This is a genomic window from Vibrio sp. Y42_MX_L11, from assembly GCF_024181785.1.
GTDB classification, from domain to species: Bacteria; Pseudomonadota; Gammaproteobacteria; order Enterobacterales; family Vibrionaceae; genus Vibrio; species Vibrio diabolicus.
Window position 1 is genome coordinate 57,672 of record NZ_JAMZAP010000017.1, and the last position, 45,101, is coordinate 102,772.

Annotated in this window: 36 protein-coding genes and 6 pseudogenes (1 of these 42 only partly in view); 21 read left to right on the forward strand and 21 right to left on the reverse strand. The window is 41.7% G+C overall.

The features are described 5' to 3' along the window. The 5 genes from pglX to NL643_RS16695 form a co-directional block, all read right to left on the reverse strand. Window positions 1-3,479 carry the 5' portion of a BREX-1 system adenine-specific DNA-methyltransferase PglX gene (gene pglX / locus NL643_RS16675; RefSeq protein ID WP_253644855.1) on the reverse strand. Its footprint begins 205 nt before the window's first position, so only the first 3,479 of its 3,684 coding nucleotides appear in the window; it begins with the start codon at window positions 3,477-3,479; the stop codon falls past the left edge of the window. A gap of 105 nt (window positions 3,480-3,584) precedes the next feature. Further along, window positions 3,585-7,331, reverse strand: coding sequence for a BREX system P-loop protein BrxC (brxC, locus tag NL643_RS16680; protein ID WP_253644856.1), 3,747 nt, complete (start codon window positions 7,329-7,331; stop codon window positions 3,585-3,587). Window positions 7,332-7,464: 133 nt separating this feature from the next. Then, window positions 7,465-8,028, reverse strand: a complete 564-nt coding sequence (locus NL643_RS16685; protein ID WP_023585138.1) for a DUF1788 domain-containing protein — start codon at window positions 8,026-8,028, stop codon at window positions 7,465-7,467. Beyond that, window positions 8,028-8,627 carry a DUF1819 family protein gene (locus tag NL643_RS16690; protein ID WP_023585139.1) on the reverse strand — a complete coding sequence of 200 codons (600 nt, stop codon included), beginning with the start codon at window positions 8,625-8,627 and terminating at the stop codon, window positions 8,028-8,030. The genes NL643_RS16685 and NL643_RS16690 overlap by 1 nt, the downstream gene beginning before the upstream one ends. A gap of 9 nt (window positions 8,628-8,636) precedes the next feature. Next, window positions 8,637-9,542 (reverse strand): YafY family protein, encoded by a 906-nt coding sequence (locus tag NL643_RS16695; RefSeq protein WP_023585140.1) that lies wholly within the window; start codon window positions 9,540-9,542, stop codon window positions 8,637-8,639. Between the two features lie 476 nt (window positions 9,543-10,018). Between NL643_RS16695 and NL643_RS16700 the strand changes: the two genes are divergently transcribed. The 5 genes from NL643_RS16700 (at window position 10,019) to NL643_RS16725 (ending at window position 13,377) form a co-directional block, all read left to right on the forward strand. Then, the gene (locus NL643_RS16700) at window positions 10,019-10,294 is read left to right on the forward strand and encodes a hypothetical protein (protein WP_023585141.1); all 276 of its coding nucleotides are present in this window, start codon (window positions 10,019-10,021) and stop codon (window positions 10,292-10,294) included. 289 nt (window positions 10,295-10,583) lie between these two features. Next, on the forward strand, window positions 10,584-10,913 hold the full coding sequence (locus NL643_RS16705) for a hypothetical protein (protein ID WP_025769026.1): 330 nt from the start codon (window positions 10,584-10,586) through the stop codon (window positions 10,911-10,913). A 153-nt stretch (window positions 10,914-11,066) separates the two neighbouring features. Next, window positions 11,067-11,450 (forward strand): hypothetical protein, encoded by a 384-nt coding sequence (locus NL643_RS16710; RefSeq protein WP_023585142.1) that lies wholly within the window; start codon window positions 11,067-11,069, stop codon window positions 11,448-11,450. A gap of 143 nt (window positions 11,451-11,593) precedes the next feature. Further along, the gene (locus NL643_RS16715) at window positions 11,594-12,343 is read left to right on the forward strand and encodes a DUF5677 domain-containing protein (RefSeq protein WP_023585143.1); all 750 of its coding nucleotides are present in this window, start codon (window positions 11,594-11,596) and stop codon (window positions 12,341-12,343) included. 152 nt (window positions 12,344-12,495) lie between these two features. Next, window positions 12,496-13,377, forward strand: coding sequence for a DUF4238 domain-containing protein (locus NL643_RS16725; RefSeq protein WP_253644857.1), 882 nt, complete (start codon window positions 12,496-12,498; stop codon window positions 13,375-13,377). 120 nt (window positions 13,378-13,497) lie between these two features. Here the strand turns inward: NL643_RS16725 and NL643_RS16730 are convergent, their stop codons facing one another. After that, window positions 13,498-14,754: a Y-family DNA polymerase gene (locus NL643_RS16730; RefSeq protein ID WP_253644858.1), complete on the reverse strand. Its 1,257-nt coding sequence runs from the start codon at window positions 14,752-14,754 to the stop codon at window positions 13,498-13,500. Beyond that, window positions 14,742-15,167, reverse strand: coding sequence for a translesion error-prone DNA polymerase V autoproteolytic subunit (gene umuD, locus NL643_RS16735; RefSeq protein WP_253644859.1), 426 nt, complete (start codon window positions 15,165-15,167; stop codon window positions 14,742-14,744). The genes NL643_RS16730 and umuD overlap by 13 nt, the downstream gene beginning before the upstream one ends. 530 nt (window positions 15,168-15,697) lie before the next feature. On the opposite strand from umuD, the gene NL643_RS16740 reads away from it, so the two are divergent. The 4 genes and pseudogenes from NL643_RS16740 to NL643_RS16755 all read left to right on the forward strand — a co-directional run bounded on the left by NL643_RS16740 (window position 15,698) and on the right by NL643_RS16755 (window position 17,191). Then, the gene (locus NL643_RS16740; RefSeq protein WP_199355069.1) at window positions 15,698-16,405 is read left to right on the forward strand and encodes a hypothetical protein; all 708 of its coding nucleotides are present in this window, start codon (window positions 15,698-15,700) and stop codon (window positions 16,403-16,405) included. After that, a pseudogene (locus NL643_RS16745) lies at window positions 16,406-16,523 on the forward strand (DUF3265 domain-containing protein). Window positions 16,524-16,550: 27 nt separating this feature from the next. Then, window positions 16,551-16,955 carry a hypothetical protein gene (locus NL643_RS16750; RefSeq protein ID WP_222133218.1) on the forward strand — a complete coding sequence of 135 codons (405 nt, stop codon included), beginning with the start codon at window positions 16,551-16,553 and terminating at the stop codon, window positions 16,953-16,955. Window positions 16,956-16,957: 2 nt separating this feature from the next. Then, window positions 16,958-17,191, forward strand: coding sequence for a hypothetical protein (locus NL643_RS16755; protein WP_132982543.1), 234 nt, complete (start codon window positions 16,958-16,960; stop codon window positions 17,189-17,191). Between the two features lie 621 nt (window positions 17,192-17,812). On the opposite strand, the gene NL643_RS16765 is transcribed toward NL643_RS16755, so the two are convergent. From NL643_RS16765 to NL643_RS16780, 4 genes are all read right to left on the reverse strand, one after another. Next, complete coding sequence (locus NL643_RS16765) at window positions 17,813-18,070, reverse strand: helix-turn-helix domain-containing protein (RefSeq protein ID WP_023585149.1); 258 nt, start codon at window positions 18,068-18,070, stop codon at window positions 17,813-17,815. A gap of 117 nt (window positions 18,071-18,187) precedes the next feature. Then, window positions 18,188-18,967: a hypothetical protein gene (locus NL643_RS16770; protein ID WP_253644860.1), complete on the reverse strand. Its 780-nt coding sequence runs from the start codon at window positions 18,965-18,967 to the stop codon at window positions 18,188-18,190. Between the two features lie 189 nt (window positions 18,968-19,156). Next, on the reverse strand, window positions 19,157-20,662 hold the full coding sequence (locus NL643_RS16775; protein WP_253644861.1) for a relaxase/mobilization nuclease domain-containing protein: 1,506 nt from the start codon (window positions 20,660-20,662) through the stop codon (window positions 19,157-19,159). An 86-nt stretch (window positions 20,663-20,748) separates the two neighbouring features. Continuing rightward, a complete protein-coding gene (locus tag NL643_RS16780) occupies window positions 20,749-21,501 on the reverse strand; it encodes a chromosome partitioning protein ParA (RefSeq protein WP_253644862.1) in 753 nt (250 codons plus the stop codon). Between the two features lie 627 nt (window positions 21,502-22,128). Here NL643_RS16780 and NL643_RS16785 point away from each other — a divergent pair. Next, window positions 22,129-22,632, forward strand: coding sequence for an H-NS family nucleoid-associated regulatory protein (locus tag NL643_RS16785; protein ID WP_253644863.1), 504 nt, complete (start codon window positions 22,129-22,131; stop codon window positions 22,630-22,632). Window positions 22,633-22,676: 44 nt separating this feature from the next. On the opposite strand, the pseudogene NL643_RS16790 reads toward NL643_RS16785, so the two are convergent. Next, a pseudogene (locus NL643_RS16790) lies at window positions 22,677-22,934 on the reverse strand (carboxypeptidase M32); the annotation flags it as partial. Between the two features lie 444 nt (window positions 22,935-23,378). Between NL643_RS16790 and NL643_RS16795 the strand changes: the two are divergent. After that, window positions 23,379-24,305: an IS5 family transposase gene (locus tag NL643_RS16795; RefSeq protein WP_253644864.1), complete on the forward strand. Its 927-nt coding sequence runs from the start codon at window positions 23,379-23,381 to the stop codon at window positions 24,303-24,305. A 300-nt stretch (window positions 24,306-24,605) separates the two neighbouring features. Here the strand turns inward: NL643_RS16795 and NL643_RS16800 are convergent, their stop codons facing one another. Continuing rightward, entirely contained in the window at window positions 24,606-25,640 is a 1,035-nt protein-coding gene (locus NL643_RS16800; RefSeq protein WP_023585156.1) for an IS110 family transposase, read from the reverse strand. A gap of 225 nt (window positions 25,641-25,865) precedes the next feature. Between NL643_RS16800 and NL643_RS16805 the strand changes: the two genes are divergently transcribed. Further along, window positions 25,866-27,107: an EAL and HDOD domain-containing protein gene (locus NL643_RS16805; RefSeq protein WP_253644865.1), complete on the forward strand. Its 1,242-nt coding sequence runs from the start codon at window positions 25,866-25,868 to the stop codon at window positions 27,105-27,107. 130 nt (window positions 27,108-27,237) lie between these two features. On the opposite strand, the pseudogene NL643_RS16810 reads toward NL643_RS16805, so the two are convergent. Continuing rightward, window positions 27,238-27,420, reverse strand: a pseudogene (locus NL643_RS16810) (IS630 family transposase); the annotation flags it as partial. Between the two features lie 57 nt (window positions 27,421-27,477). Here NL643_RS16810 and NL643_RS16815 point away from each other — a divergent pair. After that, window positions 27,478-28,509, forward strand: a complete 1,032-nt coding sequence (locus NL643_RS16815; protein WP_001927356.1) for an IS630 family transposase — start codon at window positions 27,478-27,480, stop codon at window positions 28,507-28,509. On the opposite strand, the pseudogene NL643_RS16820 reads toward NL643_RS16815, so the two are convergent. The 6 genes and pseudogenes from NL643_RS16820 to NL643_RS16845 all read right to left on the reverse strand — a co-directional run. Next, window positions 28,508-29,365, reverse strand: a pseudogene (locus NL643_RS16820) (IS630 family transposase); the annotation flags it as partial. The gene NL643_RS16815 and the pseudogene NL643_RS16820 sit on opposite strands and share 2 nt — an antisense overlap. A gap of 130 nt (window positions 29,366-29,495) precedes the next feature. Further along, window positions 29,496-29,807, reverse strand: a pseudogene (locus NL643_RS16825) (carboxypeptidase M32); the annotation flags it as partial. A gap of 146 nt (window positions 29,808-29,953) precedes the next feature. Next, window positions 29,954-31,657 (reverse strand): FAD-dependent oxidoreductase, encoded by a 1,704-nt coding sequence (locus NL643_RS16830; RefSeq protein WP_253644866.1) that lies wholly within the window; start codon window positions 31,655-31,657, stop codon window positions 29,954-29,956. A 78-nt stretch (window positions 31,658-31,735) separates the two neighbouring features. Continuing rightward, window positions 31,736-31,909 (reverse strand): pyridine nucleotide-disulfide oxidoreductase, encoded by a 174-nt coding sequence (locus NL643_RS16835; RefSeq protein ID WP_253644870.1) that lies wholly within the window; start codon window positions 31,907-31,909, stop codon window positions 31,736-31,738. Between the two features lie 78 nt (window positions 31,910-31,987). After that, a complete protein-coding gene (locus NL643_RS16840; RefSeq protein ID WP_023585161.1) occupies window positions 31,988-32,161 on the reverse strand; it encodes a hypothetical protein in 174 nt (57 codons plus the stop codon). Between the two features lie 70 nt (window positions 32,162-32,231). Beyond that, window positions 32,232-32,417: a DUF2892 domain-containing protein gene (locus NL643_RS16845; protein ID WP_005460908.1), complete on the reverse strand. Its 186-nt coding sequence runs from the start codon at window positions 32,415-32,417 to the stop codon at window positions 32,232-32,234. Window positions 32,418-32,595: 178 nt separating this feature from the next. Here NL643_RS16845 and NL643_RS16850 point away from each other — a divergent pair, with 178 nt between their 5' ends. From NL643_RS16850 to NL643_RS16870, 5 genes are read left to right on the forward strand one after another with little or no spacing between them, the layout of a single operon-like run. Then, window positions 32,596-32,904 carry a metalloregulator ArsR/SmtB family transcription factor gene (locus NL643_RS16850; protein ID WP_005460911.1) on the forward strand — a complete coding sequence of 103 codons (309 nt, stop codon included), beginning with the start codon at window positions 32,596-32,598 and terminating at the stop codon, window positions 32,902-32,904. A gap of 28 nt (window positions 32,905-32,932) precedes the next feature. Further along, window positions 32,933-33,352: a YeeE/YedE family protein gene (locus NL643_RS16855; protein WP_005394547.1), complete on the forward strand. Its 420-nt coding sequence runs from the start codon at window positions 32,933-32,935 to the stop codon at window positions 33,350-33,352. A 10-nt stretch (window positions 33,353-33,362) separates the two neighbouring features. Then, window positions 33,363-33,821, forward strand: coding sequence for a YeeE/YedE family protein (locus NL643_RS16860; RefSeq protein ID WP_005460965.1), 459 nt, complete (start codon window positions 33,363-33,365; stop codon window positions 33,819-33,821). A gap of 28 nt (window positions 33,822-33,849) precedes the next feature. Beyond that, window positions 33,850-37,158 carry an efflux RND transporter permease subunit gene (locus NL643_RS16865; RefSeq protein ID WP_253644867.1) on the forward strand — a complete coding sequence of 1,103 codons (3,309 nt, stop codon included), beginning with the start codon at window positions 33,850-33,852 and terminating at the stop codon, window positions 37,156-37,158. After that, on the forward strand, window positions 37,155-38,210 hold the full coding sequence (locus NL643_RS16870) for an efflux RND transporter periplasmic adaptor subunit (RefSeq protein WP_005394544.1): 1,056 nt from the start codon (window positions 37,155-37,157) through the stop codon (window positions 38,208-38,210). Before NL643_RS16865 ends, NL643_RS16870 begins: the two co-directional genes overlap by 4 nt. A gap of 91 nt (window positions 38,211-38,301) precedes the next feature. Here NL643_RS16870 and NL643_RS16875 read toward each other — a convergent pair whose 3' ends face one another. Then, window positions 38,302-39,168: an endonuclease/exonuclease/phosphatase family protein gene (locus NL643_RS16875; protein WP_085343788.1), complete on the reverse strand. Its 867-nt coding sequence runs from the start codon at window positions 39,166-39,168 to the stop codon at window positions 38,302-38,304. A 309-nt stretch (window positions 39,169-39,477) separates the two neighbouring features. Between NL643_RS16875 and nrdD (NL643_RS16880) the strand changes: the two are divergent. The 3 genes and pseudogenes from nrdD (NL643_RS16880) to nrdG form a co-directional block, all read left to right on the forward strand. After that, window positions 39,478-40,335, forward strand: a pseudogene (gene nrdD / locus NL643_RS16880) (anaerobic ribonucleoside-triphosphate reductase); the annotation flags it as partial. Between the two features lie 255 nt (window positions 40,336-40,590). Then, the gene (gene nrdD, locus NL643_RS16885) at window positions 40,591-42,726 is read left to right on the forward strand and encodes an anaerobic ribonucleoside-triphosphate reductase (RefSeq protein WP_029796033.1); all 2,136 of its coding nucleotides are present in this window, start codon (window positions 40,591-40,593) and stop codon (window positions 42,724-42,726) included. A gap of 6 nt (window positions 42,727-42,732) precedes the next feature. Further along, window positions 42,733-43,200, forward strand: coding sequence for an anaerobic ribonucleoside-triphosphate reductase-activating protein (gene nrdG / locus NL643_RS16890; protein WP_029796034.1), 468 nt, complete (start codon window positions 42,733-42,735; stop codon window positions 43,198-43,200). Window positions 43,201-45,101: the final 1,901 nt, after the last annotated feature.

Below are 45,101 nucleotides of genomic sequence, written 5' to 3' on the forward strand. Positions count from 1 at the left end.
TCTGCACCAGAGGCTGTTGCTTTAGAGTCTTCAAGAATGTTCTTGCGGCTCTCAAGTTTACCCATAAGTGGTGTGACATATTCCGTGCGCATACGTGACAGCGTGCCTTCGTTGTAGCGATGCAGGTAAACCAAACACTCGAATGCTTTTGCTTTGCCTGAGCTAAACAGCCAATAAATAGGACGCTTCTTGTAAGTTTTCAAATGATCTTTGTAGAATTGAGTCGAGAAGTAACGACGAATAGTATCGATCGAACTTTCACCTTTTTTAGCTTTGATTGCATCAAGGCATAAGCTTTCTGCTACAAAGTCTAAGTTTTCTTGTAGGTGCTCGTCACCCCATACCGTTTTCACAAACTCGCGGAAAAGGGTAGTTGCATCATCTTCAAATACCCAGTCTTCATCTGCTAAAGGCACGATACCATCATCATCTGCAGGAAAGGTTTTCCAAGCGCCTTCTTCGACTAGCTCTTTGAAGCCATTGTTGCCAGAGTACGCATAGACTAAACCATCACGGTCGAGAGAATAGCGTCCCATCATGCAGCCAACACTATAGGATATTAGGTCGGATACATTGCGACATCTAAACTTGTTATTTTGCTCTAATTTGCATGCACTTGAATACAGATAGTCAGGATTACAGAGTAAAGTAATATCTGAATGTTCTATATCTTCATCTTCGTTGTTTGGGGTTGAAACACTACTTTTGTAGTATTTGTTAATATTAAATTCAATGTTTTTGACCTTGTTTAATATTGACTTATTCACATATACTTGCAAGTCATACGCTGTTGAAATAGTGCCACCTTCTCTGGTTAGAATAGGAAGCTTAACGAATTCATAAGAGGATTCTTTGGTAAGCCAGTCACTTTTGTATAATGAGTAAATAGTTTCAGAAGCATCAATAATTTCAGCTGAAGGTTCAATATAAGGCAGTGAAAGTACTTCTCGTGTTTGAAGACTTACGGTTGGGTTTAACAGTTTAAGAAACCTGTTAGCGGTCGGTGTTTTTAAATATGCTAGTGTCGCAGGTATACTGATATTGCTATTATCATTTAAATAGATACATGGGCCTACAGTTTCACTGATTTGGTGTTCAGGTAGGATTCGAAATGTGTTGCGGGACACCGTTAGCTTTGACCAGCTAATCCCTTGTTTTTCCCAAACGTAATTAGGTGGTATACGTGCTACCTTATCCTTTTTATAGTGAGTTCTGCTGTTGCTGTCCCACTTGACGACTAGTTCATCATTGCCATAGAAATCCTTCGCGTCACCCCCTTTAGCCATGAAAATATAATTTCCAATTCCAATTTCCCTAGAGTCTATCTCCCAGAAATAGCGTACATACTTGTCGTTATTCCCAGTTTTCAAGAGTCCATCTGAGAAAAAGTATTGACCAAGGAGTGGGTTAGTTCTAAATGATTGCAATAGGCTCTTGTCCTCCCAGTAGGAAAACGTTTGGCCTGGAATGTTGTTGAAGCTCTCTAAATCGTGTAGGTAAGGCTTTGATTTAAAGAACATAGTTTGCAATTGGTCAGAGTTGGAAATGCTGCCATGTACCTTAAATAGTTTTTTATATGTGCCTAGAAATTTTGGTTCGTTTGTTTTTCTCAATACAAAGGAACAGCTACCAAAGTCTGATCCCCAAACTCCCCGACCGTTATGTATTAGGCTATCAACATAGAAATTATCAATAATGCTCTTTCGGAACTTTTCAAAAGAAGATAAAAACATCCAGTTGGGAATTGTTATCATTGCCAAATGGCTGTTTGGTTTTAATAGTTTCATTGAACGTTCAACGAAAACTGTATATAACTCAGACTTTGATGAAGGGAAATGCCTATTAACGTGGTTTTTTAGACTTTCATTAAAATATCCGCTTCCCATATATGGAGGGTTACCTATAGCTGCACAGTAGTTTAATGCTAGGTTATAAGCTTGATTTAATAGCGGTAGCAACTCCATTGCTGCATGCTTTATCGTTGGGTTACTATTGCTTGTGCGGCTTTGAACAAGCTTTCTAAGAGCAGCTATCGATTGTAGTTTACAGCTCTCAATCTCGATGAGAGCACCTAAATTTTTACCATCTAAAAACTTTGCCACTAGGTATTGCAATAACTCTAAAAAGGCTTTATTTTCTGGGGACGCCACAATTGTTTCAGCCTGTGTATCAGCAAATAGATCGCCCATAGAACCTGTTTGTTTGTTACCATCTAAATCCAAATCAGCCCATAACTGGTTGATGTTCAGGTTTTCAGTAGATTGAATGGAATGTATATTCAATTTGATATCGCGCGAAAAAATACGTTTGTCATCCTCACGCGCTTTCATCATCACAGCAAACGCTGCCATCTGTGCCGCGCGATCATCAATATCTAGGCCATAGATGTTCTTGGTTAGAATTAGCTCTGGGATCTCTCGAAGGCGGTAGCCACGCTCGAGGTAAATTTCACGCAGTACTTCATACACTTCAACCAAGATATGGCCTGAACCACAGGCAGGGTCAAGCACTTTGATTTCTTCAGGATCAATGCTTGTCGGTGTAATAGCCTTGAGTTGTTCGATGACATCATCACTTTGCTCGGCAGGAGTGATGTAATACTCCATCTTGTCTTTCAGCTCTGAGTCAGGGTAGGTCGCTAACCATTGACGGCCTAGCGAGTTTTGTACTAAATACTTAACAATCCAGTTTGGTGTAAATAGCTGGGTGGCTGCTGGAATATCTTCGCGTTTAACCACTTTGCCGATTACAGCATCTTTGTGTTCAGAGATGTAGAACTGGTACAGCCAACCAATAACCTCGATCTGCCCTTTACCCGTTTCACTATCTTTCCAGTTATCTTCAGGAATGTCGTTGACCAAATCCTTTAGGATTGAATCAGTTTTAGTTAGGTTGTCTGGTAGTAGTAGCTCAGTAGCATCATCCAGCTTTTCAAACATGAATGGCATAGCTTCGCTTAGCTGGTGGCACTGCGCTAGAAGGAGAGTGCGGTATAGCTCTTCTTCTTTGTTGCCATCAAGCACCATGTCAATGATCTGGTCTTTGTCCAAACCAAGCTCATCTGCTACATCAGCGGCTGAGTTTAAGATTTCAAAGCCTTCACCAAACAGTGCGCCTTCGGCTTTGCTTAACACACGAAAACCGTGGTCTAGGTATTCGTTAACTTCCATATAGCGGATAGCCGTTAGACGGTTAAACCATGTAAAGGCGGTTTCGTTGATAAACTGGTTAAAGCCGTCTTTGTGTACGAACTTACCATCATGTGTGCCTAACGCTTTAATACGTTGTACTAGTTGGTTACGTTGCTGACCTTGCTTGCGAGTGTAAACTTCTTTCTCGATAATCGCGCTGTCACCATCAAGCGTGATATCGTTAATCCGATCTTCGAAAATACCGAGTTTTGCTGCTCTGCTTTTTACTGCTTCCATAAAAGCAACACGAGCTTTTGGTGCGTAGGCTTTAAGTTTGTTGGTGTTCATTGAATACTCATTTCATTCGTTTAGAAATCCACGCTCAAAGAGCGTGGTTCACTATTTATCTTTATGGTTCAGCTAGGTCTTTCTCTATGTGAGAGGCGCTGTTACTTACTTGATTCGAACTCTATGGTTCGAAGCAATTAAATCGGAAAGTTGAGTTTTCAATGCCGCTAAGTAGTTTTCTAGCTCTTCTTCCGTTTCTAAGTAAGTGGTATCGCCTAGCTCTTGGAAAACAGCCCCAGCTTTGACCGTCACAACTTTTTTCGCTTTAGGTTTTGTGACTACAGGTTCCGCTACTTTTAATGGCTCTTTGGTTGCATCCATCGTTGCAGAGGAAGTACCATAGCCGCTTGAGCTGTTAGGCTCTAACTCTAAAGTACCGTTACTACCTTTAGTGTCATTGCCAGCACTAGATTCAGCTTCTTGTTTACGACGTTCTGCTTCTAACGCTGCTTGGCGTTCAGCCGCTTTAATTTGCTGGTCGATAAAGGCATTGATGATTTCTTCAGCTTGCTCTACTAAACTCTCTGAATTTCGAAGCTCTTCGTTGATTTCAGCGATGCTGGTCAGGTGCTCTAATCGTTTTAGAGACAGTTGTAACGGGCGAAGCGCATCGTTACTGATGGTATCTGGTGCTTTAGCCTCGCTCACGTGTTGCTGAACGTCATCAATTGCAGCCTCTAGCTTGCTTGCCACTTCGTTACGGCGAGCTAGCAGCATCTCATCGTTTACAGCTCTTACCGTTTCGATTAAGCCTTGCACCTGACGGATCTTTCCGTAAGGACGATCATCGTTATATATCGCTTCCAGCTTTTCTAATGCGCTATTGGCAACTTCAGACGTTTTGAGTAGGTGACGGTTTTTCGCAAACTCGATACTCAAGGCATTCGCTAAGCTTTGCCATGTTGAGAATTGTTTTTCATAGAAGACCTCAAGCTCTTCATAATCCTCTTCAAATTCTTCTAAATCAGAACCTTGACGTAAGAATTCATCAATGAACTTGTAGCTTCCTTGTTGCTCGACAAGGGACGAAATCGAGACAATGCCATCTTCGATTTCATTTTTACCTGGGAACTTACCAGTGGTTGATTTTGCTTTGAAATCTTTCAGCTTTGCGAGCATGCTCTTTAAAAGCTGAAGTGCTTGCTCATGAAGATCTTTTTCGGTTGTTGGTGCATTCTTATGGAATACAGACTTGTACAACTTGGCTGCTTTCTTCAGGTTTGCTTCTGATTGTTGCTGAATGCGTCGGATTCGTAAGTTGGCACGCTTGGAATTTTTGTCTAAATGCTCAAAAGCACTACGCAACGGCACATCTTGCTGATTTGCTTGAAGCGTAATTTTGTTTGCGACGGCTAGGCGAGCAATCATCAGGATGATTTCGTAATCGTTCCAACCGAATGGGCGACGAGAAAACTTCTTCACCAAGTCACCAGCGGTCAGGGGACGCCCGTATTCATCACTGATTGAGATGTGTTGCTCTAGCTCGAACAGAGCGCGAGGGTTTGCTTCAACATCTGACAAATCAATATTCAATTGGCTCAAGTCGTCAACGATAAGAGTTTGCTGAATTTGTTGACGAATATCACCAGAATAGGGCGTCACATACTTAAGTTTACTGAAGGTGTCTTCGATAACCTGGCGGTATGCGTTGTCGATGATAGCAGTGGCTGTTGCACCTTTAGTTTTATAGCTCTGCCCTAACAAGTAAAAGTCTGATTGCTTAATAGCATCTTCTAGCTCAGAGACAATCTGCTTACGTCTTGCACTGTTCTCCGCTGCTTTCGCTCGGATAAGTAGTTCCATATCTGCATCACGACCTGCATTACGTTTTGTGTACTTAGCGGTACGAATGTAGGTTCGTAGTTCCCCAAATAGACGCGCCTTGTCTTGCAGTTTAATTAAGATGGCATCTTTAGATTCATTACCGCAGACAGCATCGGTCATATCGTCATAGCTAGCGTCAATTGGCGAAACAATCTTTAAGTGCAGGTCGTTGTCAATTGAGCCTTTCTCGAACGGTTGACCATTGCAGTAGCGTGAAACTGGGAAATCTTGTTTGTTCTCAGGATAGCGATAGGTTTTGCTGCTGCGTAAAATCTCTTCAAATAGGATTTTACTTAGCTCCACTGTTTCATCGGACGTTTCGATCTCTGTGTTTTGGATTTCTTTTTCGATTTCTTTTTCTTCGTTGGTTAAGAAGATGTACTCGTCTCCTTGACGAGCAATAAGAAGGTTATTTTCCAATGCGTCCAAGCTTTCAGTAATATCAATACGAAGTTGGCGTTTGTCTTGGTCAACTTCCGAGATACAAAGCGTCACGATGTTGTCGATGGTAGATTTCATCTCATCTACGTAACGGATCATAAATAGTGTTTGTAAAACTTGAACCGAGAAATCGGAAATAGAGCTTTTCTCTGCCGCGTGGTTAATGTCACGCACTACCGCAGTATCAAGGAATTTCTTAATTGAAGGATAAAAACTATAAAGCGGGATTAAACGTCCAATCTCGTCACTAACGAACTGATTAGTAGCCGTTTGAAATGCTTCGATGAGAGAACGTTCACCTTTTGCTAGGTGAGTACCCGCTGCCCCAGCTTGGGAGATACCAGAAAATACTTTTTGGATCAGGTTGTACTGGTACGGCACAAACGGGTAGCTCGATACGAAGTTGTTTGTACCTGTGAAGTTGGAAAACTCAGCCTTATTAGTTTTCTCAAAGCTTAGTTGACTTCGAATGATGTCGCCTTTTTCATTATACAAGGCTGTTAGTGCAGTTTGCGCAGGCTCTGTTTTAGCGAGTAGACGTTTCTCAATAACCTCGTTGACGTTTGAGCTTGAGAGCGAGATTCGATCAAAGCGTTGTTGGATCCGAGAAAAGTCATTTTTACGAGAACCTTGTTGCATTTGACCTAAAACAGTGTCCATGTCTTCTTGTGATGTCACTACCACCCATGCACGACCTTCACAGATTGTGCCTAAATTTTCTGTAATAGTTTGCAGCTTCAACATCATTTGAGCGTTTTGACCAATGTATTGACCAATCTCATCCACAAAGAAGCTGATGCGGCGCTCTGGGCTACCATCAAGGTATTGCTTAACCCATTTACAGAAATTTTGAATGTCTAAGCTGAAGTTGTTTTCAAGTCGCTCGATTGCTTGGCGACCTGCTTCTTCAGACTGGCCTGTTACTTTAGCAAATGCTTCAGCGAGATCGTCACGGTAAAAGTCATAAGAGTCACGCTCTTCTAACCATGATGAACCCGATAGCTCTTCAAAAGCTTGGTGGAACTCTTGCAGTTTGCCACGTGCATCTAGATCACGTTCTAGGTCTGCGATGTGTGCGTGGTCGCCCGAGTAACCCATTTTCTCATTAAAGACTTTTAGGAATACTTTTAAGATGGCATCTTCTTTGTCATCTGTGTCAGCGCGGCTATCAATGTTAAAGAGGATAACGTTGTTCTCTTTCTGGATCGCACGACGCATATCGCCCAACAGCATTTGGTCTTCTGCTAGTTTGTCTTCAAAGAAATCAATTGCTCGTTTTGTTACGCCATCATTAGATGTCTCAACGTTTTTGAGCAAGTACGACATGATTTTAATGAAGTGAGATTTACCCGAGCCAAAGAAGCCTGATACCCAGATGCCAGATTTACCCGTTTCAGACGCCTTTTTAGGGTCATCAACAGACGGCATGTAGTATTTGAAGAATTGCTCAATGTGACCTTTAAGTTCAGCGGTGATGACATACTCATCAAGTTCGACGAAGACTGTTTCGTTTCCGACTTGGTCGGCTTTAACGACGCCGTTGATAGGGCGTGAGATATCTTTTTTAAATAGCTGCTTTAAATGCATGGGAATTCCTAGCTAACTTTCTCAATTTGTTAATGAGAATATTTTGATTCAGTATTTACTTGTTTAGCGTACGTTTTGATTAGTAACTGCCTTTTCTTGGTAGCTACTTTTTCTTAACCGTCACTACGGTGCGCTATGCCAACTTAAAGGCTCGGTAATAGTTGTTTGATTCAATTCGACCAAATGGTTTAAGTGAAGCGCCATCGTATTCACCAGGATAGAACATGACCGTCGGAACTTGACCTACTTTAGCGTGCAACGCGTTGAGTAGTCCGTGACCTCGGACAATCGGCCAAACACTTCCCATTCCGTGAAGCATGATAAAATCACAATTTTCTATATTAGCTTCTTTCACGATGAACTCTGCAACTCGGTTTTGCTCCAATGGCCCTTTGAGAGCTTTAAACAGAGCTTCATCACCTTTGGCAAACTGCATTTTGAATGACTTATCCAATAATCGCCGTGATTCTAGTAGTTTGATGATCATTTCAAACAGGTTAATGCTGGCGAATGTGTAGCCACGATTTGACAGTTTTTTCTCTAGCAATTCGATATGCTCTCGAATTGCTAGTTCATGTTCAGGTTTATAGTCAAAGATGTAAAAGCCAATTTCACCACCGAGTTCTTTGTTTTGAAGGAACTCGTCACTCTCTAAACGAGATTGGATGTTATCTAAACGTTGTTGTAGTTGGAGCATTAGTAGATCTCCATAGCCTGGATGATATCGTCTCTATCCATCTCAACGAGTAGATCACGAACATCAGGGGTTATGTAAATATTGGTGAGTATTTTTGTTTTTGTGCTTTCCAAGAAACCGCCATCGGTCATAACTTTAAAAGCGACTTGAGCAATTTTGTAGGTTGAAGATTCAGACATATCGGCAAAATCAGGGTATATGCGGCACTTATCTTCCCAGAAGTACTCCCAATCTTTCATGTCAATGTTTTCGCGGTACATACGTTTAGCGTCCATCACAACAGTGCGCATGAAGTCTGCAAGCAGTGGAGAGTTCATTAAGGTTGCAGCCATCATTAACTGCGCCGCTTCCTCGTGGTTAGCATTTACAAGTGCTGATAGGAATTTGTTCCCCAGATTTGCGATACGTTTTTTGATTGTAGCCGCGTTACGCTTTGCTGAAGCTGGCGAACGCTTTTGCAGAATGTTTTGTTCAACAATGGCTTCATCCCATTGTTCTTTACTTGGATCAGATAGGAGTAACTCAGCAATTAGCTGAGCTTCAGTAATCATAAGGCTGCCACCTATTAGGTCGCCAAGGTATTTCTTATGTTCGCTCATCTTCACGTCCTATTTAATGCTGTGTGTCGGGACTGAGTGTTCTGCTTCGGGGTCGGTGTAACCTGATGCAAGGTGCAAATTTTCAACACCATATAAAGTCGGTCGGTTTGCTAACCAAAGTTGATGCTCGGGCGTTGTTTGTGTTGCATTCTCAGAGCAATCGACGTTCCAACGACGCAGTAAATAACCAGTTAAAGCCGCACGAACTTCGATTGATAATTTTCCATTTTTCATAGAGTAATCAAGCTCAATCGCTTTTGGATATTTTACATTATTTGGGTGCGGTATCAGTTCTAGAGGTACGAATCTCATCCATTGTTTATCAGCCAGCATGGTTTGAGTCTGAAGTACGGTGTTGTCCGACAGTTCAGCTTTGGTAATTCGCGAAATGACAAAATCGCGGAACTCGCTCGTCTGGCAATCGTATGCACGAATATGCCAGCGTAGTCCGTTATCGACGATAGAGTGGGGGATAACAATTCGGGTGCTTTCGCCACTGCTTAAAGAGACATAGCGAATCTTCACCGCTTTGTTGTTTAGCGCGGCTTGAGTTAGCACGGCTATGATGCTGGTATCAGGCGCATTAAGCTGACTCGGTGTTTCAAATGGTATGCCTAAACCATTAATGACGCTGTCTTCCCCTGAAAGCTGATTTGCAAGCTTTCCGAGCGTGTCATTTGCGTTGTGGTTAAATAGTGGGACAAATGCTTTTGTTTGAAAGTACCGCTTCTCAGCGTTGTCGTAGGTAAGGTTATGGGCCGCTAACTCTTTGTATAAGTTGATATCGCGAGTCGCGTTGGATAGCCCCATTTTAAAATGTTCTACAACTTCGGAACGTGTAAAGTGACCAACAAACATTAACTTAAAGTCAATGAAAGCAAGCCTTTGTTTTTGTGCGTAGTTGAGATTATCCATGGATTTCATGCTATTTTTTATTTGGGCATAGTATGAACCATTTTGGGTTAGACTTCAATTTGAGATATGACTCAGGCAGACATAACTCACTAGAACTAATCTATGCACTTTTCTCAATATTATATCAGCATAGATAGTGAGATTATCGCTGAGTCGCTGAGTAGATAGAAGAAGCTGTATGGCTCTGCCATACAGCATTCCTAATGTTTAGTGTTCGCTTAATTGACCCTTTCACGTCAAAGGGTTCCGAAAATGTGCCTGCCCGTTTGGAGAAATGAATCACACATGTACGGTGTTGTATTTGATGGATTGATTCAAACCATTAAAAATGGAACAAATGTTCCTGAATGGAATTAACTCTCTATAAGTCTAAGGTTTTATTTTATTCTTATTTGAATAAAATCAATGGATTAAGTTTTTTATGTAATGGCATGCTAATTGTATCTAATTACTAGAAAAACAAACGAGGATAGGCAATGGCATTACTACATTATGCAAATTTAGAAGAACATCGGCCAGATATACTCCTTCAAAAAACATTTAATGGCTTGGAGGATTTTTACAAATATCTAGACAATACAAAAAGATATTTAGAAAGTTCAGGTGCGGTCAAACGCCTTCGCTGGGAGGTTGTCGACAGGGAGGTTAATCCTGTTGGAGAGCGAAAGGATGTGAAGGGAGTCTGGATACAGCTATTGGAAGTAGATGGTTCTACTCAAACCCTTGTCTTGGTCTCATTCTCCTATGTCTAATTGGCAAAGGAGGGAGTGGATTCCATACATCATCTTAGCGCGAAAGTTTACTCACAATCTGTGATTGTACGTTTGCCTTATCTGTAGCTATCCGAGGGAGTGTCGAAGTAAGCTTTTTAAAAAATTATCCGTCATTTTTGCAGTCTAATACCCAACACCTCTCATTAACCTATTGATTATAAATTGAACTGTGATTGGAAAGGCTGCATGATAGGAGTATGAAAGGCGGCTAAAAGCCATATAAAAAGCGTTATGTGCTCTAATGATAGTTAATAAGTAGGGTGTAGAAATGGAATTGGATCAGTTTGTAGCCAAGTCATTGATAATGATATGTAAAGGTGTACATCAAGCTCAGCAAGAAGTCATAGAGTTCGGTGCATCTATTAATGAAAAGCCGATGGCAGGTGGAGAGTCTTCTAATCATCTTAAAGCTCAAAATAGTACTTTGATGCAAACCGTTGAGTTCGATGTTGCTGTTGCAACAGAAGACAATGGTAGTGGTTCAGCTAAAATCTCTGTTCTAGGTTTGGGATTAAGTAAAGGTGGTGATACCAAGGATAGCATTACTTCGCGAATTGCTTTCAAAGTTCCAATCTCGCTTCCTCGAAACTCAAAATAGTACGCACATAACAAAGCATTTAAGAGTGATTCCCAACGCTTAGCATTTTTCATTCCATCGTTGGTATAGTGTTTACGGTGGTATGGTTAGGTTTGGTGGTAGCGTTGCTCACACCTTAATGCGGCGTTAGTATTAACGAGGAAATTGGAAACTATGGCGAATTCAAAAGATGACAAGTTAGGCAGTGGCAACTCTTCTTTAAATCACGCAACTCAGAGATTACTTGGTTTCGATAAGGCTCGCTTCGACAACTTGGAGCAGTTTAATCAAAAGGTTGAGCGTTCACTTAAAGACCCAAGCCCAAGTGACAATAGCTATAAGCAGCAGTTATTGAAAGCTTACGGTGAGTTGTACAATCACCATACTTCTTTTACACAGGAAGAACAGCTTATTGATCGTATGGAGCGCAAAGCTCACATACGAAACATTTTTTTCCGAGGAGTTACGACACTAGTAATAGGTTTTTCAATTATGTTGGTCTATTGGGTAGCTGGCTGTCTAGGTATATCTATGCCACTTCTGAGGATGCCACTTTAATGCAAATAAAGCGTTTAAGACAGATTCGCAACGCTTAGCATTTTCAGTTCAAGTTGAGTTTTGTGTTTACGGTGCAATGGTTTAAGTTTGGTGGCTGGCGTTGTTCACCACTTAACGCGGCGTTACACGGCTAAGGTGGTTCAATGGAAAATTATCACGAATCTTTTAAAAAATATGAGTCTGCGCTTTTAGAGTGTACAAAGCTGTCTCAAGAGTGCGCTGGAATACCATCACCCACCAGTTCTCATTTTTATGCTTCGCTGTTGTTTACGAAGTTGTGTAATTGCGCTCACTCCATAGGTCGCTTAGCTCCAAAACCCGACCTGATAGGCAAGGATGCTCACTGGGATTATAGTTCTGTTGCATCTTTAACTAGAGATCTAATTGAGTGTTATCTTACTTTTTATTACCTGTGTATTGATAAATGCTCAAGTGAAGAATGGAATGCTCGGTGGCAATTAATGAATCTACACGACCATCTGTCAAGGGTTAAAATGTTTAATGCGTTAGGCATGGACTACGAGGAAAAGGAAGAAGCTAAGTGCGTAAAAAATGAAGTCATAGAAAATTTAAAATCAAACAAATGGTTTCGTAAATTATCTGATAAACAACAAGCACATTTTTTAAAAGGTCAAAATGCCTTTTTCAAAAGTAAGGATGAAATTCTGACTGCTAGTGGTGGTGACGTCTCAGACTTCAGGTTTAAATACATATTTGCATCTAACCATACCCATACTTTTCCAATGGGGTTCTATAGAATGGCTGATGGTAATAGAGGTCGTGGTGTCGAATCACAAGTAGAGATTCAATACACAGGACTTTGTCTCGAGTGGGTTTCGGAGTATTTACTCAAAGCAAAAGAACAATTCGACGATAAATTTGAAAACATGTAATAGTGTAATCCACCGTGTAACAAACTGTTTAAGAGTGATTCGCAACGCGTGGTATTTTTACTATGCGTTGCGTTTAGTGTTTAAGGTGGTATGCGGTGGCCTTTGTATTGCGTTGTTCGCACCTTAACAGGGCTATATGTACGAGGTAAGTATTGAGTTCAATTAATCATCACTATGTCCCACAGTTGTATTTACGAGGCTTTATTGCTGAGTCTGGTCGTATTCAAGTTTTCGATAAACATTTGAATTCATTCAAGAAAAATAAGCAAACACCTCGAACGATATTATTCGAAAAGCATAGGAATACAATCACACATCGAGGTGTACGAACGGATGCACTAGAAAAGCTCTACGGGACAATTGAAGCACCATTGGGGCAATTTTTCGATTTAGTTCGCAAGGGCTTGTCGGCGAATGAACTAATATCTAAAGAAGGAATTTATCTACTAAAGGTATTTGTAGCGTTTCAATTTTGGCGAATGCCTTTGTTAGATCCCTTTGTAGAACAGTACATTAAAACTCTAGACTTAAAACGGTTTGGAAACAGAATTACACTGAATGGTGTCAACATTGGCGATTGTGATCAAATCAAAAGCGCACTAGAAAATGACTCTGGGTTCAGACATTACTTTCGTAGCTTTATGCTACCTCTATTAACGTTTGATTTTAGGGTGCATGACAGTGATTACGAATCATGGAAAGTCCATCATGTTTCGCCAGAATACGGAGGTTGGAACAACTTTTTAACGGGAGATAACCCGCTACTTTTTGACGATTTGACCGAGATGTTCGCATTTAAGTCTAAGTTTATTATGCCATTATCAAATAATCAGTTGATCACCTTTTCGCCAGTACAAAATCTCGCTATGGATCTAGGGCCGCTTTTTACAACTTACTTAGCAATGGCTACATATAATCAGTGCCATCGATATGTAGTAGGGACTAATAAAGACTATATTGAGCAAATAAAGTTATTTTTGGGGTCGGAGGTAGAGCCTTCAGATTTGAGGGCGGAGTTATTTACATACATATAGCAAGCATTTAAGGTTTCAAGATACTTTTACTAATCGGATATAAGCGATTTACCAAATTTCGCGTAACTCGCTTGTACTAACGCAGCTCACAGAAAATACACCTTGATAAGAATTGAACTGTTAACACCTTACTTTAGGTATATCTAGCCAGTTGGTTGTATATTGCGGAGTAAGCATTTCTCTCCGCATGCTCCATTTCTGCTCTATGCCTTGGGAACCCAAAAAAAGCGTATCAGTGCCATACCGATTATTAAGACTATCAAACACTTTCATTAACTTATCATTACTCGGAGTTTGATTTAACAGATCTAATTGTTCGTGCAGCCCATTAACTAGATCGATCAAACCGATGCCAATTTTGTAATAACGTACACCTGGTTTGAACAATTGTGTTGCTGCCTTCGTAGCAATTTTGACCAACTGCATTGAGTCAGCAGTTGGATATGCAAAATGATGAACTATACGGAAGCTCTGAGGTTTATCATCAAATGGGGAATTGGAAGCAAAACAGAGCATAGCTTTACACAGCGACTTTTGATTTCGTGCTTTATGTGCTGCTATAGCGGCGTGTTTACTTAGTGCTTGCTTCAGTAGTTCAAGGTCGGTGATTCTTGTTCCAACACTACGAGTTGAGTAAATCTGCTTTTTATCAGCTCTAGCTGTGTCCCAGCCCTTGCAAGCGACACCATTTAATTCACGAACGGTTCTTTCAATTTCTACTGAAAATTCCCGACGTGCTTGTTCTGGGGCATACTGAGACAAATCATAAGCCGAGTTAATCCCCATATGTTTTAATCGTGTTGATATTTTTTTGCCCACTCCCCACACATCACCAACTTCTAGCTGCTTTAATATAGAGGTACGCTGATGTTCATTGTCGATAACGCAAACGCCCTTATAGCCTTGAATTTTTTTAGCTGCATGATTGGCAATTTTGGCAAGGGTTAGCGTTGATCCCATACCTATACATACTGGTAATCGACACTCTTTCCAAACTGTTCGTCGGATTAAAGAGCCATGTTCTCGTAAGTCTTTAATTGCAGGAAAGCAGCGATGAAAGGAAAGAAATGATTCATCAATGGAGTATACATATTGTTCAGGCGCAAACCGCCCGATGACATCCATCATTTTGGACGACAAATCTGCGTAAAGTTCATAATTAGATGATAGAGCAATTACACCTTTTAACTCACACAACGCTTTGACTTCAAAGTAAGGTTTAAACTTTGTTATACCTGCTTCTTTAGCTTGACGATTAGCTGCAACAACACAGCCATCATTATTCGACAGAACGACTAAGGGCTTACCTCTCCACTCGGGTCTAAAAACTTGCTCAGCACTACAATAAAAGGAATTAGCATCAACTAGGGCAAACATAATTTTCTACGAGATGAGAGTAAATAGCTTGGGCGGTGACAACGGATAGATCGAATCACTACACCTTCAATCGAAAATGTATCTTGAGCATGAATACAGATAGGCATCATTGTTTCATTTGCAGATAAGAGTGATCGACGCGAAATATCTAACATTTTACAAACGAACTCACCATTGTAATTGGCCACGATTACATCAAGGTTTTGGACGGCAATGTGACGATCTACAATCAACAAGTCACCATCAAAAATGCCAATCTCTTGCATAGATTCCCCCATTGCTTGTCCGATGAATGTAGCACTTGGATGTTCAACTAGCAGTTCATCAAGGCTCATTCCTATTTGTTTGTAATCAGCAGCAGGGCTTTCAAAGCCTGTAATACCAGCGCTTGCAAAGATAGGGATAACTTTCATAACAAAAAATAACTGTACACATATACAGTTATTTTGAGACTAAACAGTTTAATCGTCAAGGGCATTAGATAGAAAATAACGCACTTATCCTACTAAGTGTTTTAGGATGTATCGGGTCGACAGTAGGGCTACCTGTCGTGCATAATTCGCCAATTTCATATACATACACCGATAAAAATGCTTGAAAAGAGGGTAGGGTGTAAAGGGACTTTCTTTACGCTGCGGGTTAGTCGTCGATTGCTATTGTAGAGTTTTGATACTGCGAGTCTGGCTGAAGCATTTATGCCCCAAAATCGTTCAGAGCTAATACTCTACACATTTAGGGGGCGTGCGTTTACCCTACTAAAAGTTATTCGATGGAGTTGATAATTGTTCATTATCATCATTAGGAGACATCTTGCAGTCCAACTTCCCTTCATGTGGTATAAGTTATTGATTGTCAGTTGAGTTAATATGCAAAAGACTGCCTTATCGAAGGATGAAAGACTACTACGTGTTGTCTAATAGGTGTTAGCCGTCAGGAGTAAATAGTGATATTTCGAATAGTAAATGTATTAGTATTATTTGGATGTGTGTATTGGTTTGCTACTGACGCTAGCCCTGAGCCTGTAATCGTATTTCTTGCTAGCATCGGCACATATTTCCGAGATGCTGTTCATGGAGTAATTGGCTCCCGCTTTATTTCTTTATCATCTCGTAATCCTTTGATTCGAACTTTTACAAATCAGAAATACTCTTTCATCTCTGATACTTACATCTCACCAGCAATCATTGAAGATTTAAACGGCTGGTTATCAGATACAGGAGATCAGGTTGTAGCAGTTAACATCGCGGATTCAAATGGGAGTAATCGCTATTTTGGTGATATCACCGTTGAGAGTGTTGCTGATGGTTATCCTATTGTGCGATTTCAAGATAATGAAAAGACGATTGTGTACCAGTATGTTGGTTGCTCATTTAGTGGGGTTCATATTTTAAGGTTAACCTCAAATTATGGTGGATCTGGGTCATTTAACTACCTTATGCTTCTTACTTTAACCACGGACTCTAGTGTTGATTTTGAAAGGGAAACGAAAGCCACCTCAAAAGATCGATTGGTAGTTAAAAAAGTTGGCTCAATCTCTTTAGGCGACCGATATAATGGTCATGTTTCATATAAATGGGGTTTTCTTCATATATCTCCATCTGACAGTATGCAGTGCTTAAAAGATAAAAAAGAAAAGGTGTTTGTCTTGTAGTTGAGGGCTAACAAACTGTTCAAGAGGGATTCGCAACGCGTGGCATTTTCACTATGCGTTGGTTTTAGTGTTTAAGGTGGTATGCGGCTGCTTCGGTATTGCATTGCTCACCCCTTAACAGGGCGTTGTGTTTATCGGAGGAATGATGCCTGAATATGCTTTATTAAATAATGTTGTCGACTATATGGAAGAGCATGGTCATACATATAAAACCGTTCATCTCGATATAGACGAAAAATTGGTTCAAGAGATTAACGAGGTTAACAAAGCTAAGTTCACTCTTGAACAACTAGAAAAAGCGGCAGACAAGTGCTTAGCGCATGAATGGCTTAAGCATGCGTATTTAGGTGGTGGTAAGTACAACGGATTACAAATAACACCTAAAGGAATTGGTGTTGCTCGCTCTAAAAAGCGTTCGGATGAACTTAAGGCAAACAGGTCGTTTTTGAAGAAAACCTCAGATTACATAGAGGAACACAAGGGGCTTTTTGTTGTTCTAGGTTTTCTTCTAGCGCTAGCGACGCTTGGTCTTAAAGTGATGGAGTTTTAATAATGGATGACGGCAACTTTACTGTTGAACTTAAATGTCTGTTTTGTGACTGCCCATTAGAGGGGGAACCCGATCAGGAATTTTCTTCAGGGGACTTAATAAAATGTCAAAACTGTAACGAATTAAATGATTACGATGCGTTGTTAGACGTAGCGGCAGAAGAGGGGCTGACAATAGTTCAAGCACACTTAGACGACCATTTAAAAAAGACATTTGGTAAGCTCTTTAAAAAATAAACATAAAAAACAGTTCAAGAGGGATTCAGCACGCGTGGCATTTTTGGTATGCGGTGGTTTCGGTGTTGAAGTGCCATGCGGAAGCTTGGTCATTGCGTGCTTCACCCCTTTACTGGGCGTTATATGCAAAAGGAGTATTTAATGAATATCGTTCTATTTAAAAGGCATTGATTAAAACGAGGAGTCCATATAAGGTGCGGAGAGCTTTATTGATCACGAAAGAGTACTGGACAACCTCTTTCCTGCTCTCATTGCCTTTTGGCTACAGCGTATTAACCACTTCCGCTGTTTCATCACATGACGCACCTTACACGGATTCACGTATGTTCATCATACTGACTACCTAGCACTTACCCGATTCCGTGGTTATCAGGAGGATCGTTCTCTCACGATTTCAATCCCGATCGGTATATGACCAATCTTCGATACATTGTCAGAGCCGTTGCTTTATTCAGGCTCCTAGGTTCATCTGGTGATACAGATGGTTCACTCGTTGAGCGGTGAACAGCGCTTCATACGACTTCACGTCGCACGTCCAGTTGTGAGCTACAATTTCAGCAGCACTCGATTTCGTTAAGCATGCCGACTTCGCTGTATTCCCATGCGTGGGAATGACTTGACTCACCATTCCTCTCCGTCATCATCATACGACTTCGGGTAGATACTTTCGCTTTTCTGAACAATATGCATTTCAAGATTTAGCGACGATAAGATGCGAAACAATGTCTGAATGCTGGTGGTTTCTGGATTAAGTTCAAACTTAGAAACGGTGTCCTGCTTAAGTCCAACTGGATCAGCAACTTTAGTCTGAGACAGATTCTTGTGTTTTCTTTCGTCACGTAGATGTATTGCTAACTGCCTTGGTGATGTTATCAACATAACAATTCCTCGTATTTACCCTTAATCAAGGGTAAATGCGGTTTTACCCTCGGTCAAGGGTAAAAGGAAGCTTTAGCGTGTGAGAATAAGGGAACAGCCCCGATGGGGCTGTTGGTTCTAGTTTGTGTTTGTTCCTGCTTTCGCTAAGTATTCGATTAGCTTTTGAGCATCTTTACCTACTTTTTTTGATGCTTGCTTGTGATTGAAAGGCGTTAAAGTACTAGCGTGAGGTGCAAATCTTTTTAAGTTTGATGCATGAGAGATTGATGCAATACTTTTTCTTTTCGCTCTTATAGCTTGTAAGTTATTACTGTCGTAAAGACTAAATAAATGGTCATTGAACATAACAACAGGGAACTTCGCTGCATTTAGCCTTAAAGTCATTCTGTATAGCGCTTGATGTAGCTCTTGCGCTTCTTCAGCATTAATCTCATCTTCACTTTCTAGCTCGTCAAACATCTCTACAGCTTCATGCAGTTTCGCAGCTATTGCACAAAGAGAATGCTTATCTTCATTGATAACAACACTTTGCTTTTCATGTAGTTCTTCTTTGCGGTACTTCTTGTATAGTTCATTAGCTGGTTTGAAGTGAGACATGATTTCTTCAAAGTTGTGGTCAGTGATTTCGTACTTTCCTAATTTAGCCTCTTCAGTACCATATTTAGCAATAAGATCTTTTATAGATCGTGGAGAAGTTGGGGCTGTGATAGGTAGCTTTATTAATGTTACATGCGTTGCGTTGCCGCTCGAATTTGTTAGCTCTGGGTCTCTAACAATGATGTAAAGCATCTTTCCACTTTTGTTTTTCTGAAAGCGCGGAAGGGGGGATTTTTTCTGTTTTGGTGTGACTGTAACGTTATCAGCTAACTCATTATTTATCTTTTTAAAAATACTCATATTATTATCTTTTTATTATTATATTTATTATTTTTGTTATAATTTAATTGTATCATTTAAATTTATAATATCAATCATAATTTAAGTGTTTATATTATGATTATTATTTAATTTAACGATTTTAAATAATAAATTATTTGTTATTTATCTTTTTAAAATAAAAAGAGAGCTTCAGCTCTCTTTTTTTAATTAATATGTATTTTCAGCGATATCTTTTGACTTTTTCTTGATATTGCGTCTTATATTCTGCTTTTTGTTGTCAGCAAAGATACCTTCGTTTTCATATGTTTTTTCTATATTTTCAATGGTTTGTTCTATTGCTAACTCTTGATCTTCATGTGTTGCAACGGGTGTAACTTTCAAGTCCCAATGATTCTTCTTGCTTAGTTCGAACAAGATTAGAAGTAGATGGTAGAAGAATTTACTTAGCGTCTTAGATGCAGAGTATATGCCTTTCTCTTGCTCATAAATCGTGTGAACGAAAGCTTTGTCGCGTTTGTTGATGCGCTTGCCGTGGTACAACCAAAAATCTATCGCATCCTCTATCTCTTTTTGATATTGCTTTCTGCATGAGATAATGAAGCAGTTAAACATGTGCTTATCCCAGTCTTCCATCTGTTTTTTTACTTTATCGGCATGCTCTTCAGCATCTCTTCTTACTGTTTCAAATCTTTGCTCTGAAAAATCTTTTTGCGATTCAAATATTTCTCTAACTTCATAATTTTCAACTTGTAAATTGTCATAGCTACTTATAATATTTGCATCACTTGTTAGAACACCAGATTTTATTAATCCACCTAAGGTGAACTTGTTCCCACTTCTAAGCTTAGATGCGGGTATGATGAAGTCATTGTATTTGTAAACAAGACCAATGAATTTTTCATTGTTTCTGTCTTCTTTAAGTATTATCTCAACGCCGTTTCTTAATAGCGCTATTTGATAAAGAGCCAAGCTCGCTTTACTAGTGTGCTCATCGTTTACACCTAGTTTCGTTAGATTATTTGCCCTGGCTTGCACTAACGCTGGCAGCTCTTTAATGCTTGATTCAACTAAGCGTCTCATCATCAACTTCACTGAGTGAGAGTGCTTGTCCGAAGTGACTGCTTCACCTTTTGCTATTACTGATGCTGAGTTTTCTAGCTGTCTTAATCCAAACTCTTTTTCTTGTTCGCGCATTACCTCTTGGGCGGTTTCAACAGACATCCAGTTCGATATCACTTTGTTTGTTTCCAAGTCTTGTGTTGATACTATTATGTGTACGTGCTGAGAATCAGTATCTTCGTGTCTAAATGCGATGTAGCGTGCGTTTTTGTAACCTAGGCGGTTCATTGTCTTTCTAACGGTTTTACGCCATTGCTTGTTTGTAAGTCGCTCTCCTTCGTCTATAGATATGACGAAGTGGCGAAAAGGGTGTTTGACTGTAGGGTTGTGCTTATAGCTGCTTTGCAGTTCAGTGATAGCATCGTGCCAGTCTGCACCCGTAGCCAGTTCGCCCATCTCAACAGGGATAGAGTCTATTTCGTTAGCGCAGATGAAGAATGAGTGACCTTCTGATGCTGGAGCATGTTTTGTTTTACCCGCACCGTACTTCACTAGGTTGTCGGCGTCTTTTTGTTTAGCGCCATATTCGACGAGGTTCTGAGCGTCCTTTGCGGTTTGTTGGCTTCTTGTGCATTCTAATTCTGTAAATATCATTTTATTATCTCTTTATTATTATTGTGAGTGAGAAAGTAATAAGTAATGTAGATAAGCCCTCCTTGAACAAGGAGGGAATTCAGGCTTTATAATTCAGCTTCTTCTAGTATCTTTTGTTTGCATAGCTCGTCTAGCTGACGCGAAGATAAGTATTTTAAAGCTAGTACCTTAGCTGTTGCTGATGAGTGAGAATCTATTGCTAGCTTGCGTGTAGCATCAACGCTCTTCTTAAGCTCTTTAATGCATTTACTTAGTTTAGCTAATTTAGCGCTGTCAGCATCTTCAATGTCTTCTGAAAGCACCTGTAGGGCTTTTGATAGCTCTTTAGTTTCTTTAAAGTACTGTAAATACGCTTCGTCATTGTTCGGTCGCGGCTCGATTTGGTTTGAGATAATGTCTCTCAGAAAAGCAGCATTAGATCGGTAGTTGTTACTATTTCTGCACGCTATGAAGTGCCTATGTGCTTCTTTAGTTACATGTGTTTTTATTGCTACATTGCATAAGTCTTTTGTTTCTTTACGCTCTTCTTTGAAGCCGTTTTCTACTGCGTCGAGTATGTGACGCGAGTCATCAACAGCATTTTCATCAAAGCTATCTGCATTATGTTTAACGTAAATGCTTTTTACTATGAAGTTGCAAAAATGCGCATGAGAACTAAATGTAATTTTTGATGTGTTTGAAAATTGCGGAAGTAAAGATGGTACAATAAATTGTAATTCTTCTAAGCTGTAGTCTGTTTGCTCGATAAGCGCCATTAGCTTATCTTTATTTTCTCTTTTTGTGTTAGCTACTACTTCTCTTACTATTTTATTTAAGTCTTCTTTTTCTGAAAGCTTCATTTTATTATTTCTCTTTTATTATTATTTTATTTTTATTATCTATAGAGCAACAGCGTGCGACTTAGCGATAACTGCGAAGCATGTTAGCGCAACCGACCAAAGGGAGGCTAAAGCTACGAACGACCTATTTGGAACAAATAGGGAAGAGCAGTATCCGCTTGTTATCTTCTATATATTTATATTGTAAACTTATTAATATTATAATGTCCATTAAGATATTATTATAAAGTATATTATTTTAATCAAAAATGGTCTTCGTGCATCGTGTTTTGTCCGCACTGCATGTAAGCAGTCAAAGTGCGATGCACGAAAAGTCATTCTACGTGTATGCATATTTTCTACTTAAACATGCAATATCAATGCATATATACTATTTGTCTGAAGAAAGTAACTAATGCAGTGTGGAGCTATTTTTATAAAATAAATGAGGGAGAGGTGTTTTCTTTTTATTTCTAAATAAATTGGGGCAGGGTTATTTATATTTTTAAAATACAATGCACTCGTTATGCGATGGTTTTGTAAATAATTTGTATGGTGATTACTGATTATTTTTAAATGAGTGCTTTATTTGCTCTTTGATTTGCCTTAAATTATACACAATGAAGACCAAAAGTAGACATCAAAACAATGAGTAAAGAGCTAACAAACGAGCAACTGCAAGCACTTCTACAGTCACCAGATCTCGCCGAAAAGCTAGCTTCATTGGGTGGCGATGCTGTTCAAGTATTCACTAAAGCAGCGACAGACGCTGTACAAGTGCAGAAAGAGAAACAGGAAGCTGAACGTAAGCAAAAGATTGAAGGCTTGATTGATAACATTGAGCGCGATTTAGAAGAAGAGTCGATCTCGAAAGAAGAGTTTGCATTAGCTATTGCTGCTCGCTTCAAGGTAGCTGTTGCAACTCGCACTAGAAGCACAAAGACCAGCAATAACAAAGAGAGAAAGAACGCACCGACACGTCCGCAATACCGCATTGTTTTAGATGACGAAGAGCACGTCTGGTCTGGTAAAGGACGCTCTCCAGAAGCTTTCAGAGCTGCAAAAGAGAGCGGTGAGTTAGATAACTACAGAATGAGCGAAAAACAAGTACGAGAGTACATGGAAGCACATCCTGAAAAATACGGTTCATAATCACTATTTATAAAAACCAGCTTATCGAGCTGGTTTTTTGATGGTTACAAATAACGATTGCGCAAGTGCTCTTTAAAATGAAGAGGATTGAGTGTTTCACCTGTAGCTTGTTTCACGAGTTCGTCAGTTGTTAAGAGTTAACCTTTGCTCCAGATGTTATCTGATAGCCAGGTAAAGATTGGCGTGAGATCGCCGTTTTGGATAGCAGTGTCAACATCCACTTTCTTCTTCATAGTTGCCATAAACTGAGCCGCGTACATAGCTCCCAATGTATAGCTCGGGAAATAGCCGAAGCTTCCTGTACCCCAACGAACACTGAATGCTAAACATTCGCACCCTTCAGAATCAGAAAAAACTTAAAAAACTTAATTATAAGAATAGGTGCATGCAAGACATCCACTGGTGTACTGGTAAATGAACACTGATATCTATTTTTTCAGCGAAGCACAGAGGTTGAAATGGGTCTGACAATAAAAATGCCGTTGCATTACTTGTGGCGGATTCGTCAAAGTCATCAATGTCGGTTTCTTCGCTAACCTCATATCTGCTTTCCTAAGTTTATCTTTTAAGAGGTTATCTCAAAAACACGCAATCGACTTGCTTCTTTCTAATGATTGTACGCAAAGTCAATCGAATATTTTACTACGCGAAATTGAACTGCCGCATTAGCCATTGGATGTTTTGTAGCGAGGTTTGGCCATTGGTCTAAGTATTTGAATGAGCTTAGCTGATCAGATCATAGCTTCTTGCCTAAACCTCGTTACAAAACAACTAACTGGAAGCAGTACAATAAAGCCTTAATCAACCGTGGTTCTCTGACCTTTTGGATTGATGAGGAAGCGATAGCTGAGTGGAAGCAAAACAAACAAGGCAAGCGTGGTAGACCTCGCCGATTCAGCGACTTAGCCATTACTACCGCACTGATGGTGAAACGCGTTTTCTCTATGCCATTGAGAGCGCTGCAAGGTTTTCTAGACTCCGTATTTAAGCTGGCTAACATCCCGCTTGTTTGCCCGCACTACACCTGTATAAGCATAAGCCGCCGAGCTAAGGAAGTTGAAGTTTCATTTAAAACCAAAACCAGAGGAGCAATACAACATCTGGCAATTGATGCCACTGGCCTCAAGGTTTATGGCGAAGGTGAATGGAAGGTCAAGAAGCATGGTACTGATGGGAAGCGCAGAGTCTGGCGTAAGCTGCATATCGCAGTAGATACACGCACCCACGAAATAATCGCAGCAGAGCTGAGCTTATCTAACGTAACCGATGCCGAAGTACTCCCCAACTTACTCAAGCAGACACGTCGTAAAATCATTGAGATATCAGGTGATGGCGCTTATGACACAAGGAATTGCCATGATGCTATACGGTTCAAGCGAGCGGTTCCGCTTATCCCGCCACGAGAAGGGGCTACCTTCTGGGAACAAGGACACCCTCGCAATTTAGCAGTAGGTTGTCAGAAGCTCTACGGCTCCAACAAGAAATGGAAAAAGCGGTATGGCTATCATAAGCGCTCGCTATCAGAGACAGCAATGTATCGGGTGAAACAGTTGTTAGGTGGAAAATTAAGCCTGAGAAACTACAACGCTCAGGTTGGCGAGACTTACGCCATGATCAAAGCACTGAACAAACTTACAGGGCTTGGTATGCCAGAAACTCAGTATATTGTATAAAAGTCGCTCAACTTTAGGAGGTTTGGTTTCTCGTCTGAATTACGCAACATATATGGGCGCACCTCAGGATGCAATGGCTAATTGAATGATACGGTCGCTAACATATATCCGACGTCTTTCTAGGTCGATAATAAACCTGCGCCATGATGTAATCCGCCCCTCACTGTCTTTTCAAAGCCTCGGTTTCAATAACCATGTTGCGTTATCAGAGTGTAGTAAGGATGGTTCACCGTTTATTCATCAGCTATTGCAAACTCAGTTGCTTCTCTAGGATAACTCCTTAGAACTTGCTATTTTTTATCAAACAGGCTTAAAGGCCTGATTAATATCGTATTCACTATTTTTCATCAAGATGTGCCATGCTACCCGACCGAGCTTGTTTGCAAGAGCGACAATCGCTTTTGCTTTGCCTCGGCGTGCAATGAGTCCTCTCAACCATGCTCCCATAGAATCCACTTTGTTAGCTCCACACCGAACCACTGCGCGAGCGCCGTGAATAAGTAATGCTCTTAATTCGCGATTACCATTCTTCGATAGAGAGCCGAGACAACTTTTTCCACCTGTACTATTTTGTTTTGGAACCAGGCCACACCATGCTGAGAACTGGCGACCATTTTGGAATTGGTGTCCAGTACCTACCTCACTAATCAGTGCCGCTGTCAAAATCGGACCAAAACCAGGAATATTCCGAATAGCCTCATACCTTGGATTTTGCTGACTCAACATGGTGACACTTTGGGTCATTTCATCTATCTCTTCGCTAAGGCTGACAAAGTCACAGTATAAAGTTTGCAGTAAGTTCCTCATTACTGGGGAAAGATCATTCTCTGCATCTTCAAGAGCTATCGGTAAATGACTTCGCAAAGCTTTAATAGACAAAGGGAAAACCACTCCGTATTCAGCGGCGAGTCCTCTGTTCTGGTTCGACAAGGCAGTTCTGTTCTCCACCAAGCGTTTACGGACACTGCGTATTGCTTTGAGGTCTTGTTGCTCAACAGACTTAACAGGAACAAAATGAATATCAGGCCTAGAAAATGCTTCGCAAATTGCTCTCGCATCATTAGCATCGTTCTTTTGTCGCCCAACAAATGGCTTTACGTGCTGAGCTGGGATAAGAGCTACGCTATGTCCAAGCTCTTGAAATATTCTGCCCCAATGATGCGAAGTTGCGCATGATTCCATCGCAATAGCCGTTTTCTCTGGTAATTGACGGACTGTATCAAGAAGCTTGTCACGCTTTACCTTTCGGTTTGACAAGATTTGTCCATCAGAACTCAACACGCATACTTGAAAGAGGTTTTTGGCTATATCGATACCGACAACTTTAATAGACATGATGATTACTCCTGCTCTTACTGGTTGCACCATTAGTTTGGTACAACGGTGCTAGAAGGGAGATGCGTCCATCACATCAAAGCCCAAAGCCATCACTAATTATCTGTCAAAGCTATATTTCCGTTGAAAGTGTGATGTTACTTCCATATAATCCAGTAATTAAATCTCAGTATCCCATTAGTGGAACTAGTGGTATTGATGCAATATCAGCAATCAGGATGTGACATGTCGTTTACATATATTGCCCGCAAACCGATATTTAACCGTAAACAAAATACTGTCGGTTATGAACTTTTATTTTATGAAGGTGAGAATAATTCATTTCCTTATTCGTCAGATGAACCTAGTTACAATAGTCATAAATGTTTAGATGAATTTATCATTTCTAACATCAATACTAATTACCATTCTTCAAGATGCTTTATACATTTCTCTTATAAAAGCCTCATTCATCTTCTACCTATGAGCCTTCCAAAAGATAAAATTGTTATAGAAATATTGGAAACATGCATACCAACAGATGAACTTTTATCTGCAGTTATTCATTTAAATAGAAATGGGTATCTAATTGCTTGTGATGAATTTGTTCTCAGCAATGAATGGACCGCATTTAAACCTTATATAAAAATTGTTAATATTGATGTGGCACATAGAAATATTAACGATACTTGTAACTTCATTCATAAACTAAAAAGTATTGGCTCGAAGTGTATATTGCTCGCAAAAAATATTGAAAATAAAGAGCAGTTTGATCAAGTTCAGGATGTGGGCTGTCGTTTTTTTCACGGCGATTTTTTCACTAAATCTCAAAAGAATAAATGTGAAAACATGGAGCCAGAACAAGTTAGTGCATTAAATTTATTTGCTGAGATATGTAAGAATCAAGTTGATTTTAATACGGTAGAAAAAATTATAGAGCAAGATATTACGATGTCTTTTAAATTATTGAGTTTCGTTAATTCAATATCAATTAGGCTCAAACAACCTATAGTTTCATTTAAACAGGCTTTAATTTATCTAGGTGAAGAGAGATTAAAAATGTTTGTTTCTATGATAGCTGCATCATATATGTCAAAGAGAAAGCCATTTGAGTTATATAAACTATCTATGCAACGAGCACAATTTTGTTTGCAAATGTCAAAGCATAGCCATTTTAGAGACTATCAAACCTTTGCTTTCATGATAGGGATGTCATCGTTATTAGATGCAATGTTAGACAACACCTTGGAATTAATCCTCGAGGCTATCCCACTTAGTGACGATATTAAAAACTCTCTTCTGCAGAAGAATGGTCCAATAGGAGATCTTATAATACTGGCAGAGCACTATGAGCAGGCTAATTGGAAAGGTATAGGACAACAGTGTTTTAAGTTAGATATACAGGTAAGTGAAGTTTATGATGCGATGGAAGAAGCGAAAATATGGAGTTGTGAGGTATTTCAAGCGATACAGTCTATCAATGTTTGACGACTTTGGTTAGGTTTTGGTCTTTGTTGATATATAGACAAATTAATTTAAGCTACAAATTTTCACTTATAACCATCATCAAGACTAAAGTTAATTTATTTTAATTGTACTACATATCATCTATACCTATTCAACTTGAACATGCAGGTTTCAATATCTGAAAATTATCCGTAATTCTGGATACGAGTGAGCCTGCAACTTTTGGTAATGTCGCATCGAAAAACTCTTTGATGGCTGAAGTAAATGCCGACTTGGAGGGGAAGTAAATATTATTCCTCACATGCTCATTCATCACTTTCCAAAGCCGCTCTATACCCGTGATCATTGAAGATGCTTGATTTTCGATAGAATCAGGATCATGCTACGAACCATGAAAATTACACTGACTCCTCAACAGAAACTGCAACTCGAACAAATGCACGACATTGAACGTGATAGTCGAGTTTGCGACCGTATTAAGGCTGTTTTGCTGGCTTCTGAAGGCTGGAGTCAGACTATGATTTCACAAGCTCTTCGTATTCATGAATCGACCGTTGCTCGTCATCTCAGCGACTACGTTCTTTCTGAAAAACTTAAGCCTGAAAATGGCGGAAGCCAAAGCAAGCTTTCTGCTACTCAAACCATGCACCTAATCGAGCATTTGACTGAGAAAACCTATTCTCATACGCATCAAATTGTCACTTACGTTAAAGAGACATTTGGACTGGATTACACGGTTTCTGGTATGAATAAATGGCTTCACCACAATGGTTTTAGCTACAAGCAACCGAAAGGCGTACCACACAAGTTTGATGAAGCACAACAGCAAGCATTTATAGAGGCTTATGAAGCGTTAAAGGCAAGCTGTGGCAAGGATGAATCGATAGTCTTTATCGACGCAGTCCACCCAACACTATCAACAAAAATATCTCATGGCTGGATACGAACTGGTCAGGATAAAGTGATTGAAACAACGGGTAATCGTAGCCGATTGAACATTATTGGCGCACTGAACTTGTCGGATATTGGAGCAACCATTGTTCACAACTATGAGAGCATTAACAGTGAGTCGATTGTTCGCTTTTTCTGTGAGTTAAGAAAGAGTTATCCCTTAGCTCATAAGCTTCATATCATCTTGGATGGTGCGGGATATCACCGCAGTGACTTAGTCAAAGATGCGGCGTTTGTCCTGAATATTGAACTGCATTATCTTCCACCTTACAGTCCAAACCTCAACCCAATCGAGCGGCTATGGAAAGTAATGAATGAGAAGTCGAGGAACAACGTTTACTTCAAAAGAAAACGGGACTTCAAGGCGGCAATAGACCAATTTTTTGCAGTGACTCTTCCAGAGATCGCAGGCTCTTTGACATCTCGAATTAATGATAATTTTCAGGTTCTCAAGCCAGCATCTTCAAGTTGATTCGGTATATTGGATTTAAATTTGGACTGTAAGGTGGTAAGTAATAAAGCTCGATATTGAGCACTTTTGCCGCATTTTTCACCAGCTCTGACTGATGATAGGCAGCGCCATCAAGTACTAGGTGAACTTTTTGCTCCAACGGGTAATGTTCCTTTTTGAGCTTCCAGAAGAAGCGAACGATGCTCTCACTGTTTATTGTGTCATACATTTCTGTCGCGGTTGCGCCAATATTTTGAAGCGGTAACGCACCGATAATATTAAGACGAGTCCGACTGCCTGTTGTCTCAATCACTTTGTCTTGGCCTTTTCGTATCCAGCCATAACTGAGTTTTGTTGACTGTGTAGGATGAACGGCATCCATGAATAACACAGGGTCTTCGCTGCTTTTTAGCGTCTCGTTGTAGTATTCGATAAAGGCTTGCTGCATCTCTGGATTAAACTTGTGCGGTACACCTTTCGGCTTCTTATATGAGAAGCCGTGATGATGTAGCCACTTATTCATGCCAGCAACGGTATAGCGAATGCCAAATTCAGCCTCTACATAAGCGACAATTTGGTCTGTATGAAAGTAAGTCTTCTCAACCAGATGTTCGGTAATCTGCATGGTTTGGACATCAGAAAGTCGACTCTGACTACCACCATTTTCAGGGTTAAGTTTTTCAGAGAGAACATAATCACTGAGATGACGAGCAACGGTCGATTCGTGAATACGAAGAGCTTGAGAAATCATCGTCTGACTCCAGCCTTCAGACGCGAGTAAAACCGCTTTGATGCGGTCACGCACTCGACCATCACGAGTTGAATCGTGCATCTCTTCGAGTTGCTGTTTCTGTTGGGGAGTCAGTATTATTTTCATGGTGTGTAGCATGATCCTGATTTCATCAGAAATCAAGCATCTTCAATGATCACGGGTATAGCGACATTCCTACACAATATAGATGTAAAGTGCGAACAGTTATGCAACTGTTCGCAAGGAAATAAACAAATTACAGGTAGCGATTTGTTAAATGCTGTTTGAAATGCATAGGATTAAGTCTTTCACCAGTGGCTTGTGTCACCAAATCGTCGGTAGTGAATAAGCTGCCTTTACTCCAGATGTTATCTGATAACCAATTGAAAATAGGCGTTAGATCACCACTACGGATAACCATATCCACATCCACTGTTTTCTTCATTGCCGCCATAAACTGAGCCGCGTACATAGCTCCCAAAGTGTAGCTAGGGAAATAGCCGAAGCTACAATCACATCAGTGAATGTCTTGGAAACACCCATTTTTATAATCATATTTTTTATTAATATCAGAGATATAAGGTGCGGGTGACTTTGTTCGTCTGCCGTCACACCAGTGGATGTCTTGTGGACCGCCATTCCAATATTTATACTTTTGTCAATAAAAAACCACCGCCGAGGCGGTGGTGATTTTTCTATTTAGATGGGAGCCGATCACATCTGGGCGAATTTATAAGTACGGTAACCACCGATTAAGTTGCGTGCTTTAAAGCCATTGTTGACTAACTGGCGGTAAGCGACATTACCGCGTAAGCCCACTTGACAATAGATGATGATCTCTTTGTCTTTTGGTAGTTCGTTCATACGGTGACGCAATTGGTCGACAGGGATGTTAATCGCATCCTTGATGAAACCAACGCTTTCAAGCTCGCCAGGGTTACGCACATCTAGCAGCACCTGCTCGTCAGTCAACGAGTCCATTTCATCGAAGTGAATTGGTGTTGAGTCACCTTTGATGATGTTGTTGGCAACAAAGGCCGCTTGGTTGATCACATCTTTCGCACTTCCGTATGGTGGCGCGTAAGTAAGCTCTAGGTGTTGTAACTGTTCAACTGTCATACCCGCACGTTGCGCAACCGCCATGACATCGATACGCTTATCTACGCCATCTTTACCGACTGCTTGAGCACCGAAAATTTTGCCATTGCTTGGATCAAACAACATCTTAAATGACACAATCTCAGCACCAGGGTAGTAGCTAGCATGACTTGCTGTGTGTACGTAGACCTTTTCGTAGTCAATGCCTTCACGCTTAAGTTGCTTCTCGTTTTTACCCGTAGAGGCAACTGCGAGGTCAAAGATTTTACAGATTGCGGTTCCTTGAGTCCCTTTGTAAGACTCTGTACGACCCAGCATATTGTCTGCGGCCATACGACCCTGACGGTTAGCAGGTCCTGCAAGAGGTACTAAGGTTTGGCTACCAGTGACAAAGTCTTTTTCTTCAATAGCGTCGCCGACCGCGTAGATACTTGGATCACTAGTTTGCATCGACTCATTGGTGTAGATTCCGCCTAGCTCGCCAATTTTAAGTCCTGCTTCTTGAGCTAACTTAGTTTCTGGACGAACGCCAATAGCCATGATTAAGATATCAGTGGTTAGCGTTTCGCCGTTATTGAGCGTTAGGTTCAATTCACCTTCGATGTGTTGGTGTTCTTCGTCTTCACCCGAACCAAAGCTGGCAATATGCTCATTGGGTACATATTCGACAGCTTGCAGCGCTACGCCCAATTTGAGGTCGATACCTTGTTGACGAATCTCTGCGTGTGCAAATCCTGCCATTTCATGATCGACTGGCGTCATCACCTGATCGGCCATTTCGATTAAGGTGGTCTTAATGCCTAGCTGGTGGAAAGCTTCCATCATCTCTAGGCCAATAAATCCTCCACCAACAACCGTCGCATGCTCTGGCTTGTTCATCTGGATAGTCTGAATAATACGGTCCATATCTGGAATGTTACGTAGCGAATGAGTCAGTGGATTGTTGATACCTGGGATTGGTGGCACAACAGGTCCAGCACCTGGGCTAAGCAGTAGAAAGTCATAGCTTTCAGTATATTCACTTCCGTCGACAAGGTTTTTAACTGTCACACTTTTGCTGTCGCGATCGATAGATACCACTTCATTCATTACGCGAACATCAACGTTAAATCTTGCTAAAAAGCTCTCTGGGGTTTGTAGTAATAATTTACTGCGATCGGTAATATCACCACCGATGTGGTAAGGCAATCCACAGTTAGCAAAAGACACGAAACTACCTCGTTCGAACATAATAATTTCTGCATCTTCACTTAAACGACGAGCGCGGGCTGCTGCTGATGCACCGCCAGCCACACCACCGACAATGAGAATTTTGGTCATATAGACACTCCAACTTAGCGAGTAAAAAACAAACAATAATACACTCGAAAACAAGTGAATTTTTGTTTGTTTTTAAGATTATATTAAGAGCAGTGCTAAACTATTTTTAATGTCGTCTATCATATAGTTGACTAAAGACACGAAACTACCTCGTTCGAACATAATAATTTCTGCATCTTCACTTAAACGACGAGCGCGGGCTGCTGCTGATGCACCGCCAGCCACACCACCGACAATGAGAATTTTGGTCATATAGACACTCCAACTTAGCGAGTAAAAAACAAACAATAATACACTCGAAAACAAGTGAATTTTTGTTTGTTTTTAAGATTATATTAAGAGCAGTGCTAAACTATTTTTAATGTCGTCTATCATATAGTTGACTAATGAAACGAATGGGCCACGTTCAAACATGATGATTTCGGCATCTTCGCTCAGACGACGAGCACGCGCCGCCGCAGATGCACCACCTGCAACACCACCGACGATTAAGATCTTAGTCATTTTTAACTCCAAGTTTTAGGGCGAGCTGACCTTCACGAATAGCCAGTGTGAAAGGTCACTACGCTCTAGATTATCTAAAACCAAATTTCTTTAAAAAATAAGCAGCAGGGCAGATTCCCGTGTAAGCACTTTGAATAAGATTAACGCCGATAAACACGGTGAACCAAATGAAGTTACTGTGAACGAACACGGTTAGTATGACCGAGACCAATACCATCGTGCCTGCAAAAACTCGTACTGCATTTTCTAACGTCATAACTCTTCTCCTTCGTACTCTCAAACTGAGAACGCCATCCTTTGATGTTCATCACTATAATTAACTAAATTAGAAATGTCTAATGTTAATTTGTCTAAATTCATCATTGCTAATTTAGTGTTGACTAAAGATATTGTTTTAGTAATATCTAATTTAGTTTTTAATATAGAGGTGAGTCATGAGCTATACAGATATGGATGTAGCAGCAATGAAAGGCAATGCCAATGAAGCTGCTGATCTCCTAAAAGTAATGGCACATCCGGAAAGGCTAATGGTGTTGTGCCAACTGACCCAAGGTGAAGTTGGTGTTGGGGAACTGCAAAAGAACTCGTTCCTTAGCCAATCCGCCTTTTCACAGCACTTAACGGTGCTTCGCAAGCACAAATTGATCACGGCTCGTAAGGCATCACAGCAAGTGTTTTATTCGTTGTCAGAACCGAGAGTTGAGTCATTAATCAAAGCGCTTCATGGCGTTTTCTGTAACTAATTCGTAGCTAAGATTTTAGAGGTAAATAATGTTAAACGTTATTCCATGGGAATCGTTGTTTGGTGGCATTTTGTTAGGGATCTCCGCCACTATATTGTTGTTGGTTAACGGTAAAATTGCCGGAATAAGTGGAATTATGAATGGCATTATGTCACCGAAAAAAGGCGATTATTCGTGGCGATTGCTTTTTGCGGTTGGAATGATAGCTGGTGGCTTGATTAGCGTTCTGATGTTGGGCGTTGCGGTTCCTAGTACCGCGAACCTTTCTTTAGGGATGGTGATTGCCGCTGGTTTATTGGTAGGAATCGGGACCAGACTGGGTAACGGATGTACTAGCGGACACGGCATTTGTGGCATGGGCCGTTTGTCTAAGCGCTCTATTGTGGCGACCTGTGTATTTATGGCCGTCGCTGGCCTAACGGTATTCGTTCGACTTCACCTAGTTTAAGAGAGATTCCATGAACAAGACTATTTTTCGTTTTTCTGCTCTTTTGAGCGGTGTGTTATTCGGTATGGGCATGGCGGTGTCCGGCATGATCGACCCAGCTAAAGTCATTGGATTTTTAGATATTTCTGGCAGTTGGGACCCAAGTTTGGCTTTTGTGATGGGCGGCGCACTCGCGGTATTCATGCCAAGCTATTTTTTAATCATCAAGCCGAGAAAACAATCAGTTAGCGGTGAAGCGTTTTGCACACCAACCAATAAGAACATCGACGGACGTTTGTTATCTGGTGCGGCGATCTTTGGTTTAGGTTGGGGTTTGGCAGGTATTTGTCCTGGCCCTGCGGTTGCGAGTCTGGCATTAGGCAACGTGAGCATTGTAGTGTTCTTCCTTGCGATGTTAGTTGGATCTCTGTTCGCGAAAGCGATCATTACTAACCGTAACGCGAAGAAGATGAAAACCGCGAACGCGTAAACAATCAATCTGATATGGAGGGGAAAGGATGCCCGACAAACTAAAGCGAAGTTTTGTTCAGTCTGTGATGAACAGCTTTTTCCCTCCGATCATGATTTTACTGGCGCTTGTGGTCGGTGCTGCGGCCTTGTGGTTGACCCCGAAAGAGGAAGACCCGCAAATCGTTGTGCCGATGGCAGATGTATTGGTTTCGGCTCCCGGACTCAGCGCTTCTCAAGTCGAAAATCAAATCACTGAACCATTAGAAAAGCTTGTTAGCCAAATTGACGGTGTGGAGTACGTTTATTCTTCGTCAATGGAAGGTGCTGCGCAAGTCATCGTTCGTTTCTATGTCGGCGAAAACCGCGAAGATGCTTTGGTTAAGCTTTACAACAAACTCTATTCCAACCAAGACAAAGTTCCTCCTTCTGTCACCAACTGGCTTGTAAAGCCTGTTGAAATCGATGATGTACCCATTGTTGTTGCCGCAATTTATTCCACCGATCCAGACCTTCTCGATCGCCATCAGCTGAGACGTATTGCAGACCAAGCCACGTTAGGTATTAAATCATTGGATGCCACCAACAAGGTGGAAGTGATTGGCGGTGAGCCGAGAAAAATCCAGATAGAGCTTGATTCCGTTGCGATGGCAAACTTCAAAGTAACCATCGATGACCTCGAACAGGCCATTCAGTTCAGTAATAGCAAAACCCAAGGCAAGAGCGTTCGCGTAAACGGGCAAAATTACACATTGGAGTCGGGACGGTTTCTGACTAACGCCGAAGAGGTAGGCGATCTTGTTATCGCGGTGCTCAATGGCAAACCCGTTTACTTGAAAGATGTCGCGCGTATTTACGACGGTGAAGGTGAGGCAACATCCGATACTTGGTATCGCGATAAAAACCACGATGAAGCATACCCAGCGGTGTTCATTTCTGTCGCTAAACAAAAAGGCTCGAACGCGGTTAACGTGGCTCAGTCTGTTCGGGATAAACTGGCGGAGCTTCAATCCGAGCAGTTTCCTCCGCAAGTACAAGTTGAAGTCATTCGGGACTATGGCGAAACAGCGAACGCAAAAGTAAACAATTTGGTATCAAGCCTTGGTATTTCGATTCTAACGGTCGTGGTGTTTGTTGGTTTGTTCTTGAACTGGCGAAGTGCATTGGTGGTTGGCATCGCGATTCCAATTAGCTATGGTGCCGCGCTCGGGATGGACTTGGCATTTGGCTATTCCATCAACCGAGTCACGCTCTTTGCATTGATTTTGGCGCTAGGTTTGATCGTGGACGACCCGATTGCCAGTATCGATAACATTGAACGCTACCTCAAACGCAAAAATCTAACACGAGCCAATGCGATTGTTCTCGCCATGGCAGAAATTCGTAGCGCCTTGTTAATGTCGACGGTCGCAATCGTGATCGTGTTTACGCCGATGTTTTTTATCTCTGGGATGATGGGGCCTTACATGGCGCCACTGGCGTTCAACGTTCCGATCAGCGTTATCTTTAGTACCGTTGTCGCGTTTATGATCACGCCTTGGCTTGCCAAGAAGCTACTCAAAGGTGCTGAGGAAAACGGCCACTATGACATCCAATCTTCGCCGATGTATCGTTTGTATCGTGGTGTGTTGATTCCGTTACTTGAAAGTCGCAAGAAAGCGTGGCTTTTCCTTGGTTTGGTTGCCTTGTTGTTCGTCTCGGCAGCATTGTTGCCAGCACTTCGCTTAGTTCCACTCAAGTTGCTGCCTTATGACAATAAAAATGAGTTCCAATTGGTATTAAACATGCCAGAGTCTTCAAGCTTTGTGGATACCTCCAACGCTCTGTCGAGCTTTACGGACTATTTAATGACGGTGCCGGAAGTGACAAGTGTGTCGGGCTTTGCAGGCACCGCTTCCCCAATGGACTTCAACGGCATGGTGCGCCACTACTTTATGCGTAGCGAACCATACCAAGGCGAGCTTCGAGTCGTTCTTGCAGAGAAGAATCGGCGCGCAATGCAATCACACGAACTGGTGACACGACTCAGGGCGGATTTAGAGCAGATTGCAGATAAGTTTGACGCTGACGTGCAGCTAGTCGAAGTGCCACCAGGCCCGCCTGTTATCGCCACCATTACGGCAGAAGTTTACGGTGATGAAGCGACATCTTATGAAGATCTGATGATCCAAGCAGAGAAAGTCGCGGATAGGCTTCGCAAAGAACAGTTGGTTTCTGAGGTGGATACCAGCATCCAAGGTGATTTAGAAACGTGGCAATTCATCGTTGATCAAGAAAAAGCGGCGCTGTCTGGTGTTTCTGTTGCTGATATCAATAACACGCTTATTACCGCCGCGAACGCCAAAGTGCTCGGTTATATCGCCGATCCAAGAGAAGTGGAACCACTACCTATCGAAGTGCAGCTCCGACGCGAAGACAGAGATAACCTGAATCAACTCGAGCAGCTTTATGTGCGAGGCCGTCCGGGCATTGCAAAAGTAGAATCCAATGGGGCGGTTGTGGATGCTCCTCAGCCTATCGTGCAGTTGTCTGAAGTCGGTCATTTTGTGAAACGCGCAGCGGACAAACCGATTTTCCATAAAAACCTCAAGCCTGTTGTGTATGTCTACGCCGAGGTAGTTGGGCGTGTTCCGGGTGAAGTGATTGCCGATGTGATGGTTGACCAAGATACAACTCACGCGGAAGATGTGCATCGTCACTGGCAAGATCGCACGTACTTGAGCAATGGCGCTGGTGTCACTTGGAGCGTGCCAGACAACATCGAAGTGGTTTGGAGTGGTGAGGGGGAATGGAAAATCACAGTGGACGTATTCCGCGATTTAGGCATTGCTTATGGCGCTGCGCTGCTTGGCGTATTTGTGGTGATGTTGATTCAAACTGGTTTACCTGCGGTATCGGGCATCATCATGCTGGCGATACCCCTGACCGTGATTGGGATTATGCCGGGGTTCTGGATTTTGAATGTGTTAAGCAGTGACATCGGTAATTACCCGAACCCAGCGCTGTTCACGGCGACCGCGATGATCGGCATGATTGCGCTAGCAGGGATTGTGGTGCGTAACTCACTCGTTTTGATTGAATTTGTTCAGCAATCGCTGGCTGAAGGTCGTAGTTTACATGATGCGTTGATTGAATCTGGTGTTGTTCGTATGCGGCCAATATTGCTGACCGCGGGTACAACGTTACTGGGTAACGTCGTGATTACGCTAGACCCAATTTTTAACGGTTTGGCTTGGGCAATCATATTCGGTATTACCGCCTCGACCATCTTTACGCTGCTTGTGGTTCCGGTGGTTTATAACCTTGCATACCAAAACACCAAAGGACATGGATTACCTCAGATGGAGGAAGAGCAATGAAATTAGATACCAAATGGTTAGGCGTGATTCTGTTTGCCATACTCGCGCTTCTTTTTCTCTATATGGCTGGTTTTTTTACAGAAAAGTTGCCGACCGAACATGACGCGAAAACCAACCAGATTGATGTAAATAACGCAGAGACACATCAACTGATGTTAACCAGCGAATCGGTTGTTCGAGAGTTTCCGGGCGTCGTCGTTGCAGAGCAGCACGCCGATATCGCGGCACGGTTAACGGCATCGGTGATGGAGGTATTGGTGAAGGTTGGCGATAGAGTGAAGCAAGGAGACGTGTTGGCGCGGCTAGAAAGCGATGATCTCGACGCGCGAGTTCGTCAAAGTGAGCAGGCTTTATCCTCTGCACAAGCGCAGCTCAATGCGGCGAGAAAGGAGTTTTCTCGTGTCAGAGCGCTTTTAAACAAAAAGCTGATCCCTCAATCGCAATTTGACCAAGCGGAAAGTGCGTTGCAAACCGCACAAGCCAACTTCAATAAAGCGCAAGCGGCGGTCTCTGAGGCGGAAACGACCTTTGGCTACAGCATCATTACTGCACCGTTTGATGGCTTGATCACGCAAAAGCCCATCAACAAAGGTGATACCGCGACGCCGGGGGCTTTGCTTTTATCAATGTACAATCCAAACTCGTTGGAAATAGAGGTGAACTTTGCTGAGTCTGTCATGCCTTATGTGACTTACGATAAAGAAGTGGACGTTGTTTTCCCGTCTTACAACCTCAATGCGCAAGCGGCTGTAAAAGAAGTGACGCCGTCGGCAGATGCCAACTCGCGCAGTTATACCGTAAAGCTTCAATTTGAGCCGCCAACGGCTATCTATCCAGGTACATACGCCAAAGTCGCGTTGACCTTGACCGACGATGTTGTACTTCGCGTGCCAAAAGAGGCGGTTTACCAAGTTGGCCAATTGGACTACGTAAAAGTGGTGCAAGACAGCGGTGAGGTAGAAACTCGGCTTATTCAGCTTGGAGAGTTGGGGAGAGTGCGAACGGGGTTAAAGCAGGGTGACGTCGTACTGCTGAATCCAAGATCGCTTTGATAGAACGGTTTCTCTCGTTAACCAATCAAACGTCTATCTAACAGGTAACAACATAAAGTAGCCCAGCATGATGCTGGGCTACTTTGTTCGTTCAGTTAAGCGTTACCGTTGTGTTTACAGGACAATGGTCACTCAGTTTGTAATCCAAAACATCTTGTGAGCTGAACAGAGTTTGATGCGCGTTTTTCGCTTTTATTTGCGGGCTAACAATAATGTGATCAATCAAAGAGCGGAATTGGTGTGTTTTTCTTGGGGTCTTATTTGAGCGAACCTTGCAATCGGCTTTGGTATCTCGCGTTACCAATTGTGCATCGTTACCAAGCGTCATGATCGCCCACAGCCAATCACGTTGATACGACAAGTTGTGATTGAAATCGCCCATTACGGCGTACTGCTGCTTTTTCTTTTCTCTCTCGCTCATCCATTTCGCAAGTGCTTCTCCTTGTTGGCTCAGTGTTTGGCAATTGCGGTTGTTTTTATATGCTCCGCTGCATCCTGCTTTTAAATGCACAGAGAGCAGGTGAAGCTCGTCCTTTTGGTTTTGGTTAACGACGATGTAGCTGGCAAAGCGCAACTTGCTATTACCACGCGTGATTGAGAAGTCTGCTGGATCAGACACTTCAATGTCTTTGCGCACAGCAAAACCGGTGTACTGGTTGGTATCAGAAAACTGAAGGTGCTTATTGTTTGATTGAGCTCGATCAGAGAGGTAAATCGCGTAGCCATCGCCTACGGCTTTTTGAACGGCGGCTTTGGAGTCGACCTCTTGAAAGGCGATGATGTCGGCTTGAGTTTTATCCACATATTGATTGAGTTTGACGAAATCGTCACTGGTTCTAGAAACCTTACCTCCATTTATAGACAGCCATTCTATATTCCAACTGGTTAAGTTGATGGAGTTTTGAGCAAGTGACGTTGAACTAAAAATTAATAAGGCAGTAACAAATAGTGATCGCATATTGGCTTGTTTCACTCCTGGATTTTAGCGTATTCCTTTCCAACCTTTATCCTATAAGCGCTCTAAAAAAAGCAAGTAGATTTCGTACCAATTTTGCAATTTTCATGGTTTTCTTCTCAACTGAGATCAGTACCAATAAGATCGATTTGTTCTTGTCCGCTAGCCGATCTTTATTGATCAAAATCAATGTTTTCAAGTGGTGCTTTTCGTTAAATACGCCACAATATATTGTGTTAGCAGAATAAAAAATAACCCCATATAGTGTGTTTGTGGATAACTCTGTGAGTATGCTGGGGTAAGGAGAAGAAAGTGAAACCAATCGTAATCAAGCGTGACGGCTCAAGAGCTCCGTTCAACAGGGATCGTATCCAAGCAGCAGTTGAAGCGGCAGCGGAAAACAAAGATAAAGATGTCGCCATTTATGCTCTTAATGTCGCTCTTGCTGTCGAGTTACAGCTAAAAGATCACGATGAAGTTCACATCCATGAGATTCAAGACTTAGTCGAGAATGAGCTCATGCAAGGTCCTTACAAAGCCCTAGCACGTTCTTACATTGAATATCGCCATGACCGCGACATCGCGCGTGAAAAGCAAAGTGCACTAACTCGTGAAATCGAAGGCTTGATTGAAGAAAGTAACCTTGATTTGATCAACGAAAACGCGAACAAAGACGGCAAAGTTATCCCAACTCAGCGTGACCTTTTAGCGGGTATCGTGGCGAAGCACTACGCGAAAACGCACATCCTGCCTCGTGATGTGGTTCAAGCACACGAAGTGGGTGACATTCACTACCACGATCTGGATTACGCGCCATTCTTCCCAATGTTTAACTGTATGCTTATCGATTTGAAAGGCATGCTAACGCACGGCTTCAAGATGGGTAATGCAGAAATCGATACGCCTAAATCGATTTCAACTGCGACCGCAGTAACAGCGCAAATTATTGCGCAAGTAGCTAGCCATATTTATGGCGGTACGACCATCAACCGTATTGACGAAGTGCTAGAACCTTACGTCATCACGAGCTATGAAAAGCATTTAGAAATCGCGAAAGAGTGGAACATTGCTGAGCCAGAAGAGTTTGCTAAAGCGCGCACAGAGAAAGAGTGTTACGACGCATTCCAATCTCTTGAATACGAAGTAAACACACTACACACGGCGAATGGGCATTATGTAGTAAAGAACTTTATGAAACTTCTATGTGTGTGTGCGTACTGTTTCTCTCAAGGACACTTCTCACTTGCACTACAAGCCTCTAAACTAGCTGGTTCAATGGCACTACAGAATTCATTTCACCTAGCTGAATTGGCTGTTTTTTCACGAGAGTGCTCTCGTGAGTTTGCGAAAAAGCAAAACCTTCAAAAACAAGCCTTTCAAATTGCAGCTTAAAAACTAAAACTATAAGGAGAAATGAACATGATTATGAAGCAACACGAATCAGCAGTTGTGGTTAAACGTGACGGTGCAAAAGCAACCTTTAACGCTCAACTAATTAAGAATGCTGTTCAATCAGCAGCAGAAAGCATCAACTGCCCTAAGCGCGAACTTGGCGATATTGTTGCCGCTAACGTATGCGAGAAGATGAATGGCAGAACCGAGATTGAGATTTGTGAGATCCAGTCTCTAGTAGAAAAAGAACTAATGCATGTCGATGAAGATGTGGCTCGTGCTTACATTGAGTATCGCCATGACCGTGATATACAACGTGAAAAAGCAAGTGCATTAAGTGCTGAAATTTCTGGTTTGGTAGAGCAAAGCAACGCTGACCTACTGAATGAAAATGCAAATAAGGACAGCAAAGTAATTCCGACACAGCGCGATCTTCTTGCAGGTATCATCTCTAAGCACTACGCAAAGCACCACATGCTACCGCGTGACATCGTTCAAGCACATGAGAATGGTGAAATCCATTATCATGATCTGGATTACTCTCCATTCTTCCCGATGTTCAACTGCATGATTGTAGATCTAGAGAACATGCTGAAGAACGGTTTCCGCATGGGTAACGCAGAAATCGACACACCTAAGTCAATCCAAACAGCTACAGCTGTTACTGCCCAAATAGTAGCGCAAGTAGCTAGCCATACTTATGGTGGCACTACATTGAACCGACTAGATGAGGTACTAGCACCTTACGTTACAGCAAGTCATGAGAAGCACCTTGCTACGGCAAAAGAGTGGGATGTGCCGAACCCTGAGGCTTATGCGCGTAAACTTACAGAGAAAGAGGTCTATGATGCATTCCAATCTCTTGAGTACGAGATCAATACGCTTTTCTCAAGTAATGGGCAGACCCCGTTCTTGAGTGTGAACCTTGGTCTAGGGACAAGCTGGGAATCTAAACTCATTCAAAAGTCTATTTTCCAGAATAGAATAAAGGGATTAGGTAAAAACAAGAAGACTGCGGTTTTCCCTAAACTGTTGTTCACAATCAAAGATGGCATCAACCTTAAGAAAGAAGATCCAAACTACGATATTAAGGAACTTGCTCTAGAATGTGCTTCAAAACGCATGTATCCAGACATTCTGAACTACGACAAAGTTGTAGAAGTTACTGGCTCATTTAAGGCCCCAATGGGCTGTCGTAGTTTCCTAGGTCGTTACGTAGATGAGAATGGCAATGAAGTTCATGAAGGACGTAATAACCTTGGCGTAGTGAGCCTTAACCTGCCACGTATTGCTATTGAGGCAAATGGTGACGAAGCTAAGTTTTACGAAATCTTGGAGGAGCGTACTGAACTTGTTCGCCGTGCACTAGAGACACGTATTGATCGACTTCGTGGTGTGAAAGCTCGCGTAGCACCGATTCTATACACCGAAGGTGCTTTAGGTGTTCGCCTAAACCCAGATGATGAAGTACTAGACATCTTCAAGAATGGCCGTGCCTCTATTTCGATGGGCTATATCGGTATTCACGAGACTATCAACGCACTATATGCCAAAGATGGTGAGCACATTTTCGATAATGAAGTTCTGCGCCAGAAAGGTATCGATATCGTTAAGTTCCTGAAGAACAAAGTTGATGGCTGGAAAGAACAAAGCGGTTGGGGCTACAGCTTGTACAGCACACCTTCTGAAAACTTGTGTACACGATTCTGCTCACTAGATACCAAGGAGTTTGGTGTGCTAGATAGCGTTACGGACAAAGGTTACTACACGAACAGCTTCCACCTTGATGTGCAGAAGAAAGTTAATCCATACGACAAGATCGATTTCGAGATGCCATACCCAGAACTAGCGAGTGGTGGTTTCATTTGTTACGGCGAGTTCCCTAACATGCAGCGCAATATCGAAGCTCTGGAGAATGTATGGGACTACAGCTACGACCGAGTTCCTTACTACGGCACTAACACTCCGATTGATGAGTGTTACGAGTGTGGTTTTGCAGGTGAGTTCGAGTGTACGAGCAAAGGCTTCACTTGTCCGAAATGTGGAAACCATGATCCTAAAAAGGTATCAGTTACACGTCGTGTTTGTGGATACTTGGGTTCTCCTGACGCTCGACCATTTAACTCTGGTAAGCAAGAAGAAGTTATTAGACGTGTTAAACACATGTAAAAACTAATGAATTACCATAAATATCAGCAAGTTGATGTTGTTAATGGTGAAGGTACACGTTGCACCCTGTTTGTAGCAGGGTGCGAACATAACTGCCGAGGCTGTTACAACAAATCAACGTTAAATCCTAACTCTGGCCACCCATTTACCCAAGAGATGGAAGACCAGATAATCAAAGACCTTAAAGATACGCGCATTAAGAGGCGCGGACTATCACTATCAGGTGGTGACCCTCTACACCCTGCAAACACTGCGAGCATATATAAACTGGTGGTTAGAGTGAAAGAGGAATGTCCTGATAAAGATATTTGGATGTGGACTGGTTATACCATAGATGAACTGTCTTCAGATCAAAGATCCATAGTAGAGCATATAGATGTTCTAATTGATGGTAAGTTTGAGCAAGATAAGTACGATCCTGAATTACTATGGCGTGGAAGTTCGAATCAGATCATACATAGGTTCACTCTATAGAGTTCCGAATCCTGAAATGGTGTCAGTACGTAATAGGGCAAAAATATGCTTGGACTTATCGTGTAGGCACGTCTCTGGACATTTGCGTGTTTGATATATATCTAATTCCGTTCCCTAAGTTCTACAGGCAATGCTAATTTCAGTTCGTCCATGGTTCGCTGAAGGGGGTAGTGTTTTTGTGAACGTAGGTAAGATCGTACATGGATTACATCATTGCAGAACGGATAGCAACTAATCAAAACGTTAAAACATTGTCTGATAATCTCGAAAATACAAAAGCGCAGCAAGACAAAGCTCAAGAAGTACTTGATAGGTAATAGAAATATACCTAATATTAAAGGGCTACAATAACCGTGTCACTAACCCCAAAGATGTTGCAGTATCGCTGGGGGCTGAGCCGGGAGTTTGGCGGCTCCCAGCATTCGGCATTTCATTTCTTGTTCATCTGTTAACACAAGTACTCTAAACGTATGTCATCAAGCCTTAGTAGCAATTATCTTTGATATCAGCTCATCACTGACACCTTCATCAAACCGACTCACTAGATAACGATGCGGAAATGACTTAAATCGTTCATCAGATGCAATATCTCCGCATACAAACCACTCAGCTTCCAGTGCATTAGCGTGGGCAAACATGCGCCTGATTGGATCATGATCATCCGGTCTCACCTTCGACGTTACATCCACATATGGTGCTAATTGGAGATCAGGGAATACATTGTGCTTAACAAGCAAATCTCTAGTGTAATTATTGCCAGTTGGATATAGGAGAAGGCCAGCTTCGAATGCGGCGGCGGCTAGTTTTTGGGCACCTAACCTATCGGGTTCAACATTTAGTAGAAAGGTGTCTGTGGAGCAAAATGGCTTTTGCGACTTAAACGAATCAAACACATCTTCGTGTTTGTTCAAGTAGTCAATTGAATACAGGAGTGCATGTAGATCGAGGTATAGAATTCTCAATGGCATCTCCTTAAGTTAAGGCAATAAGATTATTGGTCCAAAGGATTTGATTTAAGATGTAGTGGCTCATACACGCTCTGACACTTCCGAGAAGACGACTTACAGAACGTACAATATGCCATAACATGTAATTGGACACAATGTGCAGCTCCTGTTCGATTTAGTACACTATTGGACATTTATGCATTTGATATATCTAATTCAGTTCCCTAAGCTCAGTAAAATGCAAATCCTGATCTGGTTTAATGCAAATCCCGATCAGGATGCCGCTTTAATGCTAATTTCAGTTCGTCCGATGTTCGCTGGGAATATGCCCTAGAGGGCAAACTATAGTGTTTTTCGTGAACGAAAATTCTAAGTGTTTGTATTAACTATTTTTTTGTAACCACCAAATCGGAATGTACATTTGCGAGTTTGGTATATAAATCTAATTCCATTCCCTATATCCAACAAGTAATGCAAATTCTGATCATCAAGTGATAGTGCATGCTAATTTCAGTCCATCTATGGTTCGCTGAACGCTGTAGTGTTTTCGTAAATGCAGGTAAGATCGTACATGGATTACTTCATTGATATAGACATATCGTTGTAGAGACTGATCTTTAGAGTGCTTTTTGTGAACGTAGGTGCTAAGTTGCTGTATTAAATGCTTTTATGTAACCAATAAGACTACCGCCAACTCAGAAATGGACAACTCTGAGCTAGGTTAAAACATTTCACTATTATACGAAATCGAGAATTGTTAAATTGATGCGCAACACCATTGGTACAGCGAGGAGTCAACATGGAACTGAAACTAACAGATGAGCAGGTGCAAAGTAAGCGCCCCACAAAGCACACATTCAATTAGCCAGGCACCAGACTTATGATCTTATCTTCACTAATAAGGAGATAAGATCATGGCTCACCGACGACGCAGCGATCAGGAATGGCTGGAAA

Excerpts from the sequence above, each read along its gene's own strand:
- NL643_RS16830 (WP_253644866.1), bottom strand. The coding sequence starts at position 31,657 with ATGACCAAAATTCTCATTGTCGGTGGTGTGGCTGGCGGTGCATCAGCA.
- nrdD (WP_029796033.1), top strand. The coding sequence starts at position 40,591 with ATGAAGCAACACGAATCAGCAGTTGTGGTTAAACGTGACGGTGCAAAA.
- NL643_RS16715 (WP_023585143.1), top strand. The coding sequence starts at position 11,594 with ATGGAAAATTATCACGAATCTTTTAAAAAATATGAGTCTGCGCTTTTA.
- brxC (WP_253644856.1), bottom strand. The coding sequence starts at position 7,331 with ATGCATTTAAAGCAGCTATTTAAAAAAGATATCTCACGCCCTATCAAC.
- umuD (WP_253644859.1), bottom strand. The coding sequence starts at position 15,167 with ATGAAAGTTATCCCTATCTTTGCAAGCGCTGGTATTACAGGCTTTGAA.
- NL643_RS16785 (WP_253644863.1), top strand. The coding sequence starts at position 22,129 with ATGAGTAAAGAGCTAACAAACGAGCAACTGCAAGCACTTCTACAGTCA.
- NL643_RS16690 (WP_023585139.1), bottom strand. The coding sequence starts at position 8,627 with ATGAGCGAACATAAGAAATACCTTGGCGACCTAATAGGTGGCAGCCTT.
- NL643_RS16700 (WP_023585141.1), top strand. The coding sequence starts at position 10,019 with ATGGCATTACTACATTATGCAAATTTAGAAGAACATCGGCCAGATATA.
- NL643_RS16860 (WP_005460965.1), top strand. The coding sequence starts at position 33,363 with ATGAACAAGACTATTTTTCGTTTTTCTGCTCTTTTGAGCGGTGTGTTA.
- NL643_RS16685 (WP_023585138.1), bottom strand. The coding sequence starts at position 8,028 with ATGCTCCAACTACAACAACGTTTAGATAACATCCAATCTCGTTTAGAG.
- NL643_RS16870 (WP_005394544.1), top strand. The coding sequence starts at position 37,155 with ATGAAATTAGATACCAAATGGTTAGGCGTGATTCTGTTTGCCATACTC.
- NL643_RS16705 (WP_025769026.1), top strand. The coding sequence starts at position 10,584 with ATGGAATTGGATCAGTTTGTAGCCAAGTCATTGATAATGATATGTAAA.
- NL643_RS16730 (WP_253644858.1), bottom strand. The coding sequence starts at position 14,754 with ATGTTTGCCCTAGTTGATGCTAATTCCTTTTATTGTAGTGCTGAGCAA.
- NL643_RS16855 (WP_005394547.1), top strand. The coding sequence starts at position 32,933 with ATGTTAAACGTTATTCCATGGGAATCGTTGTTTGGTGGCATTTTGTTA.
- NL643_RS16815 (WP_001927356.1), top strand. The coding sequence starts at position 27,478 with ATGAAAATTACACTGACTCCTCAACAGAAACTGCAACTCGAACAAATG.
- NL643_RS16770 (WP_253644860.1), bottom strand. The coding sequence starts at position 18,967 with ATGAGTATTTTTAAAAAGATAAATAATGAGTTAGCTGATAACGTTACA.
- NL643_RS16765 (WP_023585149.1), bottom strand. The coding sequence starts at position 18,070 with ATGTTGATAACATCACCAAGGCAGTTAGCAATACATCTACGTGACGAA.
- NL643_RS16750 (WP_222133218.1), top strand. The coding sequence starts at position 16,551 with ATGCCTGAATATGCTTTATTAAATAATGTTGTCGACTATATGGAAGAG.
- NL643_RS16800 (WP_023585156.1), bottom strand. The coding sequence starts at position 25,640 with ATGTCTATTAAAGTTGTCGGTATCGATATAGCCAAAAACCTCTTTCAA.
- NL643_RS16775 (WP_253644861.1), bottom strand. The coding sequence starts at position 20,662 with ATGATATTTACAGAATTAGAATGCACAAGAAGCCAACAAACCGCAAAG.
- NL643_RS16875 (WP_085343788.1), bottom strand. The coding sequence starts at position 39,168 with ATGCGATCACTATTTGTTACTGCCTTATTAATTTTTAGTTCAACGTCA.
- NL643_RS16865 (WP_253644867.1), top strand. The coding sequence starts at position 33,850 with ATGCCCGACAAACTAAAGCGAAGTTTTGTTCAGTCTGTGATGAACAGC.
- NL643_RS16840 (WP_023585161.1), bottom strand. The coding sequence starts at position 32,161 with ATGACTAAGATCTTAATCGTCGGTGGTGTTGCAGGTGGTGCATCTGCG.
- NL643_RS16845 (WP_005460908.1), bottom strand. The coding sequence starts at position 32,417 with ATGACGTTAGAAAATGCAGTACGAGTTTTTGCAGGCACGATGGTATTG.
- nrdG (WP_029796034.1), top strand. The coding sequence starts at position 42,733 with ATGAATTACCATAAATATCAGCAAGTTGATGTTGTTAATGGTGAAGGT.
- NL643_RS16710 (WP_023585142.1), top strand. The coding sequence starts at position 11,067 with ATGGCGAATTCAAAAGATGACAAGTTAGGCAGTGGCAACTCTTCTTTA.
- NL643_RS16835 (WP_253644870.1), bottom strand. The coding sequence starts at position 31,909 with ATGACCAAAATTCTCATTGTCGGTGGTGTGGCTGGCGGTGCATCAGCA.
- NL643_RS16695 (WP_023585140.1), bottom strand. The coding sequence starts at position 9,542 with ATGGATAATCTCAACTACGCACAAAAACAAAGGCTTGCTTTCATTGAC.
- NL643_RS16755 (WP_132982543.1), top strand. The coding sequence starts at position 16,958 with ATGGATGACGGCAACTTTACTGTTGAACTTAAATGTCTGTTTTGTGAC.
- NL643_RS16805 (WP_253644865.1), top strand. The coding sequence starts at position 25,866 with ATGTCGTTTACATATATTGCCCGCAAACCGATATTTAACCGTAAACAA.
- NL643_RS16850 (WP_005460911.1), top strand. The coding sequence starts at position 32,596 with ATGAGCTATACAGATATGGATGTAGCAGCAATGAAAGGCAATGCCAAT.
- NL643_RS16780 (WP_253644862.1), bottom strand. The coding sequence starts at position 21,501 with ATGAAGCTTTCAGAAAAAGAAGACTTAAATAAAATAGTAAGAGAAGTA.